Origin of the sequence: Herbaspirillum sp. YR522 (assembly GCF_000282575.1) — a bacterium.
Taxonomy (GTDB): Bacteria; Pseudomonadota; Gammaproteobacteria; order Burkholderiales; family Burkholderiaceae_D; genus Herbaspirillum.
In genome coordinates this window covers 1-50,210 of the sequence record NZ_AKJA01000034.1, presented here as the reverse complement: position 1 = coordinate 50,210, position 50,210 = coordinate 1, and the positions used below count along the sequence as shown (strand labels likewise).

The window sequence follows — 50,210 nt, the reverse complement described above, 5'->3', positions numbered from 1 at the left end:
GTTGCAAAGATCATCGCCTAAGTTTCAAGCAGTAGATACAACGCAGTTTTTTACCATCGCCGGGGATGACCCCATCCCCGGTTCGTTCTTTTAAGGAAAATCATGTCGGCTCCTAGTCAAAAAATCCGTATCCGTCTGAAAGCATTCGACTATCGTCTGATCGACCAGTCCGCACTGGAAATCGTCGACACCGCCAAGCGTACCGGCGCCGTCGTCAAGGGCCCGGTTCCGCTGCCGACCCGTATCCAGCGTTTCGACGTGCTGCGTTCCCCGCACGTCAACAAGACTTCGCGCGACCAGTTCGAAATCCGTACCCATCAACGCCTGATGGATATCGTCGATCCGACCGACAAGACGGTTGACGCATTGATGAAGCTGGATCTGCCTGCTGGCGTGGACGTCGAGATCAAGCTGCAATAAGGTCTGACACCCGGCAGTAATCTGTTGGAAAGGCGCACAACCCCGGTTGTGCGCTGTTTTTTTTCGGGCTATAATGCTCGGCTTCGATGTGGATTTTGCGCCTGCAAGGTCCACAATTATTGGTAGTACGAACATCAGCCCCGCCCAATCGCAGGCGGGAATGGAGAAAACAATGAGCCTGGGCCTTGTTGGTCGCAAGGTTGGTATGATGCGCATCTTCACGGAAGATGGGGATTCGATCCCTGTGACCGTGCTGGACGTGTCCAACAACCGCGTGACACAAATCAAAACGCCTGAAGTGGATGGTTATTCCGCTGTTCAGGTGACCTTCGGTCAACGTCGCGCTTCCCGCGTGACCAAAGCCGCTGCCGGTCACTACGCCAAAGCTGGCGTCGAAGCTGGTACCGTTCTGAAAGAATTCCGTGTTGACGCCGCCAAGGCTGCCGAATTGAAGGCAGGCGAAGTGGTTGGCATCGTCGGTCTGTTCGAAGCTGGTCAGAAAGTGGACGTCCAGGGCGTCTCGATCGGTAAGGGCTACGCCGGTACCATCAAGCGTTACAACTTCGCATCGGGTCGCGCGACCCACGGTAACTCCCGCTCGCACAACGTTCCTGGCTCCATCGGTATGGCGCAGGATCCGGGCCGCGTGTTTCCGGGCAAGCGCATGACTGGTCACATGGGTGACGTCACCACTACCGTGCAAAACCTGGAAATCGCTCGCGTTGACGCTGAGCGCCAGTTGTTGCTGGTCAAGGGTGCTGTTCCTGGTGCCAAGAACGGTCAAGTGATCGTTTCTCCGGCAGTCAAAGTCAAAGCGAAGAAGGGAGCCTAATAATGGATCTGAAGCTCCTGAATGACCAAGGTCAAGCTGCTTCGAACGTCGCCGCACCGGATACTATTTTCGGTCGTGATTACAACGAAGCCCTGATTCACCAGGTCGTGGTTGCTTACCAAGCCAATGCTCGCAGCGGCAACCGCAAGCAAAAAGACCGTGAAGAAGTCCATCACACAACCAAGAAGCCTTGGCGTCAAAAGGGTACTGGCCGCGCACGTGCCGGTATGTCCTCGTCGCCGTTGTGGCGCGGTGGTGGTCGTATTTTCCCGAACTCGCCAGACGAGAACTTCTCCCACAAGGTCAACAAGAAGATGTATCGCGCAGGTGTCTGCTCGATCCTGTCTCAGTTGGCACGTGAAGGCCGCCTGTCGGTGGTCGAGAACTTCGCTGTTGAAGCGCCGAAGACCAAGTTGCTGTCCCAGAAGCTCAAGAGCATGGGTCTGGACTCGGTTCTGGTGATCACCGACAGCCTGGACGAAAACCTGCTGCTGGCCTCCCGCAATCTGCCGGGCGTGCTGGTGGTCGAGCCACATCAAGCCGATCCTGTGTCGCTGGTGTTCTACAAGAGCATCCTGGTGACCAAGGCCGCGCTGGCCAAGATTGAGGAGTTGCTGGCATGAACGCAATCGTGAAATTTAGCGAAGAGCGCCTGATGAAGGTGCTGCTGGCGCCGGTCATCTCTGAAAAGGCAACCTTCGTGGCCGAGAAGAACGAGCAAGTCGTTTTTCTGGTGACCAAGGACGCTACCAAGCTGGAAGTCAAGGCTGCCGTCGAACTGCTGTTCAAGGTGGAAGTTGAGTCGGTCCAGGTAGCAAACCGCCAGGGTAAGCAGAAGCGTTCGGGTCGTACCGCCGGTCGCCGCAACCATACCCGTCGCGCGTTCGTCAGCCTGAAGCCGGGTCAAGAGATCAACTTCACCGAGGAGGCTAAATAATGGCACTCGTAAAAGTTAAACCGACCTCGCCCGGCCGGCGCGGTATGGTCAAGGTCGTTAATCCCGACCTGTACAAGGGCCGTCCGCTGGCGTCGTTGATCGAAAAGAAGTCGAAGACTGCTGGTCGTAACAACAACGGTCACATCACCACCCGTCATATCGGCGGTGGTCACAAGCAGCATTACCGTGTTGTCGATTTCCGTCGCAACAAGGATGGTATCCCGGCCAAGGTCGAGCGTATCGAATATGACCCTAACCGTACTGCGCACATTGCTTTGCTGTGCTACGCGGACGGTGAGCGCAAGTACATCATTGCGCCCAAGGGCCTGTCGGTCGGTGACCAGCTGGTCAGCGGCTCGGAAGCGCCGATCAAGTCGGGTAACACCCTGCCGATCCGCAACATCCCGGTCGGTACCACCATCCACTGCGTGGAAATGCTGCCAGGCAAGGGCGCCCAGATCGCTCGTACCGCCGGCGCTGGTGTGGTCCTGATGGCGCGTGAAGGTACCTACGCCCAGGTTCGCCTGCGTTCGGGTGAAGTGCGTCGCGTGCACATCGAGTGCCGCGCCACCATCGGTGAAGTCGGTAACGGCGAACACAACCTGCGCAAGATCGGTAAGGCCGGTGCTACACGTTGGCGCGGTATCCGCCCGACCGTTCGTGGCGTGGTCATGAACCCGGTCGATCACCCGCACGGTGGTGGTGAAGGTAAGACTGCGGCTGGCCGTCATCCGGTCTCGCCGTGGGGTCAGCAGACCAAGGGCAAGAAGACTCGTAGCAACAAGCGTACGACTTCGATGATTGTCTCGCGTCGCGGCAAGAAATAAGGGATAAAACATGACACGTTCATTGAAAAAAGGTCCGTTCTGCGACGCGCATCTGGTGAAGAAGGTTGAAACCGCCCAGGCGATCAAGGACAAGAAGCCGATCAAGACCTGGTCGCGTCGTTCGACGATCATGCCAGACTTCATCGGTCTGACAATCGCGGTGCATAACGGCAAGCAACACGTGCCGGTCTATGTGTCGGAAAACATGGTTGGTCACAAGCTCGGCGAATTCGCGCTGACCCGTACGTTCAAGGGTCACGCCGCCGACAAGAAGGCTAAGAAATAAGGTCCTATGATGGAAACTAAAGCTATCCTGCGCGGTGTGCACCTGTCGGCTCAGAAGGGCCGTCTGGTTGCAGACCTGATCCGCGGTAAAAAAGTTGATCAAGCACTGAATATCTTGGCCTTCAGCCCCAAAAAGGGCGCGACCATCATCAAGAAGGTTCTGGAGTCCGCAATCGCGAACGCCGAACACAATGATGGTGCTGACATCGACGAACTGAAGATCAAGACCATTTATGTGGAAAAGGGTGCGGTCCTGAAGCGCTTCACAGCGCGCGCAAAGGGCCGTGGTGATCGTATTTCCAAGCAGTCGTGTCACATTTATGTGACCGTCGGAAACTAAGGAGTCACGATGGGACAGAAGATTCATCCAACCGGTTTCCGTCTGGCGGTTACACGTAACTGGGGCTCGCGTTGGTATGCAGGCAATGCAACATTTGCCGAAATGCTCAACGAAGACTTGAAGGTCCGTGCTTTCCTGAAGAAGAAGCTGAAGAACGCTTCCGTTGGCCGCGTCGTCATCGAGCGTCCAGCCAAGAACGCACGCATCACCATTTACAGCTCCCGTCCAGGTGTTGTGATAGGCAAGAAGGGCGAAGACATCGAAGTTCTGAAGTCGTCGCTGGCCAAGCTGATGGGCGTGCCCGTGCACGTCAACATCGAAGAAATCCGCAAGCCGGAAGCCGATGCCCAGCTGATCGCCGATTCGATCGCTCAACAGCTCGAAAAGCGCATCATGTTCCGTCGCGCCATGAAGCGCGCGATGCAAAATGCAATGCGCCTTGGCGCGCAGGGCATCAAGATCATGTCGTCGGGCCGTCTGAACGGTATCGAAATCGCACGTACCGAATGGTACCGTGAAGGTCGTGTGCCTCTGCACACCCTGCGCGCCGATATCGACTACGGTACTTCGGAAGCGGAAACCACCTACGGCATCATCGGTATCAAGGTGTGGGTCTACAAGGGCGATCGCCTGGCAAACGGCGAATCGCCGGTTCTGGTCGGCGAGCCTGAAGACGACAAGAAGCGTCGCGGCCCACGTCGTGACGACGGCAAGCCAGGTGCACGTCCTCGTTCGAAGACTGGCGCTCCAGGTGCCCCGGGCGCCGGCGCCAAGCGCGGGGGTGGTCGTCCTCAAGCTGCCGATGCCGGTGTGTCGGCTGAGAAAGCGGGAGAATAATCATGCTGCAACCAGCACGTAGAAAATATCGTAAAGAACAGAAGGGTCGTAACACTGGTATTTCGCACACCCGCGGAACAGCAGTGTCGTTCGGCGACTTTGGTCTGAAGGCAGTCGGCCGTGGCCGTCTGACCGCACGTCAGATCGAAGCTGCACGTCGTGCGATGACCCGTCACATCAAGCGCGGTGGTCGTATCTGGATCCGCGTTTTCCCGGACAAGCCGATCTCCCAGAAGCCTGCAGAAGTGCGTATGGGTAACGGTAAGGGTAATCCGGAGTACTACGTGGCTGAGATCCAGCCAGGTAAGGTACTGTACGAGATGGACGGTGTCGACGAGACTTTGGCGCGCGAGGCGTTCCGTTTGGCTGCTGCCAAATTGCCGCTGGCGACGACTTTTGTTGTTCGTCAAGTCGGTCAATAATTAGGAGCGGAATATGAAAGCATCGGAACTCCGCGGTAAGGACAAGGCTGCGCTGGACAAGGAACTGGGCGAGTTGTTGAAGGCCCAGTTCAGCCTGCGTATGCAAATTGCAACCCAGCAACTGAACAATACCGCACAGCTGAAGAAAGTACGTCGCGACATCGCGCGTGTGAAAACTGTGATCAACTCGAAGGATGGTCAACAATGAACGATCAAGTGAAACAAGCGCTCAAGCGCACGCTGATTGGCAAAGTTGTGTCCGACAAGATGGACAAGACAGTTACCGTCTTGATCGAACGTCACGTCAAGCACCCGCTGTACGGCAAGATCATCATGCGTACCAAGAAGTACCACGCACATGACGAGTCGAACACTGCCAAGGAAGGCGACGTCGTTGAAATCCAGGAAGGCCGTCCGGTCTCCAAGACCAAAGCCTGGACAGTGACACGCGTTGTACAGGAAGCACAAATCGTTTAAGTAGTTCTTGCGGGCTCGATATTATGCTGACATAATATCGAGCTCTGTCCTTGCTGCGCCACGCTTGCAAGGTGAGTAAAAAAGTAGCTTTATATTCGTCCCCTAACTAGCAGGTTCGCTTGCTAACAGGACCAAGACTGACCGAGTTTCGCATCGTGCGACCCGCGGATTAAGTTGGGAAAGAAAATATCATGATTCAAACTGAAAGCCGGCTCGAAGTGGCCGACAACACCGGTGCGCGCGAAGTTCTGTGCATCAAGGTCTTGGGTGGTTCCAAGCGCCGCTATGCGGGCATTGGCGATGTGATCAAGGTCACCGTCAAGAGCGCCGCTCCACGCGGTCGCGTCAAGAAGGGCGAGATTTACAACGCTGTCGTCGTTCGTACCGCCAAGGGCGTGCGTCGTCAAGATGGTTCGCTGGTCAAGTTCGATGGCAATGCAGCAGTGCTGCTGAACGCCAAGCTCGAGCCGATCGGTACCCGTATTTTTGGGCCGGTGACTCGTGAGCTGCGCACTGAGCGCTTCATGAAGATCGTTTCCCTGGCACCTGAAGTTCTGTAAGGAGTGGTCATGGCAAAGATTCGTAAAAACGATGAAGTCATCGTGTTGACCGGCAAAGACAAGGGCAAGCGCGGCGTCGTGAGTGCTTGCGTCAGCGCTGACTACGTTATCGTGGAAGGCGTCAACGTTGCTAAGAAAGCGACCCGTCCTAATCCGATGACAGGTGCAACTGGCGGCATCGTCGATAAGCTGATGCCAATTCACGTGTCGAATGTTGCGTTGTTCAACGCAGCTTCCGGCAAGGCAGATCGCGTGGCTTACAAGCAAGTGGACGGCAAGAAGGTCCGTGCTTACAAGTCCAGCGGCGAAGTCGTTAAGGTTTAATTATCATGGCACGTCTTCAAGAGTTTTATAAAGAAAAGGTCGTTGCCGACCTGACCGCGAAGTATTCGTACAAGTCGGTGATGGAAGTCCCGCGTATCCTGAAGATCACCCTGAACATGGGTCTGTCGGAAGCGGTTGCGGACAAGAAGATCATCGAACACGCCGTTGGCGACCTGACCAAGATCGCTGGCCAGAAGCCGGTCGTGACCAAGGCGCGCAAGGCGATCGCCGGGTTCAAGATCCGCGAAGGCTACCCGATCGGTTGCATGGTGACCCTGCGTGGCGCCCGCATGTACGAATTCCTGGATCGCTTCATCACTGTCGCGCTGCCGCGCGTTCGTGACTTCCGTGGCGTTTCCGGTCGTGCATTCGACGGTCGTGGCAACTACAACATCGGTGTGAAAGAGCAGATCATTTTCCCCGAAATCGAGTACGACAAGATCGATGCGCTGCGTGGTATGAACATCAGTATCACCACGACTGCCAAGACCGACGACGAAGCGAAAGCGCTCCTCGCCGCATTTAAATTCCCGTTCAGAAACTGAGGATGCCATGGCAAAACTGGCACTGATTAACCGCGAACAGAAGCGCGCCGACCTGGTGAAGAAGTATGCCGGCAAGCGTGCTGAGTTGAAGGCTGTTATCAACGATCAATCGAAGTCGGAAGAAGAGCGTTACGAAGCTCGCCTGAAGTTGCAGGCGCTGCCGCGTAACTCGGCTCCGACCCGTCAACGCAATCGTTGCGCCCTGACCGGTCGTCCCCGTGGCACCTTCCGCAAGTTCGGATTGGGCCGTATCAAGGTCCGTGAAATCGCCATGCGTGGCGAGATCCCGGGTTTGACCAAAGCTAGCTGGTAATAGGAGAACAAGCAATGAGTATGAGCGATCCTATCGCCGATATGCTGACCCGTATCCGCAATGCACAAGGCGTGAAAAAGACTACCGTCGCCATGCCTTCTTCCAAAGTGAAGGTTGCAATTGCCAACGTCCTCAAGGACGAGGGTTACATCGAGGATTTCGCTGTTGTCGACGCTGGCGGCAAGGCTGAATTGAAAATTGGTTTGAAGTATTACGCCGGTCGTCCGGTCATCGAACGCCTCGAGCGCGTGTCCCGTCCGGGCCTGCGTATCTACAAGGGCAAGGATGATATTCCGAACGTCATGAATGGCCTGGGTGTGGCGATTGTGTCCACTCCACGCGGCGTGATGACTGACCGCAAAGCACGCGCAACCGGTGTCGGTGGCGAAGTGATTTGCTACGTGGCCTAAGGAGTGCAATATGTCTCGTGTAGGTAAAATGCCTGTTGCACTGCCAAGCGGCGCGGAAGCGACCATCTCGGCAACAGCAATCACCGTCAAGGGCCCGCTGGGCTCGTTGACGCAAGCCCTGACCGGCAAGGTCAAGGTTGCAAACAACAATGGCTCGCTGACCTTCGAAGTGGCTGATGACAGCCGCGAAGCGAATGCGATGTCCGGTACCCTGCGTGCCCTGGTCAACAACATGGTCAACGGCGTCACCAAGGGCTTCGAAAGAAAGCTGCAATTGGTTGGCGTTGGTTTCCGTGCACAAGCTCAAGGCGACAAGCTGAACCTGTCGCTGGGCTTTTCGCACCCGATCGTGCACCAGATGCCTGCTGGTATCAAGGTTGAGACCCCGACACAGACCGAAATCCTGATCAAGGGTATCGATCGTCAGGTGGTCGGTCAGGTCGCCGCTGAGATTCGTGCTTACCGTGAACCCGAACCCTATAAGGGCAAGGGCGTGCGCTACAGCGACGAAGTGGTGACGCTCAAAGAAACCAAGAAGAAGTAATAGGGGTTGACGATGGACAAGAAACAATCTCGCCTGCGCCGTGCGACTCAGACTCGCGCCAAGATCGCAGAACTGAAGGTCAATCGCCTGGCCGTGCATCGCACCAATACGCACATCTACGCGAGCGTCATCGGTCCGGATTCCAACGTGCTGGCTTCGGCCTCGACACTGGAAGCCGAAGTGCGCGCCGAGCTGGCAGCACAGTCGGGCAATGGCGGCAACGCTGCTGCGGCTGCGCTGATCGGCAAGCGCGTCGCCGAAAAGGCCCTGAAGGCTGGCGTCACCGAAGTCGCTTTCGATCGCTCGGGTTTCCGTTATCACGGTCGCGTCAAGGCGCTGGCTGAGGCTGCGCGTGAAGCCGGCCTGAAGTTCTAAGGGATATTCATCATGGCAAAAATGCAATCGAAACAGCAAAGCGACAAGCCTGATGACGGCATGCGCGAAAAGATGATCGCGGTCAATCGCGTCACCAAGGTGGTGAAGGGCGGCCGTATCATGGGTTTCGCTGCGCTGGCAGTGGTTGGTGACGGCGATGGCCGCATCGGCATGGGCAAGGGCAAGTCGAAGGAAGTGCCAGTGGCCGTTCAGAAGGCGATGGAAGAAGCCCGTCGCAAGATGATCAAGGTCACGCTCAAGAATGGCACCCTGCACCACACGGTGCACGGCAAGCACGGCGCCTCGTCGGTGTTGATGTCGCCAGCCAAGGACGGTACTGGCGTTATCGCCGGCGGTCCGATGCGCGCGATCTTCGAAGTGATGGGCGTGACCAACGTGGTGGCAAAGTCGACTGGTTCGACCAACCCCTACAACATGGTACGTGCCACCCTCGACGGTCTGTCGAAGATGAACACTCCGGCTGAAGTTGCTGCCAAGCGCGGCAAGTCGGTCGAAGATATCCTGGGCTAAGGTGAATCAGATGTCGAACACAATCAAAGTTCAGCTGGTCAAGGGTCTGATCGGTACTCGTCAGGACCACCGCGCTACCGTGCGCGGTCTGGGTCTGCGTCGCGTCAACTCGGTGTCGGTCCTGGAAGATACCCCGTCGGTGCGCGGCATGATCAACAAAGTGTCCTATCTTGTGAAGGTTGTTTCGTAAGCGTCAGCTTGCGAACGGAGCAAATCATGGAATTAAACACAATCCAACCCGCAGAAGGCGCAAAGCACTACAAGCGTCGCGTCGGTCGTGGCATCGGTTCGGGTCTGGGTAAGACCTCCGGCCGTGGTCACAAGGGTCAGAAGTCGCGTTCGGGCGGTTTCCACAAGGTCGGTTTCGAAGGCGGTCAGATGCCTCTGCAACGTCGTCTGCCAAAGCGCGGTTTCAAGTCGCTGGCTACGCCGTACAAGGCTGAAGTTCGTCTGTCCGATCTGGAAAAGCTGCCAGTGGCAGAGATCGATGTATTGGCATTGAAGCAGGCCGGCCTGGTGTCGGAACTGGCTCGTGTCGTGCGCATCATCAAGGCCGGCGAATTGACCAAGAAAGTGACCGTCAAGGGACTGATCGCGACCAAGGGTGCCAAGGCTGCTATCGAAGCCGCTGGCGGTTCCATCGCTGAGTGATCCGGACCCGGAGCAATAATTGGCAACTACTCCTCAATTAGCGAAAGGCGCTGCCAAGGGTTTCCCTTGGAGTCGCCTGTGGTTCCTGCTGGGGGCGTTGATCGTCTATCGCATTGGTGCACATATCCCGGTTCCGGGTATCGATCCGACGCAATTGGCGCAATTGTTCAAGCAGAACCAGGGCGGCATCCTGGGCATGTTCAACATGTTCTCGGGTGGTGCACTGTCGCGTTTCACGATCTTCGCACTGGGGATCATGCCGTACATCTCGGCGTCGATCATCATGCAATTGCTGTCGGTGGTTTCGCCGCAGCTGGAAGCGCTGAAGAAAGAAGGAGAATCCGGGCGTCGCAAGATTACCCAGTACACGCGTTACGGCACCCTGGTGCTGGCAACGTTCCAGGCCTTGGGCATTGCGGTGGCACTCGAGTCGCAAGCTGGTCTGGTGCTGGATCCGGGTCTGGCGTTTCGCATGACGACGGTAGTGACCTTGGTGACCGGTACGATGTTCCTGATGTGGCTGGGTGAGCAGATCACCGAGCGTGGTCTGGGCAACGGTATCTCGATCATCATCTTCGCCGGTATCGCTGCAGGTTTGCCGAATGCTCTGGGTGGTTTGTTCGAGCTGGTTCGTACTGGTTCGATGAATGCGCTGTCGGCAATTCTGATCTGCGTGATCGTGGCGTTGGTGACGTTCCTGGTGGTGTTCATCGAACGCGGCCAGCGCAAGATCCTGGTGAACTATGCCAAGCGTCAGGTCGGTAACAAGATCTACGGTGGTCAAAGCAGTCACTTGCCACTGAAGCTGAACATGGCTGGCGTGATCCCGCCGATCTTCGCTTCGTCGATCATCTTGTTTCCAGCGACCATTACCAGCTGGTTTACGTCTGGCGACAGCTCGAATCCCTTCATTCGTTTCCTGAAGGATCTGGCAGCGTCGATGGCACCGGGTGAACCTATCCATGCCTTGCTGTATGCAGTTGCAATCGTGTTCTTCTGCTTTTTCTATACTGCGCTGGTGTTCAACAGCAAGGAAACGGCGGATAACCTGAAGAAGAGTGGTGCGTTTGTCCCGGGTATTCGACCGGGCGACCAGACGGCGCGTTATATCGACAAGATCTTGATGCGTCTTACATTGGCCGGTGCGGTTTATATCACCCTGGTCTGTCTGTTGCCCGAGTTCCTGATTGCCCGCTGGAAGGTACCGTTCTATTTTGGTGGCACCTCGCTGCTGATCATTGTGGTCGTGACGATGGACTTCATGGCCCAAGTGCAGAACTACGTAATGTCGCAGCAATATGAATCGTTACTCCGCAAGGCGAATTTCAAGGGTGGCATGACACCGCGTTAAGCGGTGGGTCACCCGGGGGAACGCGACAGGGAACGCTTAGTGTTCCGTGCCAAGTAACAGTGAATCGAACCTAGTATTGAAAGAAAGAGGGCCACAATGAAAGTGCTCGCATCAGTCAAGCGGATCTGCCGCAACTGCAAAATCATCAAGCGCAATGGCGTCGTTCGTGTGATCTGCACCGAACCCCGTCACAAGCAGCGCCAAGGTTAACTTAACGTTATTGATCGAGGAATAACGAATGGCACGTATTGCAGGGGTTAACATCCCCAACCATCAGCACACCGTCATCGGCTTGACCGCCATCTACGGTATCGGCCGTCCGCGCGCAGAGGATATCTGTGTTGCGACCGGCGTCCCGACCAACAAGAAGGTCAAGGACCTGGACGACAACGAACTCGAAAAGCTGCGTGACGAGATCGCCAAGTTCGTGGTCGAAGGCGATCTGCGCCGCGAGCTGTCCATGAACATCAAGCGTCTGATGGATCTGGGTTGCTATCGTGGTCTGCGTCACCGTCGCGGTCTGCCAGTGCGCGGCCAACGTACTCGCACCAACGCTCGTACTCGCAAGGGTCCGCGCAAGGCCGCTCAATCGTTGAAGAAATAATCCCGGCAGGCGCGTTGTCGCTAGTCACTGGTCGGATTCAAGGAAATCATTATGGCAAAAAGCCCCAATAACGCAGCAGCATCGCGTGTGCGTAAGAAAGTCAAGAAGAACGTCGCCGAAGGTATCGCGTTCGTTCACGCTTCGTTCAACAACACCATCATCACGATCACCGATCGCCAGGGCAACACCCTGTCGTGGGCGACCGCTGGCGGTGCTGGCTTCAAGGGTTCGCGCAAGTCGACTCCGTTCGCAGCCCAGGTCGCGGCTGAAACCGCAGGCAAGGTTGCGGTCGAATGCGGCATCAAGAACCTGGAAGTGCGCATCAAGGGCCCAGGCCCAGGCCGTGAATCCTCCGTGCGTGCGTTGAACAACCTGGGTATCAAGATCACCTTGATCCAGGACGTGACTCCGGTACCGCACAACGGCTGCCGTCCGCCGAAGCGTCGTCGTATCTAAGTTGTAGTATAATCTTGCGCTTTGCCGGATTCAGGCTGAAAAGCCCCGGCGAAAGCAACGGATTCCACCCGCCAACGACCTTGGCGGGTTTTGTTCTTAAGCCCACTGTCTGATTTCAAGCAGGTCAGACTAGCGTCCGGCAATTCGGGACGTCATTTATCAAAGGAAATACTGTGGCACGTTATATCGGACCAAAAGCAAAGCTCTCCCGCCGCGAAGGCACCGACCTGTTCCTCAAGAGCGCACGCCGCTCGCTGGACTCCAAGTGCAAGCTGGATTCCAAGCCAGGTCAACATGGTCGCACTTCGGGTGCCCGCACCTCCGACTACGGCAACCAATTGCGTGAAAAGCAAAAGGTCAAGCGCATGTACGGCGTTCTCGAGCGTCAGTTCCGCCGCTACTTCGCCGAAGCCGATCGTCGCAAGGGCAACACCGGTGAAAACCTGTTGAAGCTGCTGGAATCGCGCCTGGACAACGTCGTCTATCGCATGGGTTTCGGTTCGACCCGCGCCGAAGCACGCCAGCTGGTGTCGCACAAGGCCCTGACCGTGAACGGCAAGGTCGTCAACATCGCTTCGTACTCGGTCAAGGCTGGTGACGTCGTGGCCATCCGCGAAAAGGCCAAGAAGCAAGTGCGTATCGCTGAAGCCCTGTCGCTGGCAGAGCAATCCGGCTACCCATCGTGGGTGTCGGTTGACTCGAAGAAGCTGGAAGCTACCTTCAAGTCGTCGCCTGACCGCAGCGAAATCGCCAACGACGTCAACGAATCGCTGATCGTCGAATTGTATTCGCGTTAATTCCGGTAGCACGTAGTATCCCTGTGCCCACCCTTACGGTGGGCATTTTCCGATATGCCATCAGCCTTATCGGCGTAACGAGCCGAGGGTATTGAAAAGGACATTTCATGCAAAACAGTTTGTTGAAGCCCCGTATCATCGAAGTCGAAGCACTCGCCCCTGGCCATGCCAAGGTCGTCATGGAGCCGTTCGAGCGTGGCTATGGCCACACCCTGGGCAACGCGCTGCGCCGCGTCCTGCTCTCGACCATGACCGGCTATGCTCCGACCGAAGTGACCATCGCCGGTGTCGTGCACGAGTACTCGTCGCTGGACGGCGTTCAGGAAGACGTGGTTGACATCCTGTTGAACCTGAAGGGCGTTGTCTTCAAGCTGCACAACCGCGACGAAGTCACCCTGACCTTGAAGAAGGAAGGCGAAGGCGTGGTGCTGGCGTCGGACATCGACCTGCCGCACGATGTCGAGCTGATCAATCCCGATCACGTGATCGCCAACCTGACTGCCGGTGGCAAGCTGGACATGCAGATCAAGGTCGAGAAGGGCCGTGGCTACGTGCCGGGTAACGTGCGTCGCCTGTCCGAAGACACCAACAAGACCATCGGTCGCATCATCCTGGATGCATCGTTCTCGCCAGTGCGTCGTGTTTCCTACGCGGTCGAATCGGCGCGTGTGGAACAGCGTACCGACCTGGACAAGCTGGTCATCAACATCGAGACCAACGGCGTCATCACCCCGGAAGAAGCGATTCGCCAATCGGCGCGCGTGCTGGTCGACCAGCTCAACGTGTTCGCCGCACTGGAAGGTACCGAAGCGACTGCCGAAGCGCCATCGCGTGCGCCGCAGGTCGATCCTATCCTGCTGCGTCCGGTCGACGACCTGGAACTGACAGTGCGTTCGGCAAACTGCCTCAAGGCCGAAAACATCTACTACATCGGCGACCTGATCCAACGCAGCGAGAACGAACTGCTGAAGACCCCGAACCTGGGTCGCAAGTCGTTGAACGAAATCAAGGAAGTGCTGGCATCGCGCGGCCTGACCTTGGGCATGAAGCTGGAAAACTGGCCGCCAGCCGGCCTGGAAAAGTAATTGAAGTAGCCTGGAGTGATCGCCTGCGGTCACTCCGAGGCGGCAGTTGCAGTACCCGAGTACCAAACGTCGTCACCGGTCCGCGGTCTGCCCAACAGGCGCCGATAGAAGAACTGGATCAAAACTGTTATTTAAAAGGAAATTACCATGCGTCACCGTCACGGCCTTCGCAAGCTCAATCGTACTTCGTCCCACCGTCTGGCCATGTTGCGCAACATGACCGTTTCGCTGCTGCGCCACGAAGCCATCAAGACCACCCTGCCAAAGGCCAAGGAACTGCGCCGCGTTGTCGAGCCTATCCTGACCCTGGGCAAGACCGACACCCTGGCCAACAAGCGCCTGGCATTCAGCCGTCTGCGCGATCGCGAAATCGTGCTGAAGCTGTTCGCTGAACTGGGTCCGCGCTACGCCACCCGTAACGGCGGCTACCTGCGCATCCTGAAGATGGGTTTCCGTCAAGGCGACAATGCACCGATGGCCTACATCGAACTGCTGGATCGTCCGGAAGTCAGCGACGACGCAGAAGTGCCGACAGCCGAATAAGTTCGGTTGCCACCAGAAAAAGCCAGGCATTGCCTGGCTTTTTTGCATTTGCGCCAGGTGCGCGTCGAACAGCAGCGCAGCTGGCGCGCGGATATGGTTGAATACCGCATGTACCGCCATTGCGACCCATCGACATGACTTCTTCGCCCCTCAACCAGCCGTTGCTGGTGCTGACCAGCGTACCCGAGGCCGAGCTGGCCGAGCAGCTAGCGCGCTCGCTGGTGGAGCAACAGCTGGCCGCTTGCGTCAATATCCTGGCGCCGGTGGCATCGGTCTACAGGTGGGCCGGCAAGATCGAGCAGGCCACCGAGATCCCGCTGCTGATCAAGAGCACCCAGGCCCGCTATGCCGAACTGGAGCGCGCCATCCTGCGCGCACATCCTTACGATGTGCCGGAGATCGTCGTGCTGCCGGTGTCCGGCGGACTGGCGTCCTACCTGCAGTGGATGCGCGACGAGACCGCCGCCCCGCTGCAGACCTGAAGATGATACCGAGAACGAGCGACCGACCTGCATGAACAAGAATTCCAAGTTTAATCCCTCGCCCTGGGCATGCTGGTGGTGCCTGTGGACTTTGCTGATCTGCTGCTGGAGCGGCGCGGCCCGTGCCGATGACGACTACCTGGCGCCGGAGCAGGCGTTTCAACTGACCGCGCGAATGGTCGACGCCAATACCGCGCAGCTGGACTACAAGATCGCCGACGGCTATTACATGTACCGCGACCGCTTTCATTTCACGGCAACCGGCGCCACGCTGGGCCAGCCTGGGTTCCCTCCCGGCAAGACCAAGTACGACGAGAACTTCCAGAAAGAGGTCGAGACCTATCACGACGCCGTGCAGGCCAGCGTGCCGGTACGCGATGCCAATGGCGAATTCACCATCAGCGCGGTGTCGCAGGGCTGTGCCGACAAGGGCCTGTGCTATCCCCCAATGACACTGGTGGTGAAGTTGTCGCCCCAGGCGCTGGGGGTGGTCACGCGCGGCAGCGGCAGCGAACCCGCCAGTGTGCAGCCGGCCGTCGGCGGCGGCGATATCGCAGGCATTGCCTCGGTGCTCGAGGGCGGCCACCTGTGGAGCGTGCTGTCGCTGTTCTTCGTGCTGGGGATAGGGCTCTCGTTTACCCCCTGCGTGCTGCCGATGCTGCCGATCCTGTCGTCGATCATCGTCGGCCAGCACGGCACGGCGGCGCAGCCCGGCAAGGGCATGCGCAGCTTCCTGCTGTCGCTCGACTATGCATTGGGCATGGCGCTGGTCTACACCGCCCTGGGGGTGGCGGCCGGCATGTTGGGCGAAGGGCTGTCGGCCTACCTGCAGAATCCTTGGGTATTGGGCAGCTTCGCGCTGGTGATGGCCGGCCTGGCCCTGTCGATGTTCGACTTGTACCAGTTGCAGGTGCCGGCCGCGCTGCAGTCGCGATTGACCACCGCTTCCGGCGGTGGCAGCGGCACCTGGATCGGCGTGTTCGTGATGGGGGCGATCTCGGCCCTGATCGTCGGCCCTTGCGTAGCCGCGCCGCTGGCCGGTGCGCTGCTCTACATCAGCCAGAGCCGGGATGTGGTGCTGGGCGGCAGCGCCCTGTTTGCCATGGCCGCCGGCATGAGCGTGCCACTGTTGCTCATTGGCGCCTCGGCCGGCGCCCTGCTGCCGCGCGCCGGTGCCTGGATGGACAGTGTCAAGCGCTTCTTCGGTGTGTTGATGCTGGGCACGGCCTGGTGGATGCTCTCGCCGGTCATTGCCGACTGGCTGGCCATGCTGGGTTGGGCGGTACTGGGTATCGGCTATGGCGCCTACCTGGTATGGGGTGCCGGTGGTACCTGGGCCTGGCGCGGGCTGGGCCTGGCGTTTGCCGCACTCGGGCTGCTGCAGCTGGTCGGCCTGGCCAGCGGTGGCCGCGATCCGCTGGCGCCGCTGTCGCACCTGTCGCCGTCAGCCTCGGCCGGCGACACCGCCCATCCGGCTTTCGTACGGGTGCGCTCGGTGGCCGAGCTCGATGCGGCGCTGGCCCGGAACGCCGGTGGCCAACGACGCGCCGTGATGCTCGATTTCTATGCCGATTGGTGCGTCTCGTGCAAGGAGATGGAACGCTTCACGTTCACCGATGCACAGGTCCGCACGCGCATGGACCGCATGCTGCTGCTGCAGGTCGACGTCACCGCCAACAATGCAGACGACCGTGCCATGCTCAAGCGCTTCGACCTGTTCGGCCCCCCCGGGATCATGTTCTTCGATGCCGATGGCCGCGAGCAGGCGGGTCGTCGCGTGATCGGCTACCAGGATGCCGCGCGCTTCCTGCAGAGCCTGCCGGCCAGTTGAACGGCGCCATGCCCTCGCACCGGCAGCAGCGGGTAGCTGTCATTGCATAAGGTTATTTGGTTAAGCGTTAATAGTCGTTTGACTGGCACGGGCGGCAAGTTATAGTCACGATTCGATTTTCTTCAATCCTCGAACTGGGAGACCTCTATGACACTGCGACTGGGCGATACTGCGCCGGATTTCGAGCAAGAATCCTCGATCGGCAATCTCAAGTTCCACGAATGGGCAGGCGATTCCTGGGTCGTGCTGTTTTCCCATCCGGCCGACTTCACACCGGTGTGTACCACCGAACTGGGCCTGACCGCCAAGCTCAAGCCCGAATTCGACAAGCGCAATGTCAAGGCCATCGCGTTGTCGGTGGACGCCGCCGAGCAGCACACCAAGTGGATCAAGGACATCGAGGAGACGCAACAGACAGTGGTCGGTTTTCCGATCGTGGCCGACGTCGACAAGAAGGTCGCCGGCCTGTATGACATGATCCACCCGAACCAGTCCGAGACCGCCACCGTGCGCTCGCTGTTCGTGATCGATCCCAAGAAGAAGGTGCGCCTGATCATCACCTACCCGATGAGCACCGGTCGCAACTTCGACGAAGTACTGCGCGTGCTGGACGCGCTGCAACTGACCGATGGCTACACGGTGGCCACACCGGGCAACTGGAAGGACGGCGACGACGTGATCATCCCGCTGTCGGTCAAGGACGAGGAAGTCATCAAGCAGAAATACCCCAAGGGTTACAAGTCGCCACGTCCGTATCTGCGCATTACCCCGCAGCCGAACAAATAACGACCGCTCCCAGCAAGCTCGAGGCGCTCCCGCGGGAGCGCTTTTTTATTGCGCTACCACTTCGGCGAAGTCGGTGATGAACTGGCGCGCCATGGGCGAGAGCTGCGTGCCATGGCGCGTGACCAGCTGGTAGGGTTCGCTGCGGGTATGCAACTGCAGGGGCAGGATGCAGGTCATGCCGAAGCGGGTGCAGAACTGTGCCACGTCGACCGAGAGCAAGGCTACGAAATGCGGATTCTTCTGCAGCAACGATAGCGTGGTGAAGGCCGAGGTGGTCTCCATCAGGTGCAATGGGAAGCGCAGGTCGGCATCGTGGAATTCGCGTTCCAGCGATAGCCGCATCGGCATGTTGGCCGAGTACACCACCCAGCGCGAATCGGCCAGGTCGGCCAGTTGCAGTTCCTGGGCGTGGGCCAGCGGATGGTTGACGCTGGCCACGACGGCCAGTTGTTCATCGTGGATGTTGAAGGCGTCGTAGAGGTGCGGACGCTGGCTGATGCTGGTGCGGCAGATGGCCATGTCGAGCCGTCCCTGGTCCAGCAGCCGCAGCAGGCGCGCGCTGGTGTCCTCGACGATCTGCACCGACAGCGTCGGGCGTTTTTCGAGCAGTTGCGTCAGGGCATCGGTGAGCAGCGGCACGGCGCCCATGATGGTGCCCACCGCCAGGCGCCCGCCATTGCCTTGCATGATGGAAAGCATTTCTTCGCGCAAGTGCGTCAGGTCGGTCTGGATCAGCCGCGCATAGCGAATGACGCAATGCCCAAGGTCGGTCGCCTCCAGCCCGCGATTGGTGCGCACGAACAGCTGCGCGCCCAGCGTGCTTTCGATCTCCTGCAGCGCCTTGCTGGCGCCGGGCTGGGTCAGGGCCACCTGCTCGGCCGCCTTGAGCAGCGAGCCATGGTCCGACAGGGCAATCAGCAGGCGCAATTGGCGCAGGTGCAGGCGCGAGGTGATCGACGCCAGCGATGGCAGCGTGGCTTGCATGGCAACCTTTCACGATAAAAGCCTAAGTATGACTGTTGGTTATACCCATATCAACAGCTCTCATTAGCCAACGGCGTTTCATTGGCATACAGTCTGGCATTCAAAAGCAGGGCACCAGAAGAAAAGGCTGGCTGCGGCGCGTGACCGGCAGCCGGGCCGTCAGCTCCCGTCCTGGAGACATCTATAAATCAAGGCTATGTGATGGCACTCATCAATTACATTACCCAAGTGCAGTTCGACTTTGGCGCGCTGGCATTGCTGCAGCAGGAATGCGACCGCATCGGCATCAAGCGGCCGCTGGTGGTCACCGACATGGGCATCCGCAACGCCGGCATCCTGGATCGCGTGCTGGGACAGCTCAAGGATGGCAATGCCGTGCGGGTGTTCGACCAGACGCCTCCCAACCCCAACGAAAACGCAGTGCGAGCGGCCGTGGCAATGTTCCGCGAGGCCGACTGCGACGGCATCATCGCCGTCGGCGGCGGCTCGTCGATCGACCTGGCCAAGGGCGTGGCGGTGTGCGGCACCCACGAAGGTCCATTGAAGTCGTTCGCGTTGATCGAAGGCGGCCTGTCCAACATCACGGCCAAGACCGCGCCGGTGATCGCCGTTCCCACCACCGCCGGCACCGGCAGCGAAGTCGGGCGTGGCGCCATCCTGATCCTGGACGATGGCCGCAAGGTCGGTGTGCTGTCGCCCTACCTGGTGCCGCGACTGGCCATTTGCGACCCGGAGCTGACGTTGGGCCTGCCGCCGTTGATGACCGCCGCCACCGGCATGGACGCCATCGCCCACTGCCTGGAAACCTTCATGGCGCCGTCGTTCAACCCGCCGGCCGACGGCATTGCGCTCGATGGCCTGTGGCGCGCCTGGGCGCACATCGAACGCGCCACCCGCGAGCCGGGCGACCGCGAGGCGCGACTGAACATGATGAGCGCCTCGATGCAGGGCGCCATGGCGTTCCAGAAGGGCCTGGGATGCGTGCACAGCCTGTCGCACTCGCTGGGCGGCATCAATCCCAAGCTGCATCACGGCACGCTCAACGCGATCTTCCTGCCGGCCATCGTCGAATTCAATGCGCCCGCCGAGACCGTGGTCAAGGACCAGAAACTGGCGCGCATCGCCCATGCGATGGGGCTCAAGGACGCCGCCGCCATCGGTCCGGCGATCAAGGACATGAGCGCCCGCCTGGGCCTGCCGGCCGGGCTGGCCGAGCTGGGTGTGAGCAGCGACATGTATCCCGCGATCATCAAGGGGGCGCTGGCCGATCATAGCCACAAGACCAACCCGCGCGTGGCATCGGAACAGGACTACGAACGCATGCTGCAGCAATCCATGTGATGCCACACAATACGCCCTGCGCGGCATGCCGCGCAGATAGATGAGATCGATCCAGGGCCGTCTCCGCTCGCGCGGACGCGGCCTCTTTGCCCGTTCCGCAACGCGGGACGCACCAACAACATAGCAGGAGCACAACGTGAGCATTCAGATTCTGGGACACAACTACATCGGCGGACAACGTAGCGGCGAGGGCGAGGTCCAGCTGCATAGCGTTGACGCTACCAGCGGCGCCCTGTTCGAGACCCCCTTCGTGACCGCCACCGAAAAGGAAGTGGCAGCCGCGGTGCATGCCGCCGAGCAAGCCTATCCGACCTATCGCGCTACTACCTCGGCCCAGCGCGCCGCATTCCTGGAAGCCATCGCCGACGAGATCGACGCCCTGGGGGACGACTTCATTGCCGCCGTTTCGCGCGAAACGGCGTTGCCGGCGGCTCGCCTGACCGGTGAGCGCAGCCGCACCAGCAACCAGATGCGCCTGTTCGCCAAGGTAGTGCGTCGGGGCGACTTCTATGGCGCCCGCATCGACAGCGCGCTGCCCCAGCGCCAACCGCTGCCGCGCCCGGATATCCGCCAGTACAAGATCGGGGTGGGGCCGGTGGCCGTGTTCGGCGCCAGCAACTTCCCGCTGGCGTTCTCGGTGGCCGGTGGCGATACCGCCGCCGCACTGGCTGCCGGCTGCCCGGTGGTATTCAAGGCGCACACCGGTCACCTGGTGACGTCCGAACTGGTGGCCGATGCCATCGAGCGCGCGGTCAGGAAGAGCGGCGTGCCGGCCGGCACCTTCAACATGATCTATGGCGATCGGGTGGGGGCACAACTGGTCAAGAGCGCCGGTATCCAGGCAGTGGGCTTTACCGGTTCGCTGCGTGGCGGACGCGCCTTGTGCGACATGGCCGCGGCCCGTCCGCAACCGATTCCCGTATTTGCGGAGATGTCGAGCATCAATCCCATCATCCTGCTGCCCGAGGCATTGAAGGTGCGTGGCGACGCCATCGCCAAGGACCTGGCCGCGTCGGTGGTGGTCGGTTGCGGCCAGTTGTGCACCAACCCGGGTTTGCTCATGGGCGTGCGCTCGCCTGAACTGACCGCTTTCATCGAGCAATTGTCGGCCGCGGTGTCGGGCCAGTCGCCTGCCACGATGCTCAACAGCGGCGGCCTGTCGCACTACAACAGCGGCGTGGCACGCCTGACGCAACTGCCGGGTGTGAAGGTCATCGCCGCCGGTGGCAGCAGTTATACCCAGGCCGTGCCGCACCTGTTCAAGGCCGACGCCGCCTTGCTGTTTTCCAAGGAAGCGCCGCTGGAAGAAGAAGTCTTCGGGCCCTCGACCGTGATCGTCGAGCTGGAAAGCCGCGAGCAGTTGATCGACTTCGCCGCCAACATGCATGGCCAGCTGACCGCGACGCTGCAGGCCGAGATCGGTGACTTGCAGGGCAACCAGGATCTGATTGCCCTGCTCGAGCAGAAGGCCGGCCGCCTGCTGCTCAACGGCTATCCGACCGGCGTCGAGGTATGCGACGCGATGGTCCATGGCGGACCCTATCCGGCGACCTCGGACGCGCGCGGCACTTCGGTGGGCACGCTGGCCATCGAGCGTTTCCTGCGTCCGGTGTGCTACCAGAACTATCCGGACTCGATGCTGCCGGTGCCGCTGCAGAACGCCAATCCGCTGGGCCTGTTGCGCCTGGTCGACGGCGAGCAGACGCGCGCGGCCATCGGCGCCTGACACCGGCCCCGGATGGGCGCAGAGGTGCGCGCGTCCGGGCCGCAGTGGTACCGCAGGACACTATAAGAATTCAAACAGGCGGCGGCACATGTCGTCGCTATTCACACCCCCAGGAGGAGACCTTGTTGCATTCATCCATCAGGCGCGCGGCCATGTCGCTGGCCGTCTCTGCATCGCTGTGCGCGGCGTTTGGCGCCATCACCCCGGCCCACGCGGCCGGTGACACCATCAAGATCGGTTTCATTACCGACATGTCCGGTACCTACGCCGACTTCGATGGCCAGGGCGGCGTCGAGGCCATCCGCATGGCCATCGCCGATGCCGGCGGCAGCATCAACGGCAAGAAGATCGAGCTGGTCTTCGCCGACCACCAGAACAAGGCCGATATCGCCGCCAACAAGGCGCGCGAATGGTTCGACCGCGACGGCGTGGACATGCTCGTCGGTGGAGTCAACTCGGCCGCCAGCCTGGCCATGGGCAAGGTCGCCGGCGAAAAGAAGAAGGTCTTCATCTCGGTCGGTGCCGGCACCACCCGCCAGACCAATGAAGAATGCAATGCCTACACCATCCAGTATGCCTATGACACCACGGCACTGGCGCGTGGCACCGGCGCGGCCATCACCAGGCAGGGCGGCAAGTCGTGGTACTTCCTCACGGCCGACTATGCCTTCGGCACTTCGCTGGAAAAAGACACCAGCGAAGTCGTCAAGTCGGCCGGCGGCACCGTCGTCGGCCAGACCCGGGTGCCATTGGCGACCTCGGATTTCTCGTCCTTCCTGTTGCAGGCGCAGTCCTCCAAGGCCCAGATCCTGGGGCTGGCCGTGGCCGGCGGCGACGTCATCAACGCCATCAAGGCAGCCAACGAGTTCGGCGTCAACAAGACCATGAAGCTGGCCGGCCTGCTCATCTTCATCAACGACACCCATTCGCTGGGCCTGCAGGTCACGCAGGGGATGTACCTCACCGACGGCTGGTACTGGGACCTGAACGACCGGTCGCGCGCCTGGGCCAATCGCTACTTCGGCAAGATGAAGAAGATGCCATCGATGTTCCAGGCCGGCGACGCCTCGGCCGTGGGCCAGTACCTCAAGGCGGTCAAGGCGGTCGGCGGCACCGAACCCGACAAGATCATGGACTACCTGCGCAGCAACAGGATCAACGACTTCTTTACCAGCAACGGCGTGGTGCGTCCCGACGGCCGCATGGTGCACGACATGTACCTGATGGAAGTCAAGAAACCATCCGAGTCAAAGCGCCCATGGGATTACTACAAGCTGGTGCAGACCATTCCCGGTGACCAGGCCTACATGACCAAGGCCGAATCGAAGTGCGCCCTGTGGAAATAGGGCGGTAACGGTGGACAGGCAGGCGCCCCCGGTGGCGCGCCTGCACGATTTCTGAGCAACAAGTCTGATGTGGATCGGACCATGTTCAACGCATTCCGGGCGACCGGAGTGCGTTTTTTTTATGCAGGCATGCGTCGCTGCACCTGCGGGCGCATCGATACCCCGAGGCGATTCCAGGCATTGATGGTCGCCACCGCAAAGCCTAGGTAGGCGATCTGGGTCTCGTCGAAATGCTGCTGCAGCAGCGCGAAGGCGGCGTCGGCATTGGCGTCGCTGGCCAGGCGCAGGTCGGTGAAGCACTCGGCCCAGTTCAGCGCGGCCCGCTCCTGCTCGCTGAAGAACGGGATCTCGCGCCAGGCCGCCAGCGTGTTGAGGCGTTGCTGGTCTTCACCTGCCTTGAGCAGGTCATGCGCATGCATGTCGACGCAGAAGGCGCAGCCATTGACTTGCGACACCCGCAGGAAGACCAGTTCCAGCAGCTTGGGGTCGACGCCACCCTGGTGGATCACTTCGCTGAGCTTGTAGAGGGCATTGAAGGCAGGGGCCGCCAGCTTGGCGTAGGGCAGGCGTTGCTTGAAGTCGGACATGGCAAATCTCCAGTGGTTGAATGAGTCGACCCGGCGCGTTGTCGCCGGGGTTCATCCATAAGACGGAGGGCCGTGTCGGGTTGTGACAGTTTCCTTGGAAAAAACCGAAAAAATCAGGCCGGTGCCTGGCGCGCGATGGCCGCCAGCTTGTCGGGGTTGCGCACCACGTAGATATCGACGATGCGTTCGCCATCGGTTTCCAGTACCTGCGCCGATTCGAGCTTGCCGTCGACATAGCGCAACAGGCCAGGGCCGCCATTGATATGGGCGGCGCGATACGTAATGCGCCCGCCCAGCCGTCGCATGTTGGCGTAGTACAGCCACGAGATGCGCTCGCCCCCGGCCAGCGGATGCGGGAAAGAACTGACCTTGCCGCCACCGTCGCCGACCAGGCGTGCATCTTCGGCCAGCAGGCCGAGCAGGGCCTCGCGTTCGCCGCTCTGGGCGGCCACCATGAATTTCTGCAGCAGGGTTTGCTGCCGCTGGTGCGAGACTTGCGTCGAGGGCGCGCGCAAGGGGCGCCGCGGGTCGCCGGCGCCTTCGCCATGGCGGGCCAGGCGCTCCCGGGCGCGATGCACCAGCTGGCGGCAACTGGCCTGGCTTTTTTGCAGGATCACGGCAATGTCGGGGTAGTCATGGTCGAACACTTCGCGCAGCAGGAAGGCGGCGCGCTCCTCGGGCTTGAGACGCTCCAGCAACAGCAGGTAGGCAAAGGACACATCGCTGTGCTGCTCCAGCAACGATTCGGGGGAGGGTGCCGTAAGCGCCATGCCGGTGTCGATATCGATGGCCACGCCCTCATCGTGGATGTCCACCAGCGGCTCCGGCAGCCAGTGGCCGACATACGACATGCGTTCCTGGCGGGCCTGGCGCAGGCGATCGATGCACAGGCGGGTCACCACCGTGACCAGCCAGGCCTGGGGTGACTGCAGCTGCGCCTGGTCTTGCCCGTGCCAGCGCAGCCAGGCGTCCTGCAGCACGTCTTCGGCGTCGCTGCGCGTGCCAAGCATGCGATAGGCCACGCCGAACAGGCGTGGTCGGTTGCGGGTGAACTGGTCGAGATCGGCGCCCGAGGTCATCTGGCCCGGGTCAGCCCTGGCGCAGCTTGCGCGCGATGTCCAGCGCGAAGTAGGTCAGCACGCCGTCGGCGCCGGCGCGCTTGAAGGCCATCATCGCTTCCATCATGGTCTTGTCGTGATCCAGCCAGCCGTTTTGCGCGGCCGCCTTGATCATCGCGTATTCGCCACTGACCTGGTAGGCAAAGGTCGGCACGCGGAACTCGTCCTTGACCCGGCGCACGATATCCAGGTACGGCATGCCGGGCTTGACCATCACCATGTCGGCGCCCTCGGCCAGGTCCAGCGCCACTTCACGCAGGGCCTCGTCGCTGTTGGCCGGATCCATCTGGTAGGTGGCCTTGCTGCCACTGCCCAGGTTGGCCGCCGAACCCACCGCATCGCGGAACGGACCGTAGAAGGCCGAGGCATACTTGGCCGAGTAGGCCATGATGCGGGTGTGGATATGGCCGCGCGCTTCCAGCATCGAACGGATGGCGGCGATGCGGCCATCCATCATGTCCGAAGGCGCCACCACATCGACGCCGGCATCGGCCTGGGTTTGCGCCTGGCCGATGAGCAACTCGATGGTCTGGTCGTTGAGGATGTAGCCGTTGGCATCCAGCACGCCGTCCTGGCCATGGCTGGTATACGGGTCCAGCGCAACGTCGCACAGTACGCCCAGTTCCGGGAACCGCTCCTTGAGCGCCCGCACCACGCGCGGCACCAGGCCGTCCGGATTGGTGGCTTCGATGCCATCGGGGGTCTTCAGGGCGGTGTCGATCACCGGGAACAGCGCCAGCACCGGGATACCCAGCTTCACGCAGTCCTCGGCCACCGGCAGCAACGCGTCGAGCGACAGGCGTTCGACGCCTGGCAGCGAAGCCACCGGCGTGCGCAGGTTCTGCCCTTCCTGCACAAAGACCGGATAGATCAGGTCGGACGGGGTAATCACGTTTTCCTGCATCAGGGCGCGCGAAAACGCGTCGCGACGCATGCGACGCATACGCAGGGCGGGGTAGGCGGCGTGGGCTTGGGAGCGGCTATGGGAAGCTGGCATGGCAATCTCTACATACTGATTTGTCGTCAATGGACGGTAACTTCAAATAAATTCGATGAAATCACCCCTAAATTACGAAAATTGCGGATCTGGAGCAAAATCCGAAACTTTCCTTTTGGAGTCCCATCTTACGTGTGGGCAATTCGTTGCCTCCCGCTTCCCCTTCCCTCCCTGAGCGGGGCCGCTCGTGCAATCGAGAGGCGTTGGGCCCTGGAGATTGTTCCCCTTTCTCCAGGGCTTTTTTTTGTCTGCGGGGTTCAAATCGGTAGTTCGCCGGTCCAGTCGATTCTAATCACGAAGCTGGCTGGTCGCCTTGCGCTGCATCAGCCTGGGCGTGCCGGCCTTGGTCATCGTCGTGTTCGTCGCCTGGCGGGTGGCCGCCTTCGGCAGGCTCGCCGGTCAGGCCCGCCAGTTCCAGGATCCGGTCATTGGCTTCTTCCAGTCCAACCCGCTTGAGCGACGAGAACAACTGCGCCGTAAACGGGAACGGATTGCCATCGGCATCGACATAGCTGGCCAGGTAGGTGCGGGCCTGGGCCAGCGCCTTGGTGGCGTCGTTGCGATTGAGCTTGTCGCACTTGGACAACAGGCAATGAATGGGCTTGCCGGTCGGTGCGAACCACTCGATCATCTGGATATCGAGTTCGGTGAAGGGCCGGCGCGAATCGACGATCAGCACCAGCGCCGCCAGTTGTTGTCGATGCCGCACATAGTCGCCCAGCAGCGCCTGCCAGTGATGCTTGGCCGAGCCGGATACCTCGGCATAGCCGTAACCGGGCAGGTCGACCAGCAGCGCGCGGATTTCGTCCGGGCGCGCGACGTCGTTGCGGTGCTGCCCGACGTGGGCGCCGCCGATCGAGAAATAATTGATGTGCTGGGTGCGGCCGGGCGTCTTGGAGGCAAACGCCAGTCGCTTCTGGTTGCACAGCACGTTGATCGCGGTGGACTTGCCGGCATTGGAGCGTCCGGCAAAGGCGACCTCCGCGATGTCGGTCTTGGGCAGGTCCCGCAGATGATTGATGGTGTTGAAAAAGCGGGCTTGCCAAAGTTGCGACATGGTGGGGAGGGAAATTGAAAGAGGGGAAAAACGCGGAAAACCTATTGTACAATGGGCCGCTACCTCTTGCTGTGTTGCGCCGGATCAACAAAAAATGGCGGCCGTTGGAGACAGGTCAAATGACCAGCAAAAGGTATGGGGGCAGCCAGCCGCCAAACGGGCAAAATCTTCCAATTCACAATAAGTACTAGGGTGACGAATGAACCGTGCCTTTTCCCCATTGTTGCAAACCTTGTTTGTTGCATCGCTGGCAGTAGCATCCCCCGCACATGCAGCCGACCCCAAGACGCCACCCGCGAAGGCCGACCCGGCCAAGGGCGAGGCGCTCTACACCAACGGCGACAACACCCGCAACATCGTCGCCTGCGTGTCGTGTCATGGTGCCGCTGGCAACTCGACCATCACGCAAAATCCCAGGCTGGCCGGGCAGCACGAAGCCTACATCGCCAAGCAACTGGGCAATTTCCGAACCCCCGAGCGCAACAACCCGGTCATGTCGCCGCTGGCCAAGGCCTTGTCCGACGAGGACATCAAGAACCTTGCCGCCTATCTGGTGACCCAGGCGCCCAAGCCGGGCGCGGCCAGGAACAAGGACACCATCGACCTGGGCAAGCAGATCTTCCGCGGTGGCATTGCGGCCAAGAACGTGCCGGCCTGCGCTGGCTGCCATAGCCCCAACGGCGCCGGCATCCCCGCCCAGTATCCGCGCCTGGCCGGCCAGCACCAGGACTACACGGTGGCCCAGTTGACCGCGTTCCGAGGCGGTGCGCGCAACAATAGCGCGCAGATGACTACCATTGCCGAGCGCCTGTCGGACAAGGAAATCAAGGCGGTGGCCGACTACATCGCCGGTTTGCGCTGATCGACATTCGCCGAGCTCTACCGGGAGGCGGCGCCATGCCGCCTCTTTTTTTGCCGCCGCGCCGGCGCAGCCGCTCATCGGCGGCCAGGCTGCCGGAGCACGCCGGAAGGCGCGCGGCGACGCAGTTTCGCCTGGAGCGGTAAAATTGCGGGTTTATCACGCTCGGTCCTGCGACTGAACGATCGAATTAATGGCGGACCGGCAAGACGGATCCGATAAGGCAGAAATATGACCACGGGCAGTACCGAAGGAATTTTGATCAAGACCCGGCAGCGCTGGCTGGGTGAGGCCATCGAACTGGTATCGTCGATGCGGTTTGCGATCAGCCTGCTGACCCTGATTGCGATCGCATCGGTGATCGGCACGGTCATGAAGCAGAACGAGCCGATGCCCAACTACGTCAACCAGTTCGGTCCGTTCTGGTTCGAGGTGTTCAACCAGGCCGGCCTGTATGCGGTGTACTCGGCCTGGTGGTTCCTGCTGATCATGGGTTTCCTGGTGCTGTCGACATCGCTGTGCATTGCCCGCAACGCACCCAAGATGCTGCGCGACATGCGCAGCTGGCGCGACAATGTGCGCGAGCAGTCGCTGCGCAACTTCCACCACAGCATGGCTTGGACCCTGGTCGAAGGCGTCCAGGCCGGTGCCACCCGCCTGGCGGCCCAGGTGCGCGGGCGTGGCTACCAGGTCAAGCTGGCCGACAAGGACGGCGCCATCCTGATCGCCGCCAAGCAGGGGGCGGCCAACAAGCTGGGTTATATCTTCGCGCACGCGGCCATCGTCATCATCTGCCTGGGTGGACTGCTCGACTCGGACTTGCCGATCCGCTTCCAGCAATGGTTCTATGGCAAGGCAGCGTTCAACGGCAACGGCATCATCTCGCAGATCCCGGAGCGCTATCGCCTGGGCCTGGGCAACCCGACCTTTCGCGGCAATACGCTCATTCCAGAAGGCGCCAGCAGCAGCACCGCGATCATCCCCCAGAAGGATGGCGTGATGATCCAGGACCTGCCCTTCACCATCCAGCTCAAGCGTTTCATCATCGAGTTCTACTCGACCGGCATGCCCAAGCTGTTCGCCAGCGAAGTGGTGGTGCGCGATCACCAGACCGGGCGCGAGACCGCGGCCACCATCAAGGTCAACGAGCCGCTGATCTATGACGGCGTGGCGCTCTACCAATCCAGTTTCGAAGACGGTGGCAGCAAGCTCAAGTTGACCGGCTACGCCATGCGCGGCGGCGCCAACACCCGTTTCGACCTGGCCGGCGAAGTCAATGGCAGCACCCCCCTGGCGCAGGTGCCGGGTGGCTATACGGTGGAATGGAGCGGTTTTCGCCCGTTCAATGTGGAGAACATGAATGCCGGCGGCGGCAACGGCGGCACCACCAGCGGCGATGCACGCGCGGTCAATGTCGGCAGGAACATCAATCGCGGCTTCATGGATGGGCTCGACAAGCATCTGGGGTCCAGCGCCAAGAACGCCAACAGCAAGGACTTCAAGAACGTCGGGCCGACCGTCCAGTACAAGCTGCGCGACCAGACCGGCCAGGCGCGCGAATACCTGAACTACATGCAATCGATGCAGATCGATGGCGCCTATGTGTTCCTGGCGGGCATGCGTGAACAACCCGACCAGCCGTTCCGCTATCTGCGCATCCCGGCCGACGAAAACGACAGCGTGGTCGAATGGATGCGACTGCGGGCGGCGCTGGCCAATCCGCAACTGCGCCAGGAGGCCGCCCGTCGTTACGCCCAGCATGCCATTGCCGGCACACGCGAGACCCCGGCCGCATTGCGCGAGCAACTGCAGCAGTCGGCGCGGCGTGGCCTGGATATCTTTGCCGGGGACGGCAGCCAGTCCGGTTTCATCGCGGTCACCCGCTTCCTCGAGAAACTGCCGGCGGCCGAGCAGGAAAAGGCGGCCGATATCTTCATGAAGATTCTCAACGGCAGCATGTGGGAGCTGTGGCAGGCCGCGCGCGTCCAGGATGGGCAGAAGCCAGTCGCCAGCGACGAAGCCAACGGCCGTTTCCTGCAGCTGTCGATCAATGCGCTGGCCGACGCCGGCTTCTATCCGGCGCCGGTATTGCTGCAACTGGCCGGATTCGAGGAGATCAAGGCCTCGGTGCTGCAGATAACCCGTTCGCCGGGCAAGAAGGTGGTCTACTTCGGCTGCCTGTTGCTGGTATTGGGCGTGTTTGCAATGCTGTACATCCGCGAGCGGCGCCTGTGGATCTGGATCAAGCCGGGCGCCGATGGGCAGGGCAGCCAGGCGCTGATGGCCATGAGCACGCAGCGCCGTACGATGGATTTCGATCGCGAATTCGAGCAGATGAAGGTGCGGCTGGCACCGGCGTCGGCCTCACCCAGGCACTGATTGGCGAGACCGGCGGAGCAGCGCATCACAAGCCGGTGGCATACACGACGCAGACCGAGCCGCCGACCGATGGCGGTAATTTTCCTGCCCTTGGCAACCAGGGCAGGAGCGGATGCAGCAGGCTGCATTCATATGGAGAACGCAATGGATATCACGCAAGCAACCCAAGGTTATACCCAGGAGCCAAGCTTCGTGCGCCGGCTGGGCATCGTGGACTGGATCTACGCTGCGGCCCTGGTCGCAGGCGCGCTTTACGCGCTCTCGCGTTTCGGCGGCTACATGGATTACTACGAAAAGGCGGTGCTGTTGCTGGCGGCCCCGACCTTCGCCTGGCTTGGTTGGCACTGGAAGCCGGTGCGCACCCTCATCGCCCTGCTGGCGGTGCTGTCGCTGGGCGCCATCGCCATGTACGGCGGTGCGCTGGAGATGGCAGAGAAGAAATTCTTCCTGAAGTACCTGCTGTCGAGCCAGTCGGCCATCCTGTGGATGAGCGCCTTGTTCCTGCTGTCGACCCTGTTCTACTGGGGCGGGCTGGCCACGCGCGCCGGCACCGGCACTGCGATCGGCTCCAGGCTGTGCTGGGCGGCGGTGGTCCTGGGCTTCACCGGCATGATGGTGCGTTGGTACGAGTCGTACCTGATCGGGCCCGATGTGGGGCATATCCCCATCTCCAACCTGTATGAAGTATTCATCCTGTTCTGCATGATCACGGCGCTGTTCTATCTGTACTACGAGCAGCATTACGCCACGCGCCAGCTGGGCGCCTTCGTGCTGACGGTGATCTCGGCGGCGGTTGGTTTCCTGATTTGGTACACGGTCTCGCGTGATGCGGCCGAGATCCAGCCGCTGGTGCCGGCATTGCAAAGCTGGTGGATGAAGATCCATGTCCCGGCCAACTTCATCGGCTATGGCACGTTTGCGCTGGCGGCGATGGTCGCCGTGGCCTACCTGCTGAAGTCGCGCGGCATCCTGGCCGATCGCCTGCCGTCGCTGGAGGTGCTCGACGATGTGATGTACAAGGCCATTGCGGTCGGCTTCGCGTTCTTCACCATCGCCACCATCCTGGGCGCGCTGTGGGCGGCCGAGGCCTGGGGCGGCTACTGGTCATGGGACCCGAAGGAAACCTGGGCGCTGATCGTCTGGCTCAACTATGCCGCCTGGTTGCACATGCGCCTGATGAAGGGTTTGCGCGGTCAGGTCGCCGCGTGGTGGGCACTGGTCGGCCTGCTGGTGACCACCTTTGCCTTCCTCGGGGTGAACATGTTCCTGTCCGGCCTGCACTCTTACGGCGAACTCTGAAGGACAGGCAATGAATCCGGATAACGCCATCGACCTGGTCATCTTCGATTGCGACGGCACGTTGGTCGACAGCGAGGTCGTGGCCGCCCAAGCATGGTCCGAATACGTTGCCCGGTATGGCGTCGACCTGACCGCGCGCGAGGCGCTGCAGCGTTTTCGCGGCGTCAGCATGACGCTGTGCCGGGCCCACATCGAAGCCCTGCACGGCGCGCCCTTGCCGGCCAGCTTCGAGAAGGAGCTGCGCGAGGTGATGGGCACCATGCTGGAGGCGCGGCTGCAACCCATCGCCGGTGCGCTGGAAATGGTGCAGGCGCTGTCCATCCCCTACGCATTGGCATCCAATGCGCCGCACCCCAAGATCGAGCTGTGCCTGCGGGTGACCGGGTTGCTGCCGTATTTTTCCGGGCGTATCTTCAGCGCCTATGACGTGCAGCGCTGGAAGCCCGACCCCGCATTGTTCCTGTTCGCCGCGCAAAGCCTGGGTGTGGCGCCGGCGCGCTGCGCGGTGGTCGAGGACAGCCTGCCGGGGGTGCAGGCCGGGCTGGCGGCGGGCATGAAGGTGATCGCGCTGCAGGAGCACGGCGTGCATCCGGAGTTGCCCGATGGCGTGGTGGTCATCGAACGCCTGGCCGACCTGCATCCCCACTTGGGCGCTTGAACCGCATTTGTTGCATGCCTGCATTTTTGGGTAAGATGGCGAGCGTGGGCGGTCCTCCTCTCAGGCCGCCATCTCCAGCATGAACCAGCATATAGACCGCGACCGCCAAATCATCTACTGCGACAGCCACATCGAGGTGCGACCGCTGGCGTTGCGCGAGGCACCGGCCCTCTATCAGGCCGTACATCAATCGGCCACCGCCATCAGTCAATGGGAAGCCTGGTGCTCACCCGATTATTCCCCGGCCGATGCCAAGCGGTTCGTGCAGAACAGTATCGAGCAGTGGAACATGCGCGCCGCCTACGACTTCAACGTCATCGCGCGCGCCTCGCGAGAGGTCATCGGCTCGGTCGCCATCAACCAGATCAGTCATCTCAACCAACTGGCCAACCTGGGCTACTGGGTTCGCGACGGCTATACCGGGCGCGGCATAGCCGCCCTGGCGGCCCGCGTCGCGGCCAGCTTTGCCTTCACCCGGGTGGGGCTGACCCGGTTGGAAATCGTGGTCCAGGCGGCCAACCTGCGCAGCCAGCGCGTGGCGGAGAAAACCGGCGCCACACTGGAATGCCTGGCCCGCAACCGCCTCGTCTTTCATGGCCAGGCACGCGATGCCAAGGTGTTCTCGCTGGTCCCGGCCGATCTCGATCTGCGCTCCCCCTCCTAGCCACGTCGGCCGCGTAGACCCCGCCGCGCGTTTCTCCCAGGCATGCTCGACGAGCCGGTAATTGACTTCGCGTGTCGTATTTAAGTCGCCGATACGTTTGGCTACATTTGTTTCATCGTGTAGCGCTAGCTGGTCAATACGGTCGCAACTGACGGGAAATCGCCCGCAAACCTGCATGGTTAAGGCATTGAAGACGACACTGCGTCGCAACAAATGGCCATTGTCAAAAAATAAATTCGAATTGGCTGACAAAATCCTGACTTTTCACGTATTCCAAATCGCGACTTGAGCGTTACATAGTTAAAGCGCCAGTCAAGAGCGATGTGGTCGAAAAGATAAGTCAGAGTAGTCGTACCGGGGAGCATTGCCATTCGACAAGCTCGAGGCACTGCGGTTTTTCGATAGGGGAATATCGAAAAGCATAGAACGTCAGGTGACGTAGAAGGAAGAACGATGCAAGCCATTCAACGCAATAAATCCGTCAATCGCAATCACGCCGGCCGCGCCGCGCAGTTGGTCATGTCCGGCGAGTCGCGCCCATCGCGCCTGAGCAAGCGCATCAAGGACGAAGCCGACGACTGCTCGGCCTACGACAAGATTTCCAAGCACATGGACGACGTCGTCGAAGGTGGGTCGCCACAGCGCTTCAAGCGCCCGAAGATGCAGAGCGATATCATCGCGCGCTGAGTCAGGCGGCTGCCGAGCTGCGCTAGGCAGCATCCGAGGCCGTCACGAAAACAGTCCCCACCGGCGTCGCCGTCGGTGGGGACTGTTGTTTTTGCAGTGCCTAGACCGTTTCTTCCCGTGCGTCCCGCGCCAGCAGGCGCGCCACCATATCCTGCACTGACACCCCATCGAACAGGGCTGCGGCCACCGCGTCGGTGATCGGCATGTCTACCTGTCTCTCGCGCGCCAGTTCGCGCACGGCCTGGGCGCAGCGTACGCCCTCGGCCACGTGGCCCAGTTCGGTCACGATGTCGTCGAGCTTCTTGTTCTGCGCCAATCCCAGTCCGACCCGACGATTGCGCGACAGGTCGCCGGTGCAGGTGAGGATCAGGTCGCCCACCCCGGACAGCCCCATGAAGGTCTCCGGACGCCCGCCCAGCGCGACCCCGAGCCGGGTGATCTCGGCCAGGCCCCGGGTGATCAGCGCGGCGCGGGCGTTGAGGCCCAGTTGCAGGCCGTCGGCCACGCCCGTGGCGATGGCCAGGATGTTCTTGACGGCGCCGCCGATCTCGACCCCGATCAGGTCGTCGCTGGAATAGATACGGATATTGCCGCCGTGGACGGCCGTGACTACCCGTTGGCAAAGTGCGGCGTCGCCACCGGCGATGGTCAGGGCGCAGGGCAGGCCGCGTGCCACTTCCTGGGCGAACGAGGGCCCCGACAGGGCGCCGGCGGCGATCTTGTCGCCCAATACCTGCTGCACGATCTGGTGCGGCAGCAAACGGGACTGTTCTTCCAGTCCCTTGCATAGCCAGACCAGGTTGGGAATGGCGCGATCACGCAGCTGGCCGGCCAGGCCGCGCAAGCCGGCCACCGACGAGGCCACGATCAGCAATGATGATGGATCGCGGCAGACGTGATCGACCGCCAGGTCGAAGTCGGCGCTGACGGTGAGCGCATCCGGTAACGGCAGGCCGGGCAGGTAGGCACGGTTTTCGCGCGCCTGTTGCGCCTCGGCCATGGCATCGCGGTTGCGTCCCCACAGCACGACGTCATGCCGGCGCGCCAGTGTGATGGCCAGTGCCGTGCCCCAGGCGCCGGCGCCGAGAATGGTGATGTTCATGGAAGTAGGTGGCTCGGGTGCAGTGGGGCCTAGTCGCCCCATACGTCGCCGACCTTGGCCAAACCGCTCTGGCCGTCACGATGGCGAACCTTGACCCAGCCGTTGCTGGGGCTTTCGATCATCTCCAGCAGCACGTTCTTGTCGGCGGTGAAGACCACCGGGCTGGCTTCGTCGGCAGTGGTGAACACGCGCGCGTTGGCAGCACTGACGACCAGCATGCGCTTGGGGGTGAGGGCCTTGGACTGGATCCAGGACAAGGTACCGGCGGCGTCGCGCACCTTGCTCCATTCACCGTAGGTCACCACGACTTCGACCGGCATGCCGCGCGGCGCCACATACACGCGCCGGCCCTTTTCGGACGGTGCGTCGTACATGATTGCCGGGGCGCCACCGACGGATTTGAAATCGAGCGCGCAGGCCTGATGGGCCAGGGTCGATCCCAGGACCGTGGCCGCGATGAACAAGGGCAGTTTCATGGGAAGTCTTTCGCAGGATCGCTGGCCGGCGCTCGCATGGGCACCGGCCAGGCAGGAAATGGCCGGGCCGCCCGATGGCGGCCGGCACGCCAGATCAGTTGACTGCGTTCGAGCCGCTGACCAGGGTTGCGTCCTGTTGCTCGGCCAGCGCCTGCAGGCGCTGTTGATAGAACACCTCGAAGTTGATCTCGGCCAGGTGCACCGGCGGGAAACCTGCGCGGGTGATGGCATCGGCGATGTTGGCGCGCAGGTACGGATAGATGATGTTGGGGCAGCCGATGCCCAGCAGCGGGTCCAGTTGCTCGGCCGGCACGTTGCGGATCTCGAAGATACCGGCTTGCTTGCCCTCGACCAGGAAGGCGACCTTGTCCTTGATCTTGGCGGTGACGGTGATGGTCACGGCCGATTCGAACACGCCTTCGGCCAGCACTTCGGCGTTGACGTCGACGGCCACTTCGATCGAAGGCGATTCCTGCTCAAGGAAGATCTGCGGCGAATTCGGTTGCTCCAGCGACAGGTCCTTCAGGTAAACGCGCTGGATCTGGAAGACGGGTTGTTGTTCAGTCTGTTGGGTCTGTTCCGACATGGATCTCTTTCAGTATCGTTAAAGTCAGTTAAAAGTGTGCAGGCCGTTGCAGCGTCAGCCTTGCAGCAGGGGGTCGAGCTTGCCGGCGCGTTCGAGGGCGTTCAGGTCGTCGAAGCCACCCACGTGGGTATCGCCGATATAGATCTGGGGCACCGTGCGGCGACCGGTCTTCTGAATCATCAGGTCACGTTGCTGGGGTTCGAGATCGACGCGGATTTTCTGGATCTCGGTGATGCCCTTGTTGTTCAGCAGGCGTTCGGCCATGACGCAATAAGGGCAGACGGCCGTGCAATACATGACTACCGGGGCGCTCATTTTGCATCCTTTACGGTCAGCGGCAGGCCCTGGCCTTGCCAGGCGGAGATGCCGCCCTGGAGGCCATATACATCGGCAAAGCCGGCCTTTTTCAGGGCAGACTCGGCCTTCATGGCCTGGCTGCCGTTCTGGCACACCACGATCACCGGGCGGCCCTTGAGCTTGTCGAGTTCGCCGATGCGCTGTGGCAACTCCTTGAGCGGGATGTTACGGGCGTCGCGCAGGTGGCCGGCGGCGAACTGGTCGGCCTCACGTACGTCCAGCACCAGGGTCTTGCCCTGGTTGAGCATCTGGGTTGCCTGCAGCAGGGAAAGCTTGTTGCCGCGCTGTTGCAGGTAGGGCACCAGCAGTGCCACGCCCGATACCAGCGCCAGTGCGATCAGGAAAATATTGTCGATGATGAATTTCACGGCGGTCCAATGGGTTTACTTAATCCCGGCATTATAAAATAGAAGCAGTTGTCGATCCGCATTATCGGATCGCGCGGCCCTTCGGGGCCCGGAAGCTCTTCGGTGCATGGCGCCCCGCGCCGCCCCCGGACTTCCCTGCACCGCTTTTTCCATCCATCAAAAAGCCAACTATGTACAAAATCGTATTCATGCGCCACGGCGAATCGACCTGGAATCTGGCCAACCGGTTCACCGGCTGGGTCGACGTCGACCTGACCGAGAAGGGCGTGGCCGAAGCGCGCCAGGCCGGCAAGTTGCTCAAGGAAGCCGGGTTTGTGTTCGACCTGGCGTACACCTCGGTGCTCAAGCGTGCCATCCGCACCTTGTGGACCACGCTGGACGAAATGGACCAGATGTATGTCCCGGTCAAGAACGACTGGCGTCTCAACGAGCGCCACTACGGTGCGCTGCAAGGCTTGAACAAGGCCGAGACCGCCGCCCAGTACGGCGACGAGCAGGTGCTGGTCTGGCGCCGCAGCTATGACACCCCGCCCAATCCGCTGGCCGAGGACGACCCGCGTGCGTCGTACGACGATCCGCGCTACGCCGGGCTGGCACGCGAACAAATCCCGCTGACCGAATGTCTGAAGGACACCGTGGCCCGGGTGCTGCCGGCGTGGAACGATTCGATCGCTCCGGCCATTCGCGCCGGCAAGCAGATCATCATCTCGGCCCACGGCAACAGCTTGCGGGCCCTGATCAAGTACCTCGACGGCATCAGCGACAACGATATCGTCGGCCTGAACATCCCCAACGGCCAGCCGTTGGTGTATGAGCTGGACGCCGATCTCAAGCCGATCAAGAGCTACTATCTGGGCGACCAGTCCGCCATCGACGCCGCGCTCAAGGCCGTGGCCAACCAAGGGAAGTCGAAATAAAACTGCGTTTTCTCAGTCGTCCCGGCCGGACCGCCAGGTCCGACGACGCCCATCCCGGCAAAACCCTGCCATCGCTGCATGCCCGACCCCGGTCCGGCGTGCCGCTGGCGCTGGTTCGTCCGGCGGGTTGGCATCCGGCGTGCGGTGCGGCCGTCCTGCTGCTGGCGCTGGGCGTCATGGGCTTGCTGCCGGCTGGCACCGTGCAGGCCCAGGCGATCACCGAACGCACCCGCCAGAAGCAGGCGGCCGAGAAGGAGCAGGCCGACCTGCGCCAGCGCCTGTCGGCGCTCAAGCGCGATATCGACCAGACCGAGGCCGCCAAGGGTAACGCGGCCGATGCGCTGGCTGCCTCCGAGCAGGCCATCTCGCGCGCCAACCGCTCGCTGCGCGACCTGGCACTGGAGCAGCAACAGACCGAGAGCCGACTGGCGCAACTGGTACGCCAGCTCAACCAGTTGAGCGCCCAGGTCAATGCGCAGCAGGCGCAGCTGTCGCGATTGCTGCGCGAGCAGTACGTGGCCGGCAACGAAGACCGCATCAAGCTGCTGCTGTCGGGCGACAACCCCAATCGCATCAATCGCGAACTGCAATACCTGGGTTATGTATCGCAGGCGCAGGCCAAGCTGATCGACACGCTGCGTGCCAACCTGCAGGCCATTCGCAGCAACAAGGCCGAGACCCAGAACGCCAAGTTCGAACTCGAAGAGATCGCCCAGGAAGAGAACGAGCAGAAGCAGACCCTGGAGAAGGAAAAGGCCAAGCGGGCGACGCTGTTGTCGCAGCTGTCGACGCGCTTGAGCGCCCAGCGCAAGGAAGTCGGGCATATCGAACAGGACCAGCAACGCCTGTCGAGCCTGGTCGACCGCCTGGCGCAACTGATCGAGCAGCAGAAGAAGGCAGAGGCCGAGGCGCGCGAAAAGCGCCGGCAGGAACAATTGGCCAAAGCCCGTGCCGAACGCGAGAAGCGACTGGCCGAGCAGCGTGCGCGGGCCGCCGAAAGGGCCGCGCAGGCAGCCAAGGCCGGCAAGCCGGCCCCCAGGATGCCCGATCCGTCCGATGCCATCGACGACGACGAACCACCGCAATCGGCTTCGCTGGGACGCAACGACACGGTGCCTGAACCGCAGTCGGAGAATTTCGGCAAGCCGTTCGCCAGCCAGCGCGGCCAGCTGCGCTTGCCGGTAAGGGGTGACCTGGCGGCCAGGTTCGGCAGCCGGCGCGGCGACGGACCAAGCTCACGGGGCCTGTTCATTCGCGCCGCCGAAGGGGCCGAAGTCAGGGCCGTGGCCGGTGGGCGGGTAGTGTTTGCCGACTGGCTGCGCGGCTTCGGCAACCTGGTGATCGTCGACCACGGCAACCAGTACATGACCATCTATGGCAACAACCAGGCCATCCTCAAGCGCGCCGGGGATGTGGTCAAGGGTGGCGAAACCATCGCCACTGCGGGCAATAGCGGCGGTAACGAGCAATCGGGTTTATACTTTGAAATGCGGCATCAGGGCCGCGCATTCGACCCACTCACGTGGGTAACTACTAGGTGACACATGGGCAGCAAACTCAAGAATATCAGTCTGATCGGGTTGGGCATGGTGGCGGGCGCCACGGCGATGATTCAGTTCGACGCCATCGCGCAGAAGAATGTGATGGCGGCCTTGCCGCTGGAGGAGATGCGCCAGTTGACCGATGTCTTCGGTCTGATCAAGTCGGACTACGTGGAACCGGTAGAAGACAAGAAGCTGCTCACCGAAGCCATTTCGGGCATGGTGGCCTCGCTTGACCCGCATTCCGCCTATCTCGACAAGAAGGCCTACAAGGAGCTGCGCGAAGGCACCATGGGCAAGTTCGTCGGCCTGGGTATCGAGGTCGGCATGGAAGACGGCTACGTGAAGGTGATTTCGCCGATCGAGGATTCCCCGGCCTTTCGCGCCGGGATCAAGGCAGGCGACCTGATCACCCGTCTCGACAGCACCCCGGTCAAGGGCCTGTCGCTGGACGAGGCGGTCAAGAAGATGCGCGGCGAGCCCAACACCAAGATCACGCTGACCATCGCCCGCAAGGAAGAGGACAAGCCGATCATCCTGACCATCACCCGCCAGGAGATTCGCGTCCAGAGCGTCAAGTCCAAGGTCATCGAGCCTGGTTACGCCTGGCTGCGCGTGACCCAGTTCCAGGAACCGACGGTCGATGACATGTCGCGCCGCCTGGCCGCCATCTATGCGCAGGAGCCGAACCTGAAGGGCCTGGTGCTGGACCTGCGCAACGATCCGGGCGGCGTGCTGCCGGGTGCCATCGGGGTATCGGCGGCGTTCCTGCCGAAGGATTCGGTGGTGGTGTCGACCAATGGCCAGATCCCGAGCTCCAAGGCAACTTTCTACGCCAAGCGCGAGTTCTACGCTTCCAGCCCGCTCAACGATCCGCTGTCGCGCCTGCCGGAGGCCATCAAGAAGGTGCCGATGGTGGTGCTGGTCAACAGCGGTTCGGCCTCGGCTTCCGAGATCGTCGCCGGCGCCCTGCAAGACTACAAGCGCGCCACCATCATGGGTACCCAGACCTTCGGCAAGGGCTCGGTGCAATCGGTGATCGCGCTGCCGCCCGAGAAGAACACGGCGGTCAAGCTGACCACGGCGCGCTACTTCACGCCCAAGGGTCGCTCGATCCAGGCGCGTGGCATCGTGCCTGACATCATGGTCGACGAGTTCCCGGACGGCGACGGCCTGAACGGCCTGCGCCTGCGCGAAGCCGACCTGTCCAAGCACTTGAGCAACGACACCGACAAGTCGGCCGAGGTCAAGGCGCAAGCCATGGACGAGCTGGCCGAGGAGCGCCTGATCGCCGCCGAGAAGAAGCGCAAGCCGCTCGATTTCGGCAGCAAGGACGACTTCCAGCTGACCCAGGCGCTGAACCACCTGAAGGGCTTGCCGGTGCAGGTCTCCAAGGCCAAGCCGGAAGTGCGCAACGAGGAAGGCAAGAACGCCACGCCAGCCGCTCCCGCCAAGGACAGCAAGACGCCGCCCGAGAAAATCGAGAAGTGATGCTGCCCGCGATACCTCTAGGGTATCGCGGTGCATGCCTGGCGTAGTAGCGGGTCGCGTCAGCGGCCCGTTTTCATTTGGCCAACACCAGAGCCTGCCCGATGGACGATCGACAACTGCTGCGTTATTCCCGCCATATCCTGCTCGACGAGATCGACGTCCCGGGCCAGGCGCGCCTGCTGGCCGCACGGGCGCTGGTGATCGGCGCCGGCGGGCTGGGCTCTCCGGCGGCCATGTACCTGGCCTCGGCCGGGGTGGGGCGCATCACGCTGGTCGACGACGACCAGGTGGACCTGACCAACCTGCAACGCCAGATCATGCATACCACCGCGCGCGTCGGCCAGCCCAAGGTCGAGTCGGCGCGCCAGGCACTGCAGCAGATCAATCCCGAGATCGAGGTCGTCGGGCTGGCCGAGCGGCTCGCAGGCGAGCGGCTGCAGGCGCTGGTGGCACAGGCCGACGTGGTACTCGATTGCAGCGACAACTTTGCCACCCGCCATGCCATCAACCGGGCCTGCGTGGTCGCTGCGGTGCCGTTGGTGTCGGGAGCGGCGATCCGCTTCGATGGCCAGGTCAGCGTATTCGACTCGCGCGACCCTGGCAGTCCCTGCTATGCCTGCCTGTTCCCGCCCGAGCGCCAATTCGACGAAGTGCAATGCGCCACCATGGGGGTATTTGCGCCGCTGGTGGGCATTATCGGAACCATGCAGGCCGCCGAGGCACTCAAGCTGGTAGCCGGCGTCGGCCGCTCACTGGCCGGGCGGCTGCTCATTCTCGATGCGCGCGAGATGGAATGGACCTCGATCAACGTCGGGCGCGACCCGGGCTGTTCCGTGTGTGGCCAGCGACATACGTGAGGCGGCTCCCATTCGGGGCGATCTTCTGGTATAACTCTGCTGATCCGTCGACTATCAGCTGATCCTGGCAACATCATAATTTCTAAGCGGAATCAGCCGGCATGGCCTTACCCGTAGGGGGAGTGATGAAAGGCTCCGCGAAAGATGCTGTTTTCCGGTGCGTCGCCGCTGGTGCTGGCGGCCGCGGGGCGCATCATCCTTGCAGCCCTGCGCCGGCCCGGGTTGCCGCAGCGGCGCCTCGCCAGCGCCGCGCGAACTCCAACGACTTGCAGTGCCAGCGGTTGGTGTACAATCCTGACCGCGAAAATGGCAGTGTCTTCTCCGGCCCGTTTGGCCGCAAGAGGCAAGTCCGCCAGACACTCGCTCAAGTTTCAAGCCAAGAGGTGCAAGAACGCGACAAGGGAAGTGGATTCAAAAGCGACCGGTTCCGGCAGCGAAGCATCCGTCGGGATTTGGATAGTTGAAAAACCCGTAGTATTGAAAGTAAGCGAAGTGGCAACCAAAACTCCCAAAACTACCCCTGCAGCGCAACCATTGCTGACTGAAGAGCAAATCCTCAAGATGGACGAGAAGGACTATATGAACCCGGCCCAGCTGGCGTTCTTCAAGGTCCGCCTCCAACAGCTCGAAAAGGAATTGCTCAAGAACGCGGGCGAAACCACCGAACACCTGCGCGAAACCGTGCTGGTGCCCGATCCTGCCGACCGCGCCACCATCGAGGAAGAACACGCTCTCGAACTGCGTACGCGCGACCGCGAACGCAAGCTGCTCAAGAAGGTGCAGCAATCGATCGTGTCCATCGACAGCGGCGACTATGGTTGGTGTGAAGAAACCGGTGAACCGATCGGTGTTCCGCGCCTGCTGGCCCGTCCAACGGCAACCCTGTCGCTGGAAGCGCAGCAACGTCGCGAACTCAAGCAGAAATTGTACGGCGACTGATCGCGCGTGCGGGGTCGAGCCGCTCCGTGGCTGACGGGGCGCGAAGTGCCAGGCGGCTCACGCCGCTGGCAGCGCCGGGCTTGACCTTGCCAATCGAAGAAATTCAACGCCGAGCCCGCGGTATGTCGGCAGTCATCATGTATATCCCCATGTCCAACCAGCGTCCCGTGCGCACACAGATCTTCGTCACCTTGCTGGTGATGTCGCTGCTGTTCGCCCAGGCGTTGGGGCTGGTGCACGCCATCGCCCACGCCAACTGGCAGGGTAGCAGTGTGCATTCGCTGGTCGACGAGGCGCTGTTCGATGAAGCCCGCGCGTCCCCGGCAGCGCACCACGACGTGGATGGCATGGATCGCGCTGACCTTGCCAGCGCCCATGGTGGTGCCCACCACCATTCGTGCGAAGCCTACGACGGCGCCACCCTGGCGGCCGTGATGCACTTCGATTTCCCCTCCCTGTCCTTGCTGCCGCCGGTGCGCGTGCTGGCCTTGTGGCAGGCGTTCGCGTCCTGGGACGCGCCGGTCAATTGCCCCTTCCTCTCGCGCGCGCCGCCGCGTTGAATTCCACCCTGAACTGACCGGGGCCGACAGGCCCCTCGTTGCTGGTTGTCCTGCGTGATCGCGCTCGCCCTGCCCCCAGCGCAGGCGATGGGTACGCGTTGCGACGGCCGGCCTGAATGCGCCGCGCGTAGCCATGCGATGGAGCGCGATACGGCGCGCATGCACACCAGGAATTCAAATGTACAACCAACGCCAACATTATCTGGCAGCCGCGGTGCTGTCGGCTCTCGCATCGTGGTCGACCGCGGCCGCCGCCCAAGCCGGCGAAGGCGACGCGCCGCCGGCACTGCAACCGATCGTGGTCACCGCCAACCCCTTCGCTTCCGATGAAGACCTCCAGGTCCTGACGCCGGCCAAGGTGCTGGCCGGCGACGAACTGCGCAACAAGCTGGGCAACTCGCTGGGCGACACCTTGTCGTCCGAACTGGGCGTGTCGGCATCGGCCTTCGGCGCCGGTGCCTCGCGCCCCATCATCCGCGGCATGGAAGGGCCACGGGTCATGATCCTGCAGAACGGCATGGCGGTCTCCGATGTGTCCACCGTCTCCAACGACCACGCGGTGTCGACCGAAGCGGCTACCGCACGCCAGATCGAGATCCTGCGCGGCCCGGCCACGCTGCTGTACGGATCGGGCGCCATCGGCGGCCTGGTCAACGTGGTCAACGAGCGCATCCCCACGCTGCTGTTGCCCAAGCCGACCGGGGCCGTCGAAGGGCGATACGGTACGGTCGACGGCGAGAAGAACGGGTCCTTCGTGCTCGACACGTCGGCCGGCCCGATCGGCCTGCACGTCGATGGCAATTATCGCGATACCGACAATTACAAGATCCCGGGCAATGCCACCCGGGGCAATCCCGACAGCGCCAGCGGTCGCCTGCCCAACAGCTTCACCCATGAGACCAGCGGCGGAGCCGGCGCGTCCTATATCGCATCCTGGGGGCATGTCGGCCTGTCGGCCTCGACGCTGGACGATCACTACGGCATTCCTACCGCCGAGAACTCGTTCATCGACCTGCACCAGAGTCGCTACGACATCGACACGCTGGTACGCGACCCGTTTGCCGGCATCGAGAGCATGCGTTTCAAGTTCGGCTACACCGACTATACCCATGCCGAGAAGCAGCAGGATGGCACCCCCGCCACCATCTTCAGGAACCGCGCCCTGCAGACCCGCTGGGAACTGACCCACGCGCCGCTGGCCGGCTGGCGTGGCAGCTTCGGGGTACAGACCGAGCAGAGCAATTATTCCGCGTTGTCGGCCCAGTCGGGCAGCGCCGAGTTGACCCCGCCGACCCGTTCCAGTTCGTTCGCCGGCTTCCTGGTCGAACAGCGCCAGTTCGGTCCGGTACTGGCCAGCGCGGGCCTGCGCGGTGAAAGCGTCAAGCGCCGGCCCGATGCCGGCAGCGGCCTGGGTGGCCGCGATTTCAATCTGCTGTCATGGTCGGCCGGTGCCTTGTGGACCTTCACCCCCGGCTATGGCCTGGGCCTGACCTACTCGCTGGCGCAGCGGGCGCCGACGGTCGAGGAGCTGTACTCCAATGGGCCGCACGAATCCACCGCCACCTTCGACATCGGTGATGGCCAGCTCAAGAAGGAAACCTCGCATAACATCGAGTTGACCCTGCAGAAAACCGAGGGCCCGGTCCGCTGGAAGGGCAACCTGTTCCAGAACAAGGTGAGCAACTATATCTATGGACGCACCAATGGCCAGGTGGACGAAGAAGGCAATGCCGATGCCGGTGGCGAATTCACCCAGCGTTTCTGGTCGCAAGGCGATGCCACCATCCGTGGCGCCGAAGTGGAAGTGAGCTACAACTGGAACGGTGACGGTTTCGCGGCACGGACCTTTGCCGATACGTCGCGCGGCTCGCTCGACAACCAGGGCAGCCTGCCCTTGCAACCAGCCACCCGTTACGGGGTCGAATTGGCGTATCGCGCCGGGCCGTGGGCCAGCGGCATGAAGGTATTGCGTGCCAGGAAGCAGGACCGCCTGGCGTCCTTCGAGACCTTCGAGACGCCGTCCTACACCCAGCTCGACGCCAACCTCTCGTATACCCAGAGGTTGAATGGTGTGAAACTGACCTGGTTTGCCCTGGCGCGCAACCTGCTCAACCAGGATATTCGCCTGTCGACCTCGGTATTGAAGGAATCGGTGCCCATGGGCGGACGTAACCTGATCCTGGGGGTGCGCTCCAGCTTCTGATGCAGTGCGGGCCATGTCGCCGGTGTCTCGCCGGCGACGTGGCCGAACGCGGCGATTATTGGCCAGCGAAGAGGGCATCGGTTGTGTTTGTTTAGAATTAATTTTAGTATTGGCGTGCCTCTTTCTTTCCGGTTTCCGAACGCATGCAATCCACTGTCCTGGCCCGCGTTGCGCTGGCAGCCTCCCTGATGCTCGACGTCCTCGCGGCGCGCGCCGAGGTGATCGATACGCCAGAGCGGGTACAGATAGTGCGTGTCGGGTTCAGCGGTCCGCTGAGCGGGCCCAGCGCACCGATCGGCATCGATGCACTCAACGGCATGCAGATCGCCATCGACCGACTCAACCAGCAGGGCATGGAGCTCGATGGCAAGTCGCTGCGATTCGAGACGGTGGTGCGTGACGACGAGTCCGACCCGCAGCGTGGCGCCGAGATCGCCCGCGAGATGGCGGCCATCGGTGTCAGCGCGGTGCTGGGACCGATCAATTCGGGCGTTGCACTGGGCGCCGCCCGCGCCTATAACGATGGGCAGACGCCGTCGCTGACGGCGGCCTCCAACCCGCGGGTGACGCAGCTCGGGCAACCCTACCTGTTCCGTATCGTGGCCAGCGATGGCGACATCGGCGCCAAGATGGCGCGCTACGCTGCGCGCACCCTCAAGCTGGGCAGCGTGGCCATCATCGACGACGGCAGCGCCTATGCCGATGGCCTCATCGAGGCCTTCCAGCGCAGCGCCAAGTCGCAGGGCCTGCAGGTCGGGGCCCGCGAAAAGATCCCGCCCGGTGCGGATGAGGCCACCACCAGCGCCGTCTTGCGCCGCATTCGCGACAGCCATGCGGAGGCGGTCTTCCTGGGCACCTATTCACAGCATGCGGCAAGCCTGGTCAAGCAGCTGCGACGCATGAAGATGGGCCTGGCGGTGCTGGGCGGGGATACGCTGTGCTCGGCCGTGGTGGCGCGTTCGGCGGGCGCCGCCCTGGGCGACAACACCTATTGCGTGCTGGGTGGGGAATGGCTGACCAAGGCTACCGACGGCGCCGTGTTCGCCGCCGGCTTCCAGCGCAAGTTCGGGCGGGCGCCCGATGTCTATGCCGCTTCCTACTTCGACGGCGTCATGTTGCTGGCACATGCGATCCGTTCCTCGGGAACCACCGACGGCCGGCAACTGATGCCGGCGCTGGCGCGCGCCCGCTACAAGGGCATCACGGCCAGCTACGAATTCAATGCCCAGCATGACCTGAAGGAATCCACCGTCACCATCCTGCGGTTCAAGGGTACCGAGATGGTGCCCCTGGCCACCTATTGACCTATCGGGCAGGTACGGCGCGCAGGGATGCGTCGACGCCGGTCGGCGTTCAGCGGATCGGCAGGCGGATGGTGTTCTTGACTTCTTCCATCACGGCGTAGGTATGGGTCTCGCGCACACCCTTGAGTTGCAGCAGCGACTTGCCCAGGAATTCGCGGTAGGCGTTCATGTCCTTGACCCGCGACTTCACCAGGTAATCGAAACCTCCCGCGACCATGTGGCATTCCATGATCTCGGGAATGCTCTGCACGCTCTTCTTGAATTCGGCGAACACATCCGGCGTGGTGCGGTCGAGCACCACCTCGATGAACACCAGCAGTGACACATCCAGCAGTTCCGGATTGAGCTGGGCGGCAAAGCCAAGGATGTAGCCGGCCTCCTGCAACTTGCGTACCCGCTCCAGGCAAGCTGCGGGCGACAGGTTCACGCGCCCGGCCAGGTCGACATTGCTGATACGGCCATCGTTTTGCAGTTCGGCCAGGATTTTCTTGCTGATTTTGTCGAGTGCCGGCATGAATCCGAATTTAATTTAGTCCAGAATTTTTTTGGAGAATTTAATTTTGATTATAAAGGCAATAAACGCGCCTAATATCAGTAAAGAGTAAATAGAATCCTCCCTCATAAAAATATACAACGTAATGCGGGCATGGTGCGCCAACGGCGGTGCATCTGCGCGGACGACAGCAGTATTCCGGCAAACTTATCAACAGGTTTCACATGTTCGACCCTGCAACGGCGCAGTGCGTACAGCATCGACGGAATCGCTGCCATGGTTGCATGGTCAGCGGGATATCCTGCTATTGCGGCGTCGCAACCCATTTACCCGCAGTCTGACTTCTAGAGAGAGGAAACACTCAATGTTCAAGCGCGTCACCGGACTCAACATCATCGCCGCTTCGCTGGCCTTGATTCCAGCCTTCGCCCTGGCGCAGGAAACGCAGGTCGTCAAGATCGGCTTTTCCAGCCCGTTGACCGGCCCGCAGGCATCGGCCGGCAAGGATAACCAGGGCGGCCTGATGCTGGCCGTCGAGCGCCTCAATACCCAGGGTATCGTGGTGGGCGGCAAGAAGCTCAAGTTCGAAGTGATCGCCGAGGATGACCAGGCCGATCCGAAGTCGGGTGTGGGCGCGGCCCAGAAGCTGGTTGACCAGGGCATCAAGGCCATCGTCGGTCCGTACAACTCGGGCGTGACCATCCCTGCTTCGCGCGTGTTCAACGACGCCGGCGTGGTGGTGGCCACCGTGGCTTCCAATCCGAAGATCACCCAGCAAGGGTTTGCCACGCTGTTCCGCGTGGCCGCCAGCGATAGCCAGCTGGGCGGCAAGATGGCCCTGTACGCGGCCAAGGAACTGAAGGTCAAGCGGGTCTCGGTGATCGACGACCGCACCGCCTATGGCCAGGGCCTGGCCGAGGAATTCAGCAAGGTGGCCAAGGCCAACGGCATCGATGTGGTCAGCAAGGACTTCACCAACGACAAGGCAACCGACTTCACCGCCATCCTGACCTCGATCAAGGGCAAGAAGCCGGACGCCGTGTTCATCGGTGGCTATGCACCGCAAGGCGGCCCGATCAAGCGCCAGATGAAGCAACTCGGTATCAATGCCACGCTGATGGGCGGCGACGGCATCTGCTCGCCTGAAATGGGACGCCTGGGTGGCGACGCCATCGGCGAGTCGGTCTACTGTACCCAAGGCGGTACGATGCTCGACAAGGCCAAGGACGGCAAGGTCTTCGCCGAGGACTACCAGAAGAAGTACGGCCGTCCCGCCGAGACCTACGCCGTGTCGTTCTATGACGGCATGATGCTGATCGCCCAGGCCATGAAGGCCGCCAACTCGATCGAGCCCAAGCAGTTCGGCCCGGCACTGGCCAAGATCAGCTACAAGGGCGTGGCAGGCCAGTACGACTTCGACGCCAACCACGACCTGAAGCAGTCGCCGGTGACCGTGTACCGCTTCAAGGACGGTGTGCCTGTGCCACTGACCAGCTACTGATCCACTGGTCGAGGCAGCTGGCGAGCCAGCCTGCTGCCGGCCGCTTCGCCCCCGGTCTTGCTCGACCGGACGACGCGAAGCGGCCGTGGTCGCACCATCCTCCACCGTATCGTCATCGTTCCAGTTTCGCGCGTTTCCGCCTGGCGCAGGCGGGACATGCTCGCGACCGTCGGAACCAAGGATTTTCCATGCTCAGCTATACCCGTACCGTCCAGACCATCGACGCGCACACTGGCGGCGAACCGCTGCGCATCTTGGTGTCGGGTCTGCCGCCGGTGCCCGGCGCCAACATCCTGCAAAAACGGGCCTGGCTCAAGGAGCACCGCGACGACCTGCGCCAGTTCCTGATGAACGAGCCGCGCGGGCATGCCGACATGTATGGCGCCTACCTGCTGCCGCCGGTCACGCCCGAGGCCGACTTCGGCGTGATCTTCATCCATAACGAAGGCTATAGCGACATGTGCGGCCACGGCATCATTGCCCTGGGCAAGGTGCTGGTCGAGATGGGGTATGTCGAGCGTAGCGTGCCAAGCACCCGCATCTGTTTCGACGCCCCGGCCGGTTTCATCGAAGCCTTCGTCGAATGGGACGGCACCCGTGCCGGACGCGTGAGCTTTCGCAATGTGCCCGCCTTCATCTATCGTCGCGACGTGGTGGTCGACACGCCTGGCTTCGGCCGCATCCAGGGCGACATCGTGTTCGGCGGCGCGTTCTATTACTACATCAACGCCGCCCAGGCCGGCCTGACGGTCAAGCCCGAACTGGTGCGCCAGCTGATACAGCTGGGTGCCGAGACCAAGGCCGCGGTCAAGGCACAGGTGGCGATCCGGCATCCGCTCGAGCCCGGCCTGGATGCGCTGTATGGCACCATCATCGACAGCGAACCCAATTTCCCCGGCGCCGACCAGTCCAATGTGTGCATCTTCGCCGATCGCGAAGTCGACCGTTCGCCCACCGGCACCGGCACTTCCGGGCGCGCCGCGCAATTGTTCCTGCGGGGCCGGCTGGCGCTGGAGCAGCCTTACGTCAATGGCAGCATCGTCGGCAGCAACTTCGGCGTGCGCGTCATCGGTACTACCCGGGTCGGCGAATTCGACGGTGCACTCACCGAGGTCAGCGGCCACGCCCACATCATGAGTACCAACCAATGGGTGCTGGAAGACTCCGATCCCTTCCCGACCGGGTTCTTCCTGCGCTAGAGGCCGACATGCATATTCTCGACGCCCGGCAGACCGCCGTCGCGCTGCCCTACGCGCGACTGGTCGACGCCCTCGCCACCGCCGCGCAGCAATTCGCCAACGGCACCATCCGCGCCCCGGAGCGCCAGGTGGTGCCGATCGACCCATCCAGCGTATTGCTGGGCATGCCGGCCATCGCCGACGACCTGTCGGTCACCAAGCTCATTACCGTGCATGCCGACAATGGCCGCCACGGCTTGCCGGCGATCCAGGGTGAAGTGGTGGTCTTCGAGACCGATACCGGTCGTCGTATCGCGCTGCTGGACGGCCCCACCGTGACGGGCCGGCGCACGGCCGCCATGACCATGCTGGGCATTCGTACGCTATTGCCGCGCGCGCCCGGTTCGGCCTTGCTGATCGGCACCGGCGCCCAGGCAGTGGCGCACGCCGATGCCCTGGTCGAGATCTTCGGTGTGCGGCAGTTCTGGATCGCCGCGCGTGACCTGCCGCGCATGCAGCAATTCTGTGCTGCGTTGGCGCAGCGCCATCCAGGGGTGGTCGCCAGTCCGCTGCCGGCGCAGCTGCTGGCCAGCCAGGCACCCGTCACGGACGTGGTGATCGCACTGACCACGGCGCGCCAACCGGTCATTCCCGAGCATATCGGCGCCGATACGCTGGTCATCGGCGTGGGCGCCTTCAAGCCCGACATGGCCGAGTTTCCGCCGGCCCTGCTGCATGCGCGTCGGATCGTGGTCGATGACCCGGCCGGCGCCCGCCACGAGGCCGGCGACCTGATACAGGCAGGGATAGACTGGCAGCAGGTGCTAGCCATCGGCGATGTCCTGTCGGGCAAGGTGAGCGGCGCGAGCCTGTCGCGCAACGGTGCGCTGCCGGTCTTCAAGACGGTCGGCCAGGCGTCGTGGGACCTGGCGGCGGCGCGCGTGGCGCGGGCGGCACTGGACCAGCACGCAATTCATTCGTAATCCCATCAGTCAACCAGACTCATCCCATAAGTCAACCAGACAGGAGACTTCGTTTCATGGACATCTTCATCCAGCAGATCATCAACG

The 50,210-nt window shown here is 61.8% G+C and carries 62 protein-coding genes; 51 read left to right on the top strand and 11 right to left on the bottom strand.

Annotated features, from left to right (window positions below):
- The first annotated feature begins 102 nt into the window (after nucleotides 1-102).
- The 31 genes from rpsJ (at nucleotide 103) to PMI40_RS05845 (ending at nucleotide 17,565) form a co-directional block, all read left to right on the top strand.
- Nucleotides 103-420: a 30S ribosomal protein S10 gene (gene rpsJ / locus PMI40_RS05995; protein WP_008113175.1), complete on the top strand. Its 318-nt coding sequence runs from the start codon at nucleotides 103-105 to the stop codon at nucleotides 418-420.
- Between the two features lie 160 nt (nucleotides 421-580).
- A complete protein-coding gene (rplC, locus tag PMI40_RS05990; protein ID WP_193365675.1) occupies nucleotides 581-1,252 on the top strand; it encodes a 50S ribosomal protein L3 in 672 nt (223 codons plus the stop codon).
- Between the two features lie 2 nt (nucleotides 1,253-1,254).
- Complete coding sequence (gene rplD, locus PMI40_RS05985) at nucleotides 1,255-1,875, top strand: 50S ribosomal protein L4 (protein WP_008113173.1); 621 nt, start codon at nucleotides 1,255-1,257, stop codon at nucleotides 1,873-1,875.
- Complete coding sequence (rplW, locus tag PMI40_RS05980; protein WP_008113172.1) at nucleotides 1,872-2,189, top strand: 50S ribosomal protein L23; 318 nt, start codon at nucleotides 1,872-1,874, stop codon at nucleotides 2,187-2,189. The genes rplD and rplW overlap by 4 nt, the downstream gene beginning before the upstream one ends.
- Nucleotides 2,189-3,016, top strand: coding sequence for a 50S ribosomal protein L2 (rplB, locus tag PMI40_RS05975; protein WP_008113171.1), 828 nt, complete (start codon nucleotides 2,189-2,191; stop codon nucleotides 3,014-3,016). The genes rplW and rplB overlap by 1 nt, the downstream gene beginning before the upstream one ends.
- Before the next feature lie 10 nt (nucleotides 3,017-3,026).
- Nucleotides 3,027-3,302 (top strand): 30S ribosomal protein S19, encoded by a 276-nt coding sequence (rpsS, locus tag PMI40_RS05970; protein ID WP_008113170.1) that lies wholly within the window; start codon nucleotides 3,027-3,029, stop codon nucleotides 3,300-3,302.
- A gap of 6 nt (nucleotides 3,303-3,308) precedes the next feature.
- Nucleotides 3,309-3,641: a 50S ribosomal protein L22 gene (gene rplV, locus PMI40_RS05965; RefSeq protein WP_193365674.1), complete on the top strand. Its 333-nt coding sequence runs from the start codon at nucleotides 3,309-3,311 to the stop codon at nucleotides 3,639-3,641.
- A 9-nt stretch (nucleotides 3,642-3,650) separates the two neighbouring features.
- Entirely contained in the window at nucleotides 3,651-4,478 is an 828-nt protein-coding gene (rpsC, locus tag PMI40_RS05960; protein WP_008113165.1) for a 30S ribosomal protein S3, read from the top strand.
- A 2-nt stretch (nucleotides 4,479-4,480) separates the two neighbouring features.
- On the top strand, nucleotides 4,481-4,900 hold the full coding sequence (gene rplP / locus PMI40_RS05955; protein WP_008113163.1) for a 50S ribosomal protein L16: 420 nt from the start codon (nucleotides 4,481-4,483) through the stop codon (nucleotides 4,898-4,900).
- 13 nt (nucleotides 4,901-4,913) lie between these two features.
- Entirely contained in the window at nucleotides 4,914-5,108 is a 195-nt protein-coding gene (gene rpmC, locus PMI40_RS05950; protein ID WP_008113161.1) for a 50S ribosomal protein L29, read from the top strand.
- Complete coding sequence (rpsQ, locus tag PMI40_RS05945) at nucleotides 5,105-5,377, top strand: 30S ribosomal protein S17 (RefSeq protein WP_008113159.1); 273 nt, start codon at nucleotides 5,105-5,107, stop codon at nucleotides 5,375-5,377. Before rpmC ends, rpsQ begins: the two co-directional genes overlap by 4 nt.
- A gap of 191 nt (nucleotides 5,378-5,568) precedes the next feature.
- A complete protein-coding gene (gene rplN / locus PMI40_RS05940; RefSeq protein WP_006464924.1) occupies nucleotides 5,569-5,937 on the top strand; it encodes a 50S ribosomal protein L14 in 369 nt (122 codons plus the stop codon).
- A gap of 9 nt (nucleotides 5,938-5,946) precedes the next feature.
- On the top strand, nucleotides 5,947-6,261 hold the full coding sequence (rplX, locus tag PMI40_RS05935; protein WP_008113156.1) for a 50S ribosomal protein L24: 315 nt from the start codon (nucleotides 5,947-5,949) through the stop codon (nucleotides 6,259-6,261).
- 5 nt (nucleotides 6,262-6,266) lie between these two features.
- Entirely contained in the window at nucleotides 6,267-6,806 is a 540-nt protein-coding gene (gene rplE / locus PMI40_RS05930) for a 50S ribosomal protein L5 (protein ID WP_008113154.1), read from the top strand.
- A 7-nt stretch (nucleotides 6,807-6,813) separates the two neighbouring features.
- Nucleotides 6,814-7,119: a 30S ribosomal protein S14 gene (gene rpsN, locus PMI40_RS05925; RefSeq protein ID WP_008113152.1), complete on the top strand. Its 306-nt coding sequence runs from the start codon at nucleotides 6,814-6,816 to the stop codon at nucleotides 7,117-7,119.
- Nucleotides 7,120-7,133: 14 nt separating this feature from the next.
- The gene (gene rpsH / locus PMI40_RS05920) at nucleotides 7,134-7,529 is read left to right on the top strand and encodes a 30S ribosomal protein S8 (RefSeq protein ID WP_008113150.1); all 396 of its coding nucleotides are present in this window, start codon (nucleotides 7,134-7,136) and stop codon (nucleotides 7,527-7,529) included.
- 10 nt (nucleotides 7,530-7,539) lie between these two features.
- Nucleotides 7,540-8,073 (top strand): 50S ribosomal protein L6, encoded by a 534-nt coding sequence (gene rplF / locus PMI40_RS05915; protein WP_008113148.1) that lies wholly within the window; start codon nucleotides 7,540-7,542, stop codon nucleotides 8,071-8,073.
- A gap of 12 nt (nucleotides 8,074-8,085) precedes the next feature.
- Nucleotides 8,086-8,448 (top strand): 50S ribosomal protein L18, encoded by a 363-nt coding sequence (gene rplR / locus PMI40_RS05910; RefSeq protein ID WP_008113146.1) that lies wholly within the window; start codon nucleotides 8,086-8,088, stop codon nucleotides 8,446-8,448.
- A 12-nt stretch (nucleotides 8,449-8,460) separates the two neighbouring features.
- Nucleotides 8,461-8,979 (top strand): 30S ribosomal protein S5, encoded by a 519-nt coding sequence (rpsE, locus tag PMI40_RS05905; RefSeq protein WP_008113144.1) that lies wholly within the window; start codon nucleotides 8,461-8,463, stop codon nucleotides 8,977-8,979.
- 10 nt (nucleotides 8,980-8,989) lie between these two features.
- A complete protein-coding gene (rpmD, locus tag PMI40_RS05900; protein ID WP_008113143.1) occupies nucleotides 8,990-9,169 on the top strand; it encodes a 50S ribosomal protein L30 in 180 nt (59 codons plus the stop codon).
- 26 nt (nucleotides 9,170-9,195) lie between these two features.
- Nucleotides 9,196-9,630, top strand: a complete 435-nt coding sequence (gene rplO, locus PMI40_RS05895; RefSeq protein ID WP_008113141.1) for a 50S ribosomal protein L15 — start codon at nucleotides 9,196-9,198, stop codon at nucleotides 9,628-9,630.
- Between the two features lie 19 nt (nucleotides 9,631-9,649).
- A complete protein-coding gene (gene secY / locus PMI40_RS05890) occupies nucleotides 9,650-10,981 on the top strand; it encodes a preprotein translocase subunit SecY (protein ID WP_008113138.1) in 1,332 nt (443 codons plus the stop codon).
- A gap of 96 nt (nucleotides 10,982-11,077) precedes the next feature.
- On the top strand, nucleotides 11,078-11,191 hold the full coding sequence (gene rpmJ, locus PMI40_RS05885) for a 50S ribosomal protein L36 (RefSeq protein ID WP_006464913.1): 114 nt from the start codon (nucleotides 11,078-11,080) through the stop codon (nucleotides 11,189-11,191).
- Nucleotides 11,192-11,219: 28 nt separating this feature from the next.
- A complete protein-coding gene (rpsM, locus tag PMI40_RS05880) occupies nucleotides 11,220-11,585 on the top strand; it encodes a 30S ribosomal protein S13 (protein ID WP_040501720.1) in 366 nt (121 codons plus the stop codon).
- A gap of 51 nt (nucleotides 11,586-11,636) precedes the next feature.
- On the top strand, nucleotides 11,637-12,041 hold the full coding sequence (gene rpsK / locus PMI40_RS05875) for a 30S ribosomal protein S11 (RefSeq protein WP_008113134.1): 405 nt from the start codon (nucleotides 11,637-11,639) through the stop codon (nucleotides 12,039-12,041).
- Between the two features lie 173 nt (nucleotides 12,042-12,214).
- The gene (gene rpsD / locus PMI40_RS05870; protein ID WP_008113132.1) at nucleotides 12,215-12,838 is read left to right on the top strand and encodes a 30S ribosomal protein S4; all 624 of its coding nucleotides are present in this window, start codon (nucleotides 12,215-12,217) and stop codon (nucleotides 12,836-12,838) included.
- 107 nt (nucleotides 12,839-12,945) lie between these two features.
- The gene (rpoA, locus tag PMI40_RS05865; RefSeq protein WP_008113130.1) at nucleotides 12,946-13,923 is read left to right on the top strand and encodes a DNA-directed RNA polymerase subunit alpha; all 978 of its coding nucleotides are present in this window, start codon (nucleotides 12,946-12,948) and stop codon (nucleotides 13,921-13,923) included.
- 147 nt (nucleotides 13,924-14,070) lie between these two features.
- On the top strand, nucleotides 14,071-14,466 hold the full coding sequence (gene rplQ, locus PMI40_RS05860; protein ID WP_008113128.1) for a 50S ribosomal protein L17: 396 nt from the start codon (nucleotides 14,071-14,073) through the stop codon (nucleotides 14,464-14,466).
- A 134-nt stretch (nucleotides 14,467-14,600) separates the two neighbouring features.
- Nucleotides 14,601-14,948: a divalent-cation tolerance protein CutA gene (gene cutA, locus PMI40_RS05855; protein ID WP_008113126.1), complete on the top strand. Its 348-nt coding sequence runs from the start codon at nucleotides 14,601-14,603 to the stop codon at nucleotides 14,946-14,948.
- Between the two features lie 31 nt (nucleotides 14,949-14,979).
- Nucleotides 14,980-16,779 carry a protein-disulfide reductase DsbD gene (dsbD, locus tag PMI40_RS05850; RefSeq protein ID WP_008113124.1) on the top strand — a complete coding sequence of 600 codons (1,800 nt, stop codon included), beginning with the start codon at nucleotides 14,980-14,982 and terminating at the stop codon, nucleotides 16,777-16,779.
- A 147-nt stretch (nucleotides 16,780-16,926) separates the two neighbouring features.
- Nucleotides 16,927-17,565, top strand: coding sequence for a peroxiredoxin (locus PMI40_RS05845; RefSeq protein ID WP_008113123.1), 639 nt, complete (start codon nucleotides 16,927-16,929; stop codon nucleotides 17,563-17,565).
- A 45-nt stretch (nucleotides 17,566-17,610) separates the two neighbouring features.
- Here PMI40_RS05845 and PMI40_RS05840 read toward each other — a convergent pair whose 3' ends face one another.
- A complete protein-coding gene (locus PMI40_RS05840) occupies nucleotides 17,611-18,549 on the bottom strand; it encodes a LysR family transcriptional regulator (RefSeq protein WP_008113121.1) in 939 nt (312 codons plus the stop codon).
- A 201-nt stretch (nucleotides 18,550-18,750) separates the two neighbouring features.
- Here PMI40_RS05840 and PMI40_RS05835 point away from each other — a divergent pair, with 201 nt between their 5' ends.
- The 3 genes from PMI40_RS05835 (at nucleotide 18,751) to PMI40_RS05825 (ending at nucleotide 22,962) form a co-directional block, all read left to right on the top strand.
- The gene (locus PMI40_RS05835; RefSeq protein ID WP_008113119.1) at nucleotides 18,751-19,890 is read left to right on the top strand and encodes an iron-containing alcohol dehydrogenase; all 1,140 of its coding nucleotides are present in this window, start codon (nucleotides 18,751-18,753) and stop codon (nucleotides 19,888-19,890) included.
- A 136-nt stretch (nucleotides 19,891-20,026) separates the two neighbouring features.
- Nucleotides 20,027-21,616 carry an aldehyde dehydrogenase (NADP(+)) gene (locus PMI40_RS05830; RefSeq protein WP_008113118.1) on the top strand — a complete coding sequence of 530 codons (1,590 nt, stop codon included), beginning with the start codon at nucleotides 20,027-20,029 and terminating at the stop codon, nucleotides 21,614-21,616.
- 125 nt (nucleotides 21,617-21,741) lie between these two features.
- Nucleotides 21,742-22,962 (top strand): ABC transporter substrate-binding protein, encoded by a 1,221-nt coding sequence (locus tag PMI40_RS05825; protein WP_040501724.1) that lies wholly within the window; start codon nucleotides 21,742-21,744, stop codon nucleotides 22,960-22,962.
- Nucleotides 22,963-23,081: 119 nt separating this feature from the next.
- Here the strand turns inward: PMI40_RS05825 and PMI40_RS05820 are convergent, their stop codons facing one another.
- From PMI40_RS05820 to yihA, 4 genes are all read right to left on the bottom strand, one after another.
- Nucleotides 23,082-23,549, bottom strand: coding sequence for a carboxymuconolactone decarboxylase family protein (locus tag PMI40_RS05820; RefSeq protein ID WP_008113116.1), 468 nt, complete (start codon nucleotides 23,547-23,549; stop codon nucleotides 23,082-23,084).
- A 113-nt stretch (nucleotides 23,550-23,662) separates the two neighbouring features.
- A complete protein-coding gene (gene sigJ / locus PMI40_RS05815) occupies nucleotides 23,663-24,628 on the bottom strand; it encodes an RNA polymerase sigma factor SigJ (RefSeq protein WP_008113115.1) in 966 nt (321 codons plus the stop codon).
- A gap of 10 nt (nucleotides 24,629-24,638) precedes the next feature.
- Nucleotides 24,639-25,664, bottom strand: coding sequence for a porphobilinogen synthase (hemB, locus tag PMI40_RS05810; RefSeq protein WP_008113114.1), 1,026 nt, complete (start codon nucleotides 25,662-25,664; stop codon nucleotides 24,639-24,641).
- 292 nt (nucleotides 25,665-25,956) lie between these two features.
- Nucleotides 25,957-26,721 carry a ribosome biogenesis GTP-binding protein YihA/YsxC gene (yihA, locus tag PMI40_RS05805; protein WP_008113113.1) on the bottom strand — a complete coding sequence of 255 codons (765 nt, stop codon included), beginning with the start codon at nucleotides 26,719-26,721 and terminating at the stop codon, nucleotides 25,957-25,959.
- Nucleotides 26,722-26,920: 199 nt separating this feature from the next.
- On the opposite strand from yihA, the gene PMI40_RS05800 reads away from it, so the two are divergent.
- The 6 genes from PMI40_RS05800 (at nucleotide 26,921) to PMI40_RS05775 (ending at nucleotide 33,267) form a co-directional block, all read left to right on the top strand.
- Nucleotides 26,921-27,583: a cytochrome c gene (locus tag PMI40_RS05800; RefSeq protein WP_008113111.1), complete on the top strand. Its 663-nt coding sequence runs from the start codon at nucleotides 26,921-26,923 to the stop codon at nucleotides 27,581-27,583.
- Nucleotides 27,584-27,811: 228 nt separating this feature from the next.
- Complete coding sequence (locus PMI40_RS05795; RefSeq protein WP_008113110.1) at nucleotides 27,812-29,959, top strand: cytochrome c biogenesis protein ResB; 2,148 nt, start codon at nucleotides 27,812-27,814, stop codon at nucleotides 29,957-29,959.
- Between the two features lie 144 nt (nucleotides 29,960-30,103).
- On the top strand, nucleotides 30,104-31,258 hold the full coding sequence (ccsB, locus tag PMI40_RS05790) for a c-type cytochrome biogenesis protein CcsB (protein WP_008113108.1): 1,155 nt from the start codon (nucleotides 30,104-30,106) through the stop codon (nucleotides 31,256-31,258).
- Nucleotides 31,259-31,268: 10 nt separating this feature from the next.
- Nucleotides 31,269-31,916, top strand: a complete 648-nt coding sequence (locus PMI40_RS05785) for an HAD family phosphatase (RefSeq protein ID WP_008113106.1) — start codon at nucleotides 31,269-31,271, stop codon at nucleotides 31,914-31,916.
- A gap of 79 nt (nucleotides 31,917-31,995) precedes the next feature.
- A complete protein-coding gene (locus tag PMI40_RS05780; RefSeq protein ID WP_008113104.1) occupies nucleotides 31,996-32,580 on the top strand; it encodes a GNAT family N-acetyltransferase in 585 nt (194 codons plus the stop codon).
- A 453-nt stretch (nucleotides 32,581-33,033) separates the two neighbouring features.
- The gene (locus tag PMI40_RS05775; protein WP_008113103.1) at nucleotides 33,034-33,267 is read left to right on the top strand and encodes a hypothetical protein; all 234 of its coding nucleotides are present in this window, start codon (nucleotides 33,034-33,036) and stop codon (nucleotides 33,265-33,267) included.
- A gap of 100 nt (nucleotides 33,268-33,367) precedes the next feature.
- On the opposite strand, the gene PMI40_RS05770 is transcribed toward PMI40_RS05775, so the two are convergent.
- The 5 genes from PMI40_RS05770 to PMI40_RS05750 all read right to left on the bottom strand — a co-directional run bounded on the left by PMI40_RS05770 (nucleotide 33,368) and on the right by PMI40_RS05750 (nucleotide 36,156).
- A complete protein-coding gene (locus tag PMI40_RS05770) occupies nucleotides 33,368-34,369 on the bottom strand; it encodes an NAD(P)H-dependent glycerol-3-phosphate dehydrogenase (RefSeq protein ID WP_008113102.1) in 1,002 nt (333 codons plus the stop codon).
- Between the two features lie 29 nt (nucleotides 34,370-34,398).
- On the bottom strand, nucleotides 34,399-34,845 hold the full coding sequence (locus tag PMI40_RS05765; RefSeq protein WP_008113101.1) for an SH3 domain-containing protein: 447 nt from the start codon (nucleotides 34,843-34,845) through the stop codon (nucleotides 34,399-34,401).
- A gap of 94 nt (nucleotides 34,846-34,939) precedes the next feature.
- A complete protein-coding gene (gene secB, locus PMI40_RS05760) occupies nucleotides 34,940-35,431 on the bottom strand; it encodes a protein-export chaperone SecB (protein ID WP_008113100.1) in 492 nt (163 codons plus the stop codon).
- A 54-nt stretch (nucleotides 35,432-35,485) separates the two neighbouring features.
- Nucleotides 35,486-35,746, bottom strand: a complete 261-nt coding sequence (grxC, locus tag PMI40_RS05755) for a glutaredoxin 3 (protein ID WP_008113099.1) — start codon at nucleotides 35,744-35,746, stop codon at nucleotides 35,486-35,488.
- Nucleotides 35,743-36,156 carry a rhodanese-like domain-containing protein gene (locus tag PMI40_RS05750; RefSeq protein ID WP_008113098.1) on the bottom strand — a complete coding sequence of 138 codons (414 nt, stop codon included), beginning with the start codon at nucleotides 36,154-36,156 and terminating at the stop codon, nucleotides 35,743-35,745. Before PMI40_RS05750 ends, grxC begins: the two co-directional genes overlap by 4 nt.
- 170 nt (nucleotides 36,157-36,326) lie before the next feature.
- On the opposite strand from PMI40_RS05750, the gene gpmA reads away from it, so the two are divergent.
- From gpmA to PMI40_RS05710, 8 genes are all read left to right on the top strand, one after another.
- Nucleotides 36,327-37,073 carry a 2,3-diphosphoglycerate-dependent phosphoglycerate mutase gene (gene gpmA, locus PMI40_RS05745; protein WP_008113096.1) on the top strand — a complete coding sequence of 249 codons (747 nt, stop codon included), beginning with the start codon at nucleotides 36,327-36,329 and terminating at the stop codon, nucleotides 37,071-37,073.
- A gap of 176 nt (nucleotides 37,074-37,249) precedes the next feature.
- A complete protein-coding gene (locus tag PMI40_RS05740) occupies nucleotides 37,250-38,614 on the top strand; it encodes a murein hydrolase activator EnvC (RefSeq protein WP_008113094.1) in 1,365 nt (454 codons plus the stop codon).
- A gap of 3 nt (nucleotides 38,615-38,617) precedes the next feature.
- Nucleotides 38,618-40,105: a S41 family peptidase gene (locus PMI40_RS05735; RefSeq protein WP_008113091.1), complete on the top strand. Its 1,488-nt coding sequence runs from the start codon at nucleotides 38,618-38,620 to the stop codon at nucleotides 40,103-40,105.
- A 101-nt stretch (nucleotides 40,106-40,206) separates the two neighbouring features.
- Nucleotides 40,207-40,962, top strand: coding sequence for a molybdopterin-synthase adenylyltransferase MoeB (locus PMI40_RS05730; protein WP_008113089.1), 756 nt, complete (start codon nucleotides 40,207-40,209; stop codon nucleotides 40,960-40,962).
- Nucleotides 40,963-41,106: 144 nt separating this feature from the next.
- A complete protein-coding gene (dksA, locus tag PMI40_RS24350; protein WP_238540898.1) occupies nucleotides 41,107-41,901 on the top strand; it encodes an RNA polymerase-binding protein DksA in 795 nt (264 codons plus the stop codon).
- Between the two features lie 137 nt (nucleotides 41,902-42,038).
- Nucleotides 42,039-42,461, top strand: a complete 423-nt coding sequence (locus PMI40_RS05720) for a hypothetical protein (protein WP_238540897.1) — start codon at nucleotides 42,039-42,041, stop codon at nucleotides 42,459-42,461.
- A 178-nt stretch (nucleotides 42,462-42,639) separates the two neighbouring features.
- Entirely contained in the window at nucleotides 42,640-44,664 is a 2,025-nt protein-coding gene (locus PMI40_RS05715; RefSeq protein ID WP_008113085.1) for a TonB-dependent receptor, read from the top strand.
- A 143-nt stretch (nucleotides 44,665-44,807) separates the two neighbouring features.
- On the top strand, nucleotides 44,808-45,968 hold the full coding sequence (locus PMI40_RS05710) for a branched-chain amino acid ABC transporter substrate-binding protein (RefSeq protein ID WP_008113084.1): 1,161 nt from the start codon (nucleotides 44,808-44,810) through the stop codon (nucleotides 45,966-45,968).
- Between the two features lie 49 nt (nucleotides 45,969-46,017).
- On the opposite strand, the gene PMI40_RS05705 is transcribed toward PMI40_RS05710, so the two are convergent.
- Entirely contained in the window at nucleotides 46,018-46,482 is a 465-nt protein-coding gene (locus PMI40_RS05705) for an Lrp/AsnC ligand binding domain-containing protein (RefSeq protein ID WP_008113083.1), read from the bottom strand.
- Nucleotides 46,483-46,825: 343 nt separating this feature from the next.
- On the opposite strand from PMI40_RS05705, the gene PMI40_RS05700 reads away from it, so the two are divergent.
- The 3 genes from PMI40_RS05700 (at nucleotide 46,826) to PMI40_RS05690 (ending at nucleotide 50,123) form a co-directional block, all read left to right on the top strand.
- Nucleotides 46,826-47,962 carry a branched-chain amino acid ABC transporter substrate-binding protein gene (locus PMI40_RS05700; protein ID WP_008113082.1) on the top strand — a complete coding sequence of 379 codons (1,137 nt, stop codon included), beginning with the start codon at nucleotides 46,826-46,828 and terminating at the stop codon, nucleotides 47,960-47,962.
- 188 nt (nucleotides 47,963-48,150) lie between these two features.
- On the top strand, nucleotides 48,151-49,161 hold the full coding sequence (gene lhpH, locus PMI40_RS05695; protein ID WP_008113081.1) for a trans-3-hydroxy-L-proline dehydratase: 1,011 nt from the start codon (nucleotides 48,151-48,153) through the stop codon (nucleotides 49,159-49,161).
- Nucleotides 49,162-49,169: 8 nt separating this feature from the next.
- On the top strand, nucleotides 49,170-50,123 hold the full coding sequence (locus PMI40_RS05690; RefSeq protein WP_008113079.1) for a delta(1)-pyrroline-2-carboxylate reductase family protein: 954 nt from the start codon (nucleotides 49,170-49,172) through the stop codon (nucleotides 50,121-50,123).
- Nucleotides 50,124-50,210: the final 87 nt, after the last annotated feature.

What these genes read in the sequence shown, in the direction of transcription:
- rpsJ (WP_008113175.1), top strand. Translation starts at nt 103, where the DNA reads ATGTCGGCTCCTAGTCAAAAAATCCGTATCCGTCTGAAAGCATTCGAC.
- rplC (WP_193365675.1), top strand. Translation starts at nt 581, where the DNA reads ATGGAGAAAACAATGAGCCTGGGCCTTGTTGGTCGCAAGGTTGGTATG.
- rplD (WP_008113173.1), top strand. Translation starts at nt 1,255, where the DNA reads ATGGATCTGAAGCTCCTGAATGACCAAGGTCAAGCTGCTTCGAACGTC.
- rplW (WP_008113172.1), top strand. Translation starts at nt 1,872, where the DNA reads ATGAACGCAATCGTGAAATTTAGCGAAGAGCGCCTGATGAAGGTGCTG.
- rplB (WP_008113171.1), top strand. Translation starts at nt 2,189, where the DNA reads ATGGCACTCGTAAAAGTTAAACCGACCTCGCCCGGCCGGCGCGGTATG.
- rpsS (WP_008113170.1), top strand. Translation starts at nt 3,027, where the DNA reads ATGACACGTTCATTGAAAAAAGGTCCGTTCTGCGACGCGCATCTGGTG.
- rplV (WP_193365674.1), top strand. Translation starts at nt 3,309, where the DNA reads ATGATGGAAACTAAAGCTATCCTGCGCGGTGTGCACCTGTCGGCTCAG.
- rpsC (WP_008113165.1), top strand. Translation starts at nt 3,651, where the DNA reads ATGGGACAGAAGATTCATCCAACCGGTTTCCGTCTGGCGGTTACACGT.
- rplP (WP_008113163.1), top strand. Translation starts at nt 4,481, where the DNA reads ATGCTGCAACCAGCACGTAGAAAATATCGTAAAGAACAGAAGGGTCGT.
- rpmC (WP_008113161.1), top strand. Translation starts at nt 4,914, where the DNA reads ATGAAAGCATCGGAACTCCGCGGTAAGGACAAGGCTGCGCTGGACAAG.
- rpsQ (WP_008113159.1), top strand. Translation starts at nt 5,105, where the DNA reads ATGAACGATCAAGTGAAACAAGCGCTCAAGCGCACGCTGATTGGCAAA.
- rplN (WP_006464924.1), top strand. Translation starts at nt 5,569, where the DNA reads ATGATTCAAACTGAAAGCCGGCTCGAAGTGGCCGACAACACCGGTGCG.
- rplX (WP_008113156.1), top strand. Translation starts at nt 5,947, where the DNA reads ATGGCAAAGATTCGTAAAAACGATGAAGTCATCGTGTTGACCGGCAAA.
- rplE (WP_008113154.1), top strand. Translation starts at nt 6,267, where the DNA reads ATGGCACGTCTTCAAGAGTTTTATAAAGAAAAGGTCGTTGCCGACCTG.
- rpsN (WP_008113152.1), top strand. Translation starts at nt 6,814, where the DNA reads ATGGCAAAACTGGCACTGATTAACCGCGAACAGAAGCGCGCCGACCTG.
- rpsH (WP_008113150.1), top strand. Translation starts at nt 7,134, where the DNA reads ATGAGTATGAGCGATCCTATCGCCGATATGCTGACCCGTATCCGCAAT.
- rplF (WP_008113148.1), top strand. Translation starts at nt 7,540, where the DNA reads ATGTCTCGTGTAGGTAAAATGCCTGTTGCACTGCCAAGCGGCGCGGAA.
- rplR (WP_008113146.1), top strand. Translation starts at nt 8,086, where the DNA reads ATGGACAAGAAACAATCTCGCCTGCGCCGTGCGACTCAGACTCGCGCC.
- rpsE (WP_008113144.1), top strand. Translation starts at nt 8,461, where the DNA reads ATGGCAAAAATGCAATCGAAACAGCAAAGCGACAAGCCTGATGACGGC.
- rpmD (WP_008113143.1), top strand. Translation starts at nt 8,990, where the DNA reads ATGTCGAACACAATCAAAGTTCAGCTGGTCAAGGGTCTGATCGGTACT.
- rplO (WP_008113141.1), top strand. Translation starts at nt 9,196, where the DNA reads ATGGAATTAAACACAATCCAACCCGCAGAAGGCGCAAAGCACTACAAG.
- rpmJ (WP_006464913.1), top strand. Translation starts at nt 11,078, where the DNA reads ATGAAAGTGCTCGCATCAGTCAAGCGGATCTGCCGCAACTGCAAAATC.
- rpsM (WP_040501720.1), top strand. Translation starts at nt 11,220, where the DNA reads ATGGCACGTATTGCAGGGGTTAACATCCCCAACCATCAGCACACCGTC.
- rpsK (WP_008113134.1), top strand. Translation starts at nt 11,637, where the DNA reads ATGGCAAAAAGCCCCAATAACGCAGCAGCATCGCGTGTGCGTAAGAAA.
- rpoA (WP_008113130.1), top strand. Translation starts at nt 12,946, where the DNA reads ATGCAAAACAGTTTGTTGAAGCCCCGTATCATCGAAGTCGAAGCACTC.
- rplQ (WP_008113128.1), top strand. Translation starts at nt 14,071, where the DNA reads ATGCGTCACCGTCACGGCCTTCGCAAGCTCAATCGTACTTCGTCCCAC.
- cutA (WP_008113126.1), top strand. Translation starts at nt 14,601, where the DNA reads ATGACTTCTTCGCCCCTCAACCAGCCGTTGCTGGTGCTGACCAGCGTA.
- dsbD (WP_008113124.1), top strand. Translation starts at nt 14,980, where the DNA reads ATGAACAAGAATTCCAAGTTTAATCCCTCGCCCTGGGCATGCTGGTGG.
- PMI40_RS05845 (WP_008113123.1), top strand. Translation starts at nt 16,927, where the DNA reads ATGACACTGCGACTGGGCGATACTGCGCCGGATTTCGAGCAAGAATCC.
- PMI40_RS05840 (WP_008113121.1), bottom strand. Translation starts at nt 18,549, where the DNA reads ATGCAAGCCACGCTGCCATCGCTGGCGTCGATCACCTCGCGCCTGCAC.
- PMI40_RS05835 (WP_008113119.1), top strand. Translation starts at nt 18,751, where the DNA reads ATGGCACTCATCAATTACATTACCCAAGTGCAGTTCGACTTTGGCGCG.
- PMI40_RS05820 (WP_008113116.1), bottom strand. Translation starts at nt 23,549, where the DNA reads ATGTCCGACTTCAAGCAACGCCTGCCCTACGCCAAGCTGGCGGCCCCT.
- sigJ (WP_008113115.1), bottom strand. Translation starts at nt 24,628, where the DNA reads ATGACCTCGGGCGCCGATCTCGACCAGTTCACCCGCAACCGACCACGC.
- hemB (WP_008113114.1), bottom strand. Translation starts at nt 25,664, where the DNA reads ATGCCAGCTTCCCATAGCCGCTCCCAAGCCCACGCCGCCTACCCCGCC.
- yihA (WP_008113113.1), bottom strand. Translation starts at nt 26,721, where the DNA reads ATGTCGCAACTTTGGCAAGCCCGCTTTTTCAACACCATCAATCATCTG.
- PMI40_RS05800 (WP_008113111.1), top strand. Translation starts at nt 26,921, where the DNA reads ATGAACCGTGCCTTTTCCCCATTGTTGCAAACCTTGTTTGTTGCATCG.
- PMI40_RS05795 (WP_008113110.1), top strand. Translation starts at nt 27,812, where the DNA reads ATGACCACGGGCAGTACCGAAGGAATTTTGATCAAGACCCGGCAGCGC.
- ccsB (WP_008113108.1), top strand. Translation starts at nt 30,104, where the DNA reads ATGGATATCACGCAAGCAACCCAAGGTTATACCCAGGAGCCAAGCTTC.
- PMI40_RS05785 (WP_008113106.1), top strand. Translation starts at nt 31,269, where the DNA reads ATGAATCCGGATAACGCCATCGACCTGGTCATCTTCGATTGCGACGGC.
- PMI40_RS05780 (WP_008113104.1), top strand. Translation starts at nt 31,996, where the DNA reads ATGAACCAGCATATAGACCGCGACCGCCAAATCATCTACTGCGACAGC.
- PMI40_RS05775 (WP_008113103.1), top strand. Translation starts at nt 33,034, where the DNA reads ATGCAAGCCATTCAACGCAATAAATCCGTCAATCGCAATCACGCCGGC.
- PMI40_RS05770 (WP_008113102.1), bottom strand. Translation starts at nt 34,369, where the DNA reads ATGAACATCACCATTCTCGGCGCCGGCGCCTGGGGCACGGCACTGGCC.
- PMI40_RS05765 (WP_008113101.1), bottom strand. Translation starts at nt 34,845, where the DNA reads ATGAAACTGCCCTTGTTCATCGCGGCCACGGTCCTGGGATCGACCCTG.
- secB (WP_008113100.1), bottom strand. Translation starts at nt 35,431, where the DNA reads ATGTCGGAACAGACCCAACAGACTGAACAACAACCCGTCTTCCAGATC.
- grxC (WP_008113099.1), bottom strand. Translation starts at nt 35,746, where the DNA reads ATGAGCGCCCCGGTAGTCATGTATTGCACGGCCGTCTGCCCTTATTGC.
- gpmA (WP_008113096.1), top strand. Translation starts at nt 36,327, where the DNA reads ATGTACAAAATCGTATTCATGCGCCACGGCGAATCGACCTGGAATCTG.
- PMI40_RS05740 (WP_008113094.1), top strand. Translation starts at nt 37,250, where the DNA reads ATGGGCTTGCTGCCGGCTGGCACCGTGCAGGCCCAGGCGATCACCGAA.
- PMI40_RS05735 (WP_008113091.1), top strand. Translation starts at nt 38,618, where the DNA reads ATGGGCAGCAAACTCAAGAATATCAGTCTGATCGGGTTGGGCATGGTG.
- PMI40_RS05730 (WP_008113089.1), top strand. Translation starts at nt 40,207, where the DNA reads ATGGACGATCGACAACTGCTGCGTTATTCCCGCCATATCCTGCTCGAC.
- dksA (WP_238540898.1), top strand. Translation starts at nt 41,107, where the DNA reads ATGCTGTTTTCCGGTGCGTCGCCGCTGGTGCTGGCGGCCGCGGGGCGC.
- PMI40_RS05720 (WP_238540897.1), top strand. Translation starts at nt 42,039, where the DNA reads ATGTATATCCCCATGTCCAACCAGCGTCCCGTGCGCACACAGATCTTC.
- PMI40_RS05715 (WP_008113085.1), top strand. Translation starts at nt 42,640, where the DNA reads ATGTACAACCAACGCCAACATTATCTGGCAGCCGCGGTGCTGTCGGCT.
- PMI40_RS05710 (WP_008113084.1), top strand. Translation starts at nt 44,808, where the DNA reads ATGCAATCCACTGTCCTGGCCCGCGTTGCGCTGGCAGCCTCCCTGATG.
- PMI40_RS05705 (WP_008113083.1), bottom strand. Translation starts at nt 46,482, where the DNA reads ATGCCGGCACTCGACAAAATCAGCAAGAAAATCCTGGCCGAACTGCAA.
- PMI40_RS05700 (WP_008113082.1), top strand. Translation starts at nt 46,826, where the DNA reads ATGTTCAAGCGCGTCACCGGACTCAACATCATCGCCGCTTCGCTGGCC.
- lhpH (WP_008113081.1), top strand. Translation starts at nt 48,151, where the DNA reads ATGCTCAGCTATACCCGTACCGTCCAGACCATCGACGCGCACACTGGC.
- PMI40_RS05690 (WP_008113079.1), top strand. Translation starts at nt 49,170, where the DNA reads ATGCATATTCTCGACGCCCGGCAGACCGCCGTCGCGCTGCCCTACGCG.